The organism is Kitasatospora sp. NPDC098663 (assembly GCF_044760075.1).
GTDB lineage: Bacteria > Actinomycetota > Actinomycetes > Streptomycetales > Streptomycetaceae > Kitasatospora.
Map to the genome: position 1 here is coordinate 1 of NZ_JBIWAP010000058.1, position 42,383 is coordinate 42,383.

45 protein-coding genes and 4 pseudogenes are annotated in these 42,383 nt (G+C 71.3%); 24 read left to right on the forward strand and 25 right to left on the reverse strand.

What is annotated here, in order from left to right:
• Positions 1 to 306 precede the first annotated feature (306 nt).
• The 3 genes from ACIQVZ_RS37580 to ACIQVZ_RS37590 form a co-directional block, all read right to left on the reverse strand.
• Positions 307 to 615 (reverse strand): hypothetical protein, encoded by a 309-nt coding sequence (locus ACIQVZ_RS37580; protein ID WP_402456452.1) that lies wholly within the window; start codon positions 613 to 615, stop codon positions 307 to 309.
• 685 nt (positions 616 to 1,300) lie between these two features.
• Positions 1,301 to 1,825 (reverse strand): hypothetical protein, encoded by a 525-nt coding sequence (locus ACIQVZ_RS37585; RefSeq protein ID WP_402456453.1) that lies wholly within the window; start codon positions 1,823 to 1,825, stop codon positions 1,301 to 1,303.
• Positions 1,785 to 2,132: a hypothetical protein gene (locus tag ACIQVZ_RS37590; protein WP_402456454.1), complete on the reverse strand. Its 348-nt coding sequence runs from the start codon at positions 2,130 to 2,132 to the stop codon at positions 1,785 to 1,787. Before ACIQVZ_RS37590 ends, ACIQVZ_RS37585 begins: the two co-directional genes overlap by 41 nt.
• A gap of 460 nt (positions 2,133 to 2,592) precedes the next feature.
• Between ACIQVZ_RS37590 and ACIQVZ_RS37595 the strand changes: the two genes are divergently transcribed.
• Both ACIQVZ_RS37595 and ACIQVZ_RS37600 read left to right on the forward strand, forming a co-directional pair.
• Complete coding sequence (locus ACIQVZ_RS37595) at positions 2,593 to 3,225, forward strand: DUF6328 family protein (RefSeq protein WP_402456455.1); 633 nt, start codon at positions 2,593 to 2,595, stop codon at positions 3,223 to 3,225.
• Complete coding sequence (locus ACIQVZ_RS37600) at positions 3,222 to 4,277, forward strand: PP2C family protein-serine/threonine phosphatase (protein ID WP_402456457.1); 1,056 nt, start codon at positions 3,222 to 3,224, stop codon at positions 4,275 to 4,277. Before ACIQVZ_RS37595 ends, ACIQVZ_RS37600 begins: the two co-directional genes overlap by 4 nt.
• A gap of 162 nt (positions 4,278 to 4,439) precedes the next feature.
• Here ACIQVZ_RS37600 and ACIQVZ_RS37605 read toward each other — a convergent pair whose 3' ends face one another.
• Both ACIQVZ_RS37605 and ACIQVZ_RS37610 read right to left on the reverse strand, forming a co-directional pair.
• Positions 4,440 to 4,688: a DUF6296 family protein gene (locus ACIQVZ_RS37605; RefSeq protein ID WP_402456459.1), complete on the reverse strand. Its 249-nt coding sequence runs from the start codon at positions 4,686 to 4,688 to the stop codon at positions 4,440 to 4,442.
• A 222-nt stretch (positions 4,689 to 4,910) separates the two neighbouring features.
• The gene (locus ACIQVZ_RS37610) at positions 4,911 to 5,084 is read right to left on the reverse strand and encodes a CsbD family protein (RefSeq protein WP_402456461.1); all 174 of its coding nucleotides are present in this window, start codon (positions 5,082 to 5,084) and stop codon (positions 4,911 to 4,913) included.
• A 236-nt stretch (positions 5,085 to 5,320) separates the two neighbouring features.
• Here ACIQVZ_RS37610 and ACIQVZ_RS37615 point away from each other — a divergent pair, with 236 nt between their 5' ends.
• The 3 genes from ACIQVZ_RS37615 to ACIQVZ_RS37625 all read left to right on the forward strand — a co-directional run bounded on the left by ACIQVZ_RS37615 (position 5,321) and on the right by ACIQVZ_RS37625 (position 6,690).
• Positions 5,321 to 5,527, forward strand: coding sequence for a hypothetical protein (locus ACIQVZ_RS37615; RefSeq protein ID WP_402456463.1), 207 nt, complete (start codon positions 5,321 to 5,323; stop codon positions 5,525 to 5,527).
• A gap of 192 nt (positions 5,528 to 5,719) precedes the next feature.
• Entirely contained in the window at positions 5,720 to 6,421 is a 702-nt protein-coding gene (locus ACIQVZ_RS37620; RefSeq protein WP_402456465.1) for a TetR/AcrR family transcriptional regulator, read from the forward strand.
• Between the two features lie 113 nt (positions 6,422 to 6,534).
• Entirely contained in the window at positions 6,535 to 6,690 is a 156-nt protein-coding gene (locus ACIQVZ_RS37625) for a DUF6131 family protein (RefSeq protein WP_402456466.1), read from the forward strand.
• A 261-nt stretch (positions 6,691 to 6,951) separates the two neighbouring features.
• Here the strand turns inward: ACIQVZ_RS37625 and ACIQVZ_RS37630 are convergent.
• Positions 6,952 to 7,229 (reverse strand): annotated as a pseudogene (locus ACIQVZ_RS37630) (hypothetical protein).
• A gap of 441 nt (positions 7,230 to 7,670) precedes the next feature.
• On the opposite strand from ACIQVZ_RS37630, the pseudogene ACIQVZ_RS37635 reads away from it, so the two are divergent.
• The 4 genes and pseudogenes from ACIQVZ_RS37635 to ACIQVZ_RS37650 all read left to right on the forward strand — a co-directional run.
• Positions 7,671 to 7,943, forward strand: a pseudogene (locus tag ACIQVZ_RS37635) (STAS domain-containing protein); the annotation flags it as partial.
• A 121-nt stretch (positions 7,944 to 8,064) separates the two neighbouring features.
• A complete protein-coding gene (locus ACIQVZ_RS37640) occupies positions 8,065 to 8,436 on the forward strand; it encodes a low affinity iron permease family protein (RefSeq protein ID WP_402456468.1) in 372 nt (123 codons plus the stop codon).
• A gap of 189 nt (positions 8,437 to 8,625) precedes the next feature.
• On the forward strand, positions 8,626 to 9,141 hold the full coding sequence (locus tag ACIQVZ_RS37645; protein WP_402456470.1) for a GNAT family N-acetyltransferase: 516 nt from the start codon (positions 8,626 to 8,628) through the stop codon (positions 9,139 to 9,141).
• 367 nt (positions 9,142 to 9,508) lie between these two features.
• Positions 9,509 to 9,841: a transposase family protein gene (locus ACIQVZ_RS37650; protein ID WP_402456527.1), complete on the forward strand. Its 333-nt coding sequence runs from the start codon at positions 9,509 to 9,511 to the stop codon at positions 9,839 to 9,841.
• 41 nt (positions 9,842 to 9,882) lie between these two features.
• On the opposite strand, the gene ACIQVZ_RS37655 is transcribed toward ACIQVZ_RS37650, so the two are convergent.
• From ACIQVZ_RS37655 to ACIQVZ_RS37700, 10 genes are all read right to left on the reverse strand, one after another.
• Positions 9,883 to 11,700 carry a complex I subunit 5 family protein gene (locus tag ACIQVZ_RS37655; RefSeq protein WP_402456472.1) on the reverse strand — a complete coding sequence of 606 codons (1,818 nt, stop codon included), beginning with the start codon at positions 11,698 to 11,700 and terminating at the stop codon, positions 9,883 to 9,885.
• Between the two features lie 6 nt (positions 11,701 to 11,706).
• Positions 11,707 to 12,054, reverse strand: coding sequence for a sodium:proton antiporter (locus ACIQVZ_RS37660; RefSeq protein ID WP_402456474.1), 348 nt, complete (start codon positions 12,052 to 12,054; stop codon positions 11,707 to 11,709).
• Positions 12,054 to 12,806, reverse strand: a complete 753-nt coding sequence (locus tag ACIQVZ_RS37665) for an MnhB domain-containing protein (protein WP_402456475.1) — start codon at positions 12,804 to 12,806, stop codon at positions 12,054 to 12,056. Before ACIQVZ_RS37665 ends, ACIQVZ_RS37660 begins: the two co-directional genes overlap by 1 nt.
• The gene (locus ACIQVZ_RS37670) at positions 12,803 to 13,102 is read right to left on the reverse strand and encodes a Na(+)/H(+) antiporter subunit B (protein WP_402456477.1); all 300 of its coding nucleotides are present in this window, start codon (positions 13,100 to 13,102) and stop codon (positions 12,803 to 12,805) included. The genes ACIQVZ_RS37665 and ACIQVZ_RS37670 overlap by 4 nt, the downstream gene beginning before the upstream one ends.
• Positions 13,099 to 13,401 (reverse strand): cation:proton antiporter, encoded by a 303-nt coding sequence (locus tag ACIQVZ_RS37675; RefSeq protein WP_402456479.1) that lies wholly within the window; start codon positions 13,399 to 13,401, stop codon positions 13,099 to 13,101. The genes ACIQVZ_RS37670 and ACIQVZ_RS37675 overlap by 4 nt, the downstream gene beginning before the upstream one ends.
• Before the next feature lie 64 nt (positions 13,402 to 13,465).
• Positions 13,466 to 13,759 (reverse strand): monovalent cation/H+ antiporter complex subunit F, encoded by a 294-nt coding sequence (locus ACIQVZ_RS37680; RefSeq protein ID WP_402456481.1) that lies wholly within the window; start codon positions 13,757 to 13,759, stop codon positions 13,466 to 13,468.
• Positions 13,756 to 14,208: a hypothetical protein gene (locus ACIQVZ_RS37685; RefSeq protein ID WP_402456483.1), complete on the reverse strand. Its 453-nt coding sequence runs from the start codon at positions 14,206 to 14,208 to the stop codon at positions 13,756 to 13,758. The genes ACIQVZ_RS37680 and ACIQVZ_RS37685 overlap by 4 nt, the downstream gene beginning before the upstream one ends.
• 75 nt (positions 14,209 to 14,283) lie before the next feature.
• The gene (locus ACIQVZ_RS37690) at positions 14,284 to 14,508 is read right to left on the reverse strand and encodes a hypothetical protein (RefSeq protein WP_402456485.1); all 225 of its coding nucleotides are present in this window, start codon (positions 14,506 to 14,508) and stop codon (positions 14,284 to 14,286) included.
• A gap of 13 nt (positions 14,509 to 14,521) precedes the next feature.
• On the reverse strand, positions 14,522 to 14,845 hold the full coding sequence (locus tag ACIQVZ_RS37695; protein WP_402456529.1) for a plasmid stabilization protein: 324 nt from the start codon (positions 14,843 to 14,845) through the stop codon (positions 14,522 to 14,524).
• A gap of 13 nt (positions 14,846 to 14,858) precedes the next feature.
• Positions 14,859 to 15,926: an SDR family oxidoreductase gene (locus ACIQVZ_RS37700; protein WP_402456486.1), complete on the reverse strand. Its 1,068-nt coding sequence runs from the start codon at positions 15,924 to 15,926 to the stop codon at positions 14,859 to 14,861.
• A 112-nt stretch (positions 15,927 to 16,038) separates the two neighbouring features.
• Between ACIQVZ_RS37700 and ACIQVZ_RS37705 the strand changes: the two genes are divergently transcribed.
• Positions 16,039 to 16,752 carry an HAD family hydrolase gene (locus ACIQVZ_RS37705; protein ID WP_402456488.1) on the forward strand — a complete coding sequence of 238 codons (714 nt, stop codon included), beginning with the start codon at positions 16,039 to 16,041 and terminating at the stop codon, positions 16,750 to 16,752.
• On the opposite strand, the gene ACIQVZ_RS37710 is transcribed toward ACIQVZ_RS37705, so the two are convergent.
• On the reverse strand, positions 16,742 to 17,698 hold the full coding sequence (locus ACIQVZ_RS37710) for a TIGR03557 family F420-dependent LLM class oxidoreductase (RefSeq protein ID WP_402456490.1): 957 nt from the start codon (positions 17,696 to 17,698) through the stop codon (positions 16,742 to 16,744). The two genes, ACIQVZ_RS37705 and ACIQVZ_RS37710, sit on opposite strands and share 11 nt — an antisense overlap.
• A 280-nt stretch (positions 17,699 to 17,978) precedes the next feature.
• Here ACIQVZ_RS37710 and ACIQVZ_RS37715 point away from each other — a divergent pair, with 280 nt between their 5' ends.
• The gene (locus ACIQVZ_RS37715) at positions 17,979 to 18,539 is read left to right on the forward strand and encodes a hemerythrin domain-containing protein (RefSeq protein WP_402456492.1); all 561 of its coding nucleotides are present in this window, start codon (positions 17,979 to 17,981) and stop codon (positions 18,537 to 18,539) included.
• Between the two features lie 223 nt (positions 18,540 to 18,762).
• Positions 18,763 to 19,275, forward strand: coding sequence for a hypothetical protein (locus tag ACIQVZ_RS37720; RefSeq protein ID WP_402456494.1), 513 nt, complete (start codon positions 18,763 to 18,765; stop codon positions 19,273 to 19,275).
• A 182-nt stretch (positions 19,276 to 19,457) separates the two neighbouring features.
• On the opposite strand, the pseudogene ACIQVZ_RS37725 reads toward ACIQVZ_RS37720, so the two are convergent.
• From ACIQVZ_RS37725 to ACIQVZ_RS37735, 3 genes and pseudogenes are all read right to left on the reverse strand, one after another.
• Positions 19,458 to 19,919 (reverse strand): annotated as a pseudogene (locus ACIQVZ_RS37725) (SRPBCC family protein); the annotation flags it as partial.
• A 107-nt stretch (positions 19,920 to 20,026) separates the two neighbouring features.
• Positions 20,027 to 20,331, reverse strand: a pseudogene (locus ACIQVZ_RS37730) (WhiB family transcriptional regulator).
• 40 nt (positions 20,332 to 20,371) lie between these two features.
• Positions 20,372 to 20,665 (reverse strand): DUF1360 domain-containing protein, encoded by a 294-nt coding sequence (locus ACIQVZ_RS37735; protein ID WP_402456530.1) that lies wholly within the window; start codon positions 20,663 to 20,665, stop codon positions 20,372 to 20,374.
• 78 nt (positions 20,666 to 20,743) lie between these two features.
• On the opposite strand from ACIQVZ_RS37735, the gene ACIQVZ_RS37740 reads away from it, so the two are divergent.
• Complete coding sequence (locus tag ACIQVZ_RS37740) at positions 20,744 to 21,160, forward strand: hypothetical protein (RefSeq protein WP_402456496.1); 417 nt, start codon at positions 20,744 to 20,746, stop codon at positions 21,158 to 21,160.
• A 56-nt stretch (positions 21,161 to 21,216) separates the two neighbouring features.
• On the opposite strand, the gene ACIQVZ_RS37745 is transcribed toward ACIQVZ_RS37740, so the two are convergent.
• Positions 21,217 to 21,531 (reverse strand): hypothetical protein, encoded by a 315-nt coding sequence (locus tag ACIQVZ_RS37745; protein WP_402456498.1) that lies wholly within the window; start codon positions 21,529 to 21,531, stop codon positions 21,217 to 21,219.
• A gap of 127 nt (positions 21,532 to 21,658) precedes the next feature.
• On the opposite strand from ACIQVZ_RS37745, the gene ACIQVZ_RS37750 reads away from it, so the two are divergent.
• The 11 genes from ACIQVZ_RS37750 to ACIQVZ_RS37800 all read left to right on the forward strand — a co-directional run bounded on the left by ACIQVZ_RS37750 (position 21,659) and on the right by ACIQVZ_RS37800 (position 33,678).
• Complete coding sequence (locus tag ACIQVZ_RS37750; RefSeq protein WP_402456500.1) at positions 21,659 to 22,960, forward strand: hypothetical protein; 1,302 nt, start codon at positions 21,659 to 21,661, stop codon at positions 22,958 to 22,960.
• Positions 22,961 to 22,972: 12 nt separating this feature from the next.
• Positions 22,973 to 23,347, forward strand: a complete 375-nt coding sequence (locus ACIQVZ_RS37755; RefSeq protein WP_402456502.1) for a hypothetical protein — start codon at positions 22,973 to 22,975, stop codon at positions 23,345 to 23,347.
• Between the two features lie 580 nt (positions 23,348 to 23,927).
• Positions 23,928 to 24,722 (forward strand): HD domain-containing protein, encoded by a 795-nt coding sequence (locus tag ACIQVZ_RS37760; protein ID WP_402456504.1) that lies wholly within the window; start codon positions 23,928 to 23,930, stop codon positions 24,720 to 24,722.
• A complete protein-coding gene (gene cas3, locus ACIQVZ_RS37765; RefSeq protein ID WP_402456505.1) occupies positions 24,719 to 26,620 on the forward strand; it encodes a CRISPR-associated helicase Cas3' in 1,902 nt (633 codons plus the stop codon). The genes ACIQVZ_RS37760 and cas3 overlap by 4 nt, the downstream gene beginning before the upstream one ends.
• 3 nt (positions 26,621 to 26,623) lie before the next feature.
• Entirely contained in the window at positions 26,624 to 28,189 is a 1,566-nt protein-coding gene (casA, locus tag ACIQVZ_RS37770; protein WP_402456507.1) for a type I-E CRISPR-associated protein Cse1/CasA, read from the forward strand.
• Complete coding sequence (gene casB, locus ACIQVZ_RS37775; protein ID WP_402456509.1) at positions 28,186 to 28,740, forward strand: type I-E CRISPR-associated protein Cse2/CasB; 555 nt, start codon at positions 28,186 to 28,188, stop codon at positions 28,738 to 28,740. Before casA ends, casB begins: the two co-directional genes overlap by 4 nt.
• Positions 28,733 to 29,953 (forward strand): type I-E CRISPR-associated protein Cas7/Cse4/CasC, encoded by a 1,221-nt coding sequence (gene cas7e / locus ACIQVZ_RS37780; RefSeq protein ID WP_402456510.1) that lies wholly within the window; start codon positions 28,733 to 28,735, stop codon positions 29,951 to 29,953. Before casB ends, cas7e begins: the two co-directional genes overlap by 8 nt.
• On the forward strand, positions 29,950 to 30,720 hold the full coding sequence (cas5e, locus tag ACIQVZ_RS37785; protein WP_402456512.1) for a type I-E CRISPR-associated protein Cas5/CasD: 771 nt from the start codon (positions 29,950 to 29,952) through the stop codon (positions 30,718 to 30,720). Before cas7e ends, cas5e begins: the two co-directional genes overlap by 4 nt.
• Positions 30,717 to 31,382: a type I-E CRISPR-associated protein Cas6/Cse3/CasE gene (locus ACIQVZ_RS37790; RefSeq protein WP_402456514.1), complete on the forward strand. Its 666-nt coding sequence runs from the start codon at positions 30,717 to 30,719 to the stop codon at positions 31,380 to 31,382. Before cas5e ends, ACIQVZ_RS37790 begins: the two co-directional genes overlap by 4 nt.
• Before the next feature lie 990 nt (positions 31,383 to 32,372).
• Entirely contained in the window at positions 32,373 to 32,543 is a 171-nt protein-coding gene (locus ACIQVZ_RS37795; protein WP_402456516.1) for a hypothetical protein, read from the forward strand.
• Between the two features lie 322 nt (positions 32,544 to 32,865).
• Positions 32,866 to 33,678, forward strand: coding sequence for a class I SAM-dependent methyltransferase (locus ACIQVZ_RS37800; RefSeq protein WP_402456518.1), 813 nt, complete (start codon positions 32,866 to 32,868; stop codon positions 33,676 to 33,678).
• Between the two features lie 227 nt (positions 33,679 to 33,905).
• Here ACIQVZ_RS37800 and ACIQVZ_RS37805 read toward each other — a convergent pair whose 3' ends face one another.
• The 4 genes from ACIQVZ_RS37805 to ACIQVZ_RS37820 all read right to left on the reverse strand — a co-directional run bounded on the left by ACIQVZ_RS37805 (position 33,906) and on the right by ACIQVZ_RS37820 (position 41,964).
• The gene (locus ACIQVZ_RS37805) at positions 33,906 to 35,666 is read right to left on the reverse strand and encodes a glycoside hydrolase family 15 protein (protein WP_402456520.1); all 1,761 of its coding nucleotides are present in this window, start codon (positions 35,664 to 35,666) and stop codon (positions 33,906 to 33,908) included.
• Between the two features lie 102 nt (positions 35,667 to 35,768).
• Entirely contained in the window at positions 35,769 to 36,878 is a 1,110-nt protein-coding gene (locus tag ACIQVZ_RS37810; protein WP_402456521.1) for an enolase C-terminal domain-like protein, read from the reverse strand.
• A 235-nt stretch (positions 36,879 to 37,113) separates the two neighbouring features.
• On the reverse strand, positions 37,114 to 40,173 hold the full coding sequence (locus tag ACIQVZ_RS37815) for an FAD-binding and (Fe-S)-binding domain-containing protein (protein WP_402456523.1): 3,060 nt from the start codon (positions 40,171 to 40,173) through the stop codon (positions 37,114 to 37,116).
• A 3-nt stretch (positions 40,174 to 40,176) separates the two neighbouring features.
• The gene (locus tag ACIQVZ_RS37820) at positions 40,177 to 41,964 is read right to left on the reverse strand and encodes a thiamine pyrophosphate-requiring protein (RefSeq protein WP_402456525.1); all 1,788 of its coding nucleotides are present in this window, start codon (positions 41,962 to 41,964) and stop codon (positions 40,177 to 40,179) included.
• Positions 41,965 to 42,383: the final 419 nt, after the last annotated feature.

Sequence of the window (42,383 nt, forward strand, 5' to 3'; positions counted from 1 at the left end):
ATGCTGGGCCGGCCGATCGCCGACAACAGCGCAGCCCTGGCCTGTTCGAGCCTGCGACGGCGGATGTAGCCAGCGACGGTCTCCTCGCCGCCCTCTTGCACGAGGAACTGCTGTCGCACAGGCCGGAGGATCGCTCCCACCTCTTGGTCGAGGAGGACCACCCGAAGGTCCGAGCACTCTACGAACGATGGGGCTACACCTGGATGGGCACAATGCAGCCCTACCCAGACTCACCCCGCTATGTCTCCATGCTTCGCCCGATCATGTGACACAGAGAAGGGGCGGATTCTCCCTGTTCGGGCATGGTCACGTCCTTCCGTTCAGGTGGGAGGGGGCGGGCCCTGGTGCCACCCAGTACTTCTCCTCTTCCTCCGGTGGCGGAAGCGGGACGGTGATGGACAGCTCGATGGCTGCGACCCGGCGGGTGAGGTAGCCCCGCCGGTCGGCAGCTGCCCCACCCCAGGCCCCGGTGGTGTCCTTGGGTATCCAGACGCCTCCGTGCTTCTCCACGGTGCCGATCTGCTCTCCGAGCCCCCGGACGACCCGGTAGCGGCCTCTGCGACCCTCGTATTCGAGCGCGAAGAGCCGGTCGTCCCATCGGCCGTCGGACAACACGTCGTCGGGGTGAATGGTCAGGTTCAGTCTCCTTCTACGGGGCAGGTGGGAGTGGGGCCTGCTGTCAGCGGTGCATCTGTCCGCCACCCATCGCCCGTGACCAGATAGCTCCGTCGGGCCCCGCCCAGATTTGGACTCGTTGTTGCTGGGCGGAGTGGGCTGCCATGCTCCCGAGCGCCCCACCGAACGCGTACCCGGCCGCACCCCCGCCGGTGGTGCTCAGGCCCATGACGACCTGCCCCGGCGTACGTACGACGATTGTCCAGCCGTGTGCTGCCTGTGTCTGGACCACCGAGTCCAGGGCGGCTTCGATCTCGGCCGGGGTGACTGCCCGGCCCGGGGCGATGACGAGGGTTGGTTCGGCATTCGCTCCCCACTGGGCTCGTCGGGGCTTGCGCTTGAACATCGGTGGGCCTTTCGAGGGGGAGGGGTGGGGCCTGGTGCCAGCGGCGGGCGGGGCTGGTGGGGCCTGGTGTCCGTTCGCCGATATCGACTCCGTCGGCGAGCAGCTGCCGCACGGCAGCGTCGGCCTGGTGCCGGTAGGGGTGGCGGGAGACGTAGTGGCCGTTCTCGCGGATCTCGAACCTGTCCTCCGCGAAGTAGGTGGTGTTGAGGACGACGTCGAGGCGGCAGTCGTGGCCTGAGCCGGTGACGCTCCAGCAGCCGGCACTCACCGCAGACCGCGTCAGGTCGATGTCCGCTCCGGTGCGGGCCCGCTCGGCGCGCTGGCGCTCGGCCTGCTCGGCGGCTTGGCGGCTCGGCGCTGGCGGGCAGCTTCCACCTCGGCCCGGTGCTGCTGCTCGGCATCCTCACGCCGCCGAAGGAACTCGGCGCGGCTCTGGGCAGCCTGGCGCTCCAGCTCGACGAGGCGCTGGCGGGCAGTCCCCCGGCGGCGCGCGGCTTCATGCCCGCCCGGGAGCGGCGGCAAGGTCTCGGGCTCGTGTCGGGCCGCCCAGGGCTCGGCGAGGTCGGCGCGGTGGTGCCGCCAGATGGCGAGCATGGCGTGGCCGTCGGCGGTGGCCACCCCTTCGCCGTACTCGTCCTGGTGGAGGAACCCGGCCTTGATGACCGGCTCGACCATGCAGCGGCGCACCCGGCGGCCCTTCGCCCCGAGGCGGGCCCCGGCCGGGACGAGCCGGTAGCCGGTGCCGTCCCACCACACCCCGCCCTCACCGGCAGGCGGGGTGGCCGCCGCGACGAGCGAGTACACCGGCGTCGTCCATACGGACTTCTCGCGGGTCTCCTGGGTGCGCGCCAGCGATGAACCTGCGGAACTCCCCCTCGTGCTGGCCGGCATGGAGGCGGGCGGCGTGGTGGGCGTCGTCGCGGTGGAGGTGTTCCTCGCCGACCTGGGCGCGGCGTCCGGCGTAGTGGTCGCCGCAGTCCAGGCACCACACCTTCCCGCCTTCGCCCCGGTAACCGCCGGGACCGACGCCGACCGAGCAGGGGTTGCGCAGGCCCCACTCCAGGGCCGTGCCGCCCCCGGATATCCACAGGGCTCGGGCGGGGGTGGTCACTGGGGTCTCCTCGGGGCGGGGCCTGTGGCCACTCTGGGTGCATGAGTGGGGTACTCGGTGTAGAGATCCATGTCATAATATCTTTTTTATTGACATTTTAAAAAAACATACAGCCATAGGCTCTAGTAGCGGGGTTCAACCCGATTCGGGTTCCATCATCCAGCATTGCGACACGGGCCGGGGGTGCAGCCTGGTGCCAAAGCCCGGGTCAGCTCGCTCCGGCAGCTTCGAGCCACTGGCCGGCGTCCAGGCCTCCAGTCTCCTGCGGGTGGTGGTGGGGGCGGAGCCTGGTGTCAGTGGCGCAGGCCAGGGGCGAAGACGCGGCCGGGGCCGGTCGGCAGGAGACACCTCAGGAACGCGCGGACCGGCTGTAGAGCGAAATGCTCCAAGAGGTACGCGTGTGTCAGACCGGCGCGCAGCTCCTCCTCAGCGTCGCCTTCACCCCCCGGTTCGGGGGGGGGTGCCCGACTTCGACGAGGACCTCTACGACGCCACCGTCGTCCTGGGCGCCATCGCCACCGGCACGCTCGTGGCGCCCGTCGCCTTCCACCGCTTCCTCGCCGGCCACGGCATGAAACCGGAACTGATCCACATCGCCGGCCGGCTCATCGACGCCGGCCTCGTCACCCTCGCCCTGACCATCGCCGCCGCGCTCCTGCTCCTGCTGAGCACCGCCACCGGCAACACGACGGTGGCGTGGATCCTCAGTGCCGTCCTGCTCTGGTTCACCACCGCCTGGCTGGTCCTGCCCCAGATCGTGCTGCGCCGAACCGCCCGTCAGCGCCGCGCGACGCAGTGCCGACCGCGCCGCAGCGCCCGTCCTGTCCTCCCGCGGGCGCCCGATCCGTGGCATGCGGCGCCGCACCGTCTCGACTGGCAGGCGCCCCGGTTTCGGGATCGGCTGAGCCCATGGCTGATGATCCCCCTCCGCTCAACCTGGGAGAGGAACTGCTCGAACGTTTCCTCTCGGTCGGGCGTACCCTCGACCCCCTGGACGCCCAGGCGGTGGCCGAGCAGTACGGCCACGCACTCGGTATGGGAAGCTGCGTCATCCATTTGGTCGATATCCAACAGAATCTTCTGGTTCCCATGACCGCCGGACCGGCCCTTCCGGTCGAGGGGACCCTGGCGGGGTGGGCCTACCGGACGGGTTCGCTGCGCGTCACGGAGGACCGGGCGGGGCTGGTGGCCTGGTTCCCCCTGGTGGACGGCGCGGACCGACTCGGAGTCCTCTGTCTGCGCACCCCCACCCTCGACCGGGAGGCGGTGCGTCGTTGCCAGCTCCTGGCGGGGCTGCTCGCGCTGGTCATCACCGCCAGGCGCGACACCAGCGACAACTACGCCAGCCGCACCCGGGCCGACACGATGAGCCTGCCGGCCGAGATGCTGCGCGCGTTCCTGCCACCCCGGACCGTCTGCTCGGACCAGGCGATCTCCTCGGCCGTCCTGGAGCCCGCCTACGACCTTGGCGGTGACGCGTTCGAGCACGCGCTCGTCGGCGGCGTACTGCACGCCGCGGTGCTGGACGCGATGGGCCACGACCTGGCGTCCGGCCTGACCGCGGCGCTTGCCCTGGCTGCCTGCCGCAACGCCCGGCGTAACGGTGCGGACCTGCCGGGGTTGGTGACCACCATCGACGAGGCGCTGCACCGCTGGTTCCCCGACCGCTTCGCCACCGGCGTCTTCCTGCGACTCGACCTCGCCAGCGGCTCCCTGCGGTGGTCGAATTGCGGTCACCCGCCGCCGCTGCTGATCCGCGATCGGGAGGTGGTGACCGACGCCCTGCTACGGCCCGCCGACCCGCCGCTCGGCCTGACCGGGCTGACCCAGGCGCCACGTGCGGTCCACACGCTCCAACTGCGGCCCGGTGACCGGCTCCTGATGTACACCGACGGCGTGATTGAAGCGAAGGGCGCCAACCATGAGTTCTTCGGGCTGGACCGGTTCGCCGACTTCGTCATCCGCGCCACCGCGGCCGGCGAGCGGGCACCCGAGACCCTCCGCAGGCTGATCCACGCCCTGCTGGATCACCAGGACGCCACGCTCTCCGACGATGCCACCATCATGATGATCGAATGGCAGCCCACCGCTACCCGGCCGAGCGCCCGTTCCCGCTACGTCGGAGACGTCGACCCGCTTGACTGACGACAGATCAGCGAGCCCCCGGCCGCGACGAGTGGGACCTCTGCGCATCGACGCCCCAGCAGCGACAGGACCGATGCCGAGTGGCGGCCGTGCGGGAGCTGACCGCGCACCACACGCCCGGCCGCCAACGCCGGCAGTCAACCGGCACCGCGCTCACCGGATTCAGGGCAGCGGTTCGGCATGCAGGCACTGCTGCTGGTTGCCTGCGCCCGCGGGGCAGTCCGCACCGCCCAGGGGCTGGGCGATGTGATCGTCGCCGATCTGGACACGAAAGCCGCCGGAGTCGTCCGCGTACACCGGCAGACCCTCGGCGCTCAGCTCCCCGGTCAGCGTCACCACGCGCACCGTGGGCGGTCCGTGGTGACCGGGGGCGCCCGGAAGCGTGATGCCGTAGCGCCGGATAGCGGCCATGAGAAGCACTCTCCTCACCGTCTTCGCGAGTCCACACCCCGCGGGGCGTGAAGTCATCCCGCCGCGGAGTGCCTGTCCGTCGAGGGCAGCGCCGTCCGGTCCGGGACGACGTCTGTCGCGCCCCAGCCCGGATGCCTATGGCCGTCGGTCGCCTCGGCCTTCCAGCCTGTCAGGCTCGGCGGCCCGGTGAGGCCGAGCGGCGCGGGGCCGCCGAGCCGGTGGTCAGTGCTTGAACGCGTCCTTGACCTTTGCACCGGCCTGCTTGGCGTCGCCCTTCATCTGGTCGCCGCGGCCCTCTGCTTCGAGGCTGCGGTCACCGGTGGCGCGTCCGACGGTCTTCTTCACGCCGCCCTTTACCGCTTCGGCCTTGTGAGCGGCCTTCTTGCCGATTCCCATGACTGGTTCCCTTCCGTGACTCATCGGGTAGCGCCCGGGCGTGCCCCGGGCTACTCGCGGTGGTGCCCGAACAGATGGGGCCTGCGGTGCCCGCTGCCGACGAGCGGCGCCGTTGTGTCGCCCTGCGGGGTGCCCTCGCCCGGCGGTACAGCAGTGCCCTGTGCCCGGGGGCCCGCTCGGGTGCCGACCGGCTGTCCGCTGGCACGACTCCGCCGGCGGATCGCGTCGTCCCGCTGTTGAGCGAGCTCATCGCGCCGTTCGACAACGTCGTCGCGCTGCGAGGCACGGTCGTCACGTTGTTCGGCGACCGCATCGCGTCGGCCGACCAGGTCATCGCGGTCCTTGGCGGCCGATGCCGCCTGCGCTCGGGCCGTGTCGCGCTGATCCACCAGGTGGTCGCGGTCCTTCCGGACGGCTGCCGTTTCGCGGCGGGGGTGCCGTAGGCTGCGGCGGGCAACGGCGCCCCGGCGCGCGCCGGTCAGCAGGATGAGACCAAGAGCAACGATCATGACGCGCCCCATTGGAATCTACGTCGTATGCCTACAGTCAACTCCCGGACTACACTGATGTCTACAGAGTAGGTCTACGAACTTTGCGCACCCCGCCGCCCACCCTCAGCGAGAGAAGGTGCCGGCATGGTTCCGCCTCCAGTCGACCCGGTCCTCCAGGACACCTCGCCCTCAGCCGGAAAGCTCACCCGGGAGCGGATGCTGGCCTGCGCGCTGGAGATCGTCGATCGCGAAGGCATCGAGAAGCTGTCGATGCGCCGCCTGGCGCGCGCTCTCGGCCACGACCCCATGAGTCTCTACCGCTACGCATCGAACAAGTCCGCGCTCCTCGACGGCGTCGCCGAGACCGTCCTCCAAGAACTCGCCGTCGACCCCGCCGACCCTGACTGGGCCGCCCAACTGCGCGCCGTCGCCCGCCAGTACCGACGACTCGCCCTGGCCCACCCCAATGTCGTCCCGCTCTTGGTCACCCGCCCCCTGGCCACCCCCCTCGCCCTGCGCCCGCGGGGCACCCTTCGCCCGCTCGAAGCCACCCTCGCCCTGCTCACCCGGGCCGGCTTCAGCGGCGCCGACGCCCTCCACATCTACCGCGCCCTGTTCGGGCTGCTCCACGGCCACCTCCTCAACGAACTGCAGGAACTCGTCGACAATCCCGAGGAGACCGACGATCTCCTGCGCCTGGGCCTCCACCGCCTTCCGAGGCGCGAATTCCCGCTCCTGCGTGGCCTCGCAACCACCCTCGCCCGCTATGACGGCGCCGCCGAACTCGAAAGCGGCCTCGACATCCTCCTTACCGGGCTGACCGCCACACTCACTCCAGCCCGTTAGCGCCACACGCGCCAGTGGGGAGAGCCACCATCGGAGAGGGGCGACGAAGCACCTCCCCCTGTCGAGCGGGGGACCATCGCGCACAGACCGGGGGGCGACGAACGGAGTCCATCATGATCGTCCTCGGAGTCATCCTCCTCGTCATCGGATTCGTCACCGGAATCTCCATCCTGTGGACCATCGGCATCGTCCTGGCCCTCATCGGCCTCGTCCTGTGGGTCATGGGCGCAGTCGGCCACGAGGTCGCCGGCCGCCGCCACTACTGGTAGATCCAACCATCGCCACCGCGCACCTCACCGCGCGCGATCTGTCGATCCGCGGCCACTGCGGGAAGTGCCGATCGGTGTCCGGTGGGCCGGGATCCGGTCAGTGGACGCAGGGCATTGGGCAGGACGAGCAACAGCGCAGCGATGGTCTTGATGCTGTTGGCGAATTCAGCCGGGCTCGGCGCAAGTGCTTGCTCGTGCCGAGTCCCGGTTCTTCACGCAGAAGTGGTGGGGGTGGCCGGAGGCTCGTCGCCCACCCGCCCCCTAGCCAGGGATCAAGCCGTCATCGGAGAGCATCTGGCTGACCTCCTCGGGAGATGCATCAGGCGCCGGCAGGATCAGCTCCGACGGCTCCAGGGCGTCGCCGGGCAAGGGTTGGCCGAGCCTTCGGACGGCGTCCAGCAGCGCGCCGAGCGCGCGTCGGAAGCGCTCTTCGTCTCCGCTCTTCCTCTCGGCGAGGAGTGCGTCGTCCAGCGCGTTCAGCTCGGCGAAGTGGCCGTCCGCCTGTTTCACCTGGCTTCTCCCATGATCCTCGTGATCATTCAGCACATCCTTTGCTCTTGTCGGGCCGCCAGGCGCTGGCTTCCGTGCCTGACTGTGGCACTCCACGATGCGGGAGCTGGTGCAGCAAGAGACGGTGGCGCACCAATGGGTCCGTTCAAGTCCACCTCGTGAGCGATCTTGCTCTGGGATGGTGTTGGCTCAGAGTGGGGTGGTGGTGCCGGGTACCGGGCACCACCGAGGCAGGCGCGGGCGGACCGTCGGGCCTCCGCGGTGGCGGCGCATGGTACGGCAGGTTCGTGGACCGTCCGGCGGGACAGAAGCACAGGTGGTGGGCGCAGGTGGCCGAGCGTCCGGTCGAGGGAGCTCGGAGGCCATCGAAGGAGGCGGCATGCGGCACGAGTACGGGGCGCGCGAGCGGATCTGGCTGTCCGAGAGACTGCGCTGTCACAGCACAGGGCGGCACTGGCACCAATGCGGTGGTGTGCGCCGTGGAGGGCGAGCTTGACCTCGACAACCACGCCGCGCTGCGCCGAGCCCTCGACGCGGCGTTGCGGGCAGCTGTCCCGCTGTCGTTGTTCGTCGTCGATCTCGCCGGTCTGGCGTTCAGCGACTCCTCGGGCGTGAACACGCTGCTGCGGGTGCGCCGTGCCGCGCAGGAGGCGAGGCTGGGGCTGTGCCTGGCCTCGCCGCGGGAGCAGATGGTGCGGCTCGTGGAGATCACCGGTGCCGGCGAGTTCTTCACCATCGCCGGTTCGGCCGCCCAGGCTTTGAACGGGGCACGGCTGCGGCCATGTGCCGACCGGGCCGGGGCGGGACCCGCCGGTCAGTGGAGGTGGGCCGCTGCCGCGTGCCTGGACGGAGAGGACGACGGACGTGACGTTTCAGCATCCGGCGTGCGAGCGTCAGGACGGCCGGCGGGGCCGTTTCGAGCAGTTCGCGGAGCTGGCGTCGAACTTCACCAGTTCGCCGGTGTTCGCGACGCTGTGCCTGGGCCTGGTGGTGGCGTTCGTGGCCGTGCACGTGGCCGGACTGTCGTTCAAGTGGCAGCTCGTGGCGGGCGACGCGATGGGTGCGGTCACGCTGCTGTTGTTGGCGATGCTGAAGAACTCCGAGCGCCGGGCCGAGCATGCCGTACAGCGCAAGCTCGACGCGATCGCCCGTGCCCTGCTGGAGCAGCAGGAGGGCCAGCGCGGGCAGGCCCACGAGGACCTGAAGGCGGCCATCAGGATGGAGGAACGGCTGTAACGGCCTTGGGGCAGTTGAGCTGAGTCATACCCTCTGATCGTCTTGCTGGCGCGGGGGCAGCCGGGTCTGTCGTTGTGAGGATCGCGGCGGGTCCTACGGCGCGAGTCATGTCTGGCCGGCGATGGCGGCCTGCGGGGAACCAGTCGGGTGGGTGCAGGCGTCCAGAGGGGCATGGATGAAGGTTTCCGGTTGCGTGAGGCGACCGCCGAGGACGCCGACGTCCTTGCCGACGTGCACACCCGGACCCGGACCGCGTACTACACCGCGGGCGGTATGCCCGAGGAGGAGCTCGCCGACCCGACTGGTTGGGGAGAGCGGCGCGCCGCCTGGGCACGGGTGCTGGCGGCGCCGGCACGCGCCACGCTGGTCGCGGAGGACTCGGACGGGACGGTGGTCGGACTGCTCACTGCCGGGCCACCGCACCACGAAGACCTGGACGCCTCGACGTACTACGAGCTGTACCAGATCGGGGTACTGGCGCACGCTTGGGGGCGTGGGGTGGGTGGGGCCCTGCACCAGGAGTTCGTTGCGCTGGCCGCGGCCGCCGGCTGTGCCGAGGGGGTGCTGGAGTGCTGGGCGTCCAACACCCGTGCGCGGCGCTTCTACGCCCGAAACGGGTGGCGGCCGGACGGAACGCGGCGTCCAGGACCGCTGGACCATGACTACGTCCGGCTGCGACTGAAGCTCGAATCGCACGGTTTCTGAGCAGCGCTGATGCAATGTCAGAATCAAACGGCGTGATCGGGAGACGTGACTGTTGCCCGGCGCGGGAGTCGGACCGGGCCGAGCATGTGGAGGTCTTCGGAAGCATCTGGCCGGGGCGGGACGCAAGGTGAAGCTGGTATTCACCAACCGACTTCTGGTCACCTGATATGCCTGCGTCACCAGCTGCCGCACGCCGCATGGGCGGAGTTGTGCCAGGTGGTCCGCTCCAGCCTCTCGGCGGCAGTGCTGGAGAGATTCGGCCCCTGCTCGCGGCCCGCGGCTTCGCGGCCCCTGACCGGCCCGGCATCGGGTCCACACCCTGGAGGACCCGTTCGCCTACGCGGCGGCCGAGAACATCGAGCTGCGCATCGACGGCACCGAGACCCAGGTACGCCGGCCCCAGCCGAACAGGCCCGGCCGGAAGGCGTTCGTCTCGGGCAAGAAGAAGCAGAACACGATCAAGACCACCAGCTTCAGCGACCACCAGGGCCACGCGCTGTCCGCCGGCCTGGCCAGGCCCGACCGGATGCACGAGCAGACGGCTGTGCGCACCGAGGGCAACGCCGAACAGTTCCGGCTCCGCCCGCAGGTCAAAGCCAAGATCGACGACGGCTACCGCGGGCTGCCAGGCGAGTTCCCCGACCAAATCAGCGCGCCGCCGAAAAACCTGCCCCGACCTCAATTGCCCCCAAGGTCGTAACCCGTCCGGCTGGGAGGCCCGGCGCCAGGGAGCCTGGCGGGTCAGCTCTGGGCGGCGATCGCGGCACAGAGCACCGCGATGCCGAGTGCGAGCCAGGCCAGGTAGTCACCCAGGCGTCCGGAGTGCAGGCGGCGCAGTGCCCGCACGGCCCGGGTGGCGGGGTGGCGCTGTGGCAGCCGGGGGGTGCGCCGGTGGACTGCGGTGAGGGCGAGCGCGACCGCGAGGGCGGTGGACAGCAGGCCGAGGAGGACGCCCGTGGAGGTCCAGTCGGTGGCCGGCACACGGGCGGCCAGCGGTGCGCGGTGGTCGGTGGTGACGGCGAGCGCGTAGCGGGCGGGGTCGGTGAAGGCACCGGCCCCCCGCGCGAGAGCGTCGGCAGCCGCGGGCAGGCAGCCCGCCGCGGCGGCGAGGGTCAGCAGCGCCGCCGGGACGGTGGTCATGGCGGGGGGCAGGGTGCGTTGCGGGGAGCGGATTTCGGGCTCCTCGCCCTCTCCCGTGGTCTCCCCCTCCCCGGGTCTGCTGTCGGGCACCGGGCCGATCCCCCAGAAGATCCGTAGGCCCGCGCGGAGCGCTGCCGCGCCCGTGACGGCCGAGGCCACCACGAACATGACGGGTAGCCACGGCTGCCAGCGGCCGGCGGCATCCTCCGCCAGGGCCTTGCCCAGGCCGGTGCCGAACGGCGGTAGCCCGGCCAGCGCGAGGGCGCCGACGACGAACAGCACGCCGACGGGGCGCAGGGCGCGGCCCTTGCCGTGCAGGCTGCGCTCGTCGACGCACCCGTACCGGTCCAGCAGCACTCCGGTCAGCCCGAAGAGCGCGGCCTTCACCAGAGCGTGCGCGGCGACATACAGCGCCGTCCCGGCCACGCCGTCGGGGGTGAGCAGCGCGACGCCGACGAGGAACAGGCCGACGTGGCTGACGGTGGAGAACGCCAGGAGGCGTTTGAGGTGGCGCTGCTGCCAGCACATCACGGCGCCGACCAGGGCGGTCAGCACACCCAGGACGGCGAAGGTGGTACGGAACGCGCCGTGCGGGATGCCGCCGGGGCCGGAGAAGACGGTCCAGTACACGCGGGCGATGCCGTAGACGCCGAGTTCGACCATGACGCCGGACATCAGCATGCACGCCGGCGTGGGGGCCACCGCGTGGGCGTCGGGCAGCCAGAAGTGGAACGGGACGGCTGCGGCCTTGACCAGCAGGGCGGTGCAGATGAGGACGAACGCGACCACGGTCATCAGGTCGGTGGGGTGGCCGGCGAGTTGTTGCCCGAGGCGGGCGAGGTTCAGTTCGCCGGTGCGCGCGTAGAGCAGGCCGATGCCCAGCAGGGAGCAGTAGGCGGAGAAGGAGGTGACGATGGCGAAGGTGAGCGCCCCCTGCAACGGGCGGGGGTCTTCGATGTGGTAGCCGGTCAGGGCGTAGGCGGCGGCTCCCATGAGTTCGAAGAAGACGAAGGCGTTGAACAGGTCGCCGGTGAGGGCGAAGCCGGCCATGCCGGCCTCGAAGAGCAGGATGAGGGCGGGGAAGACTCCGGCGTGTTCGCCCTCGGGTTCGTCGAAGTACCGCCAGGAGTAGACGATCACCGCCAGGACGAGGACGGCGACCAGCAGCGCCAGGCCCGCGCCGATCGGGTCGGCGGCGAGCACGATGCCGACCCGGGCGGGCCAGGCGCCCAGGTCGGCTGTGGCGAGCGGACCGCTGCGCGTCCACAGCAGCGCCAGGCAGAGCAGTTCGGCGCAGGCGGTGGCGGTCGCCACGATGTCGCAGCCGATGCGTGGCAGCGCGCGGCCGACCACGGCGAGCAGGGCTGCGCCGAGCAGCGGGATGGCGACGGCGAGCGGCAGCAGGTCGGCCGTGGTCACGGTCGGTCAGCCCTTGAGGCCGGTGAGGGCCTGCGGGTCGACGGTGTGGTGGCGTTTGCGTAGCTGGATGGTGAGGGCGAGGAGCAGGGCGGTGACGGTGGCACCGACGACGACGTCGGTCAGGGCCAGGGCCTGGACGACGGGGTCGACGACGGGGCGGGTGCCGGGGGTGAGGTCGGAGTAGACCGGGGCGGTGGCGCCGTGGCGGTAGCCGACAGCGAGGAGCAGCAGGTAGGTGGAGGACTGGGCGACGGCCAGGCAGCCGATGGCGTGGATCAGGTTGCGGCTGGTGACCAGGCCGTAGAGGGCGATCAGCAGGACCCAGCCGGCGCAGAGGTAGGGCCAGATCCCCATCAGCTGTCTCCGCTCTCGTGTTCGTCGGGGTCGGTGAGTTCGACGGCTTGGTCGAGGAAGTGGGCGAGCAGGGCGATGAGGCCGGAGGCGACCTCGACTCCGACGGCAGCGTTGAGCACCGGGACGGTGCCGCCGGAGGTGATCTCGTTGAAGGTGCCCAGTGGCAGCACGTTCTTGAGGAACGCGCCGCCAGCGATCAGGCCGGCCAGTCCGACCAGGGTGAAGGACGCGGCGGCGAGGGAGTCGGCGACGTCCAGGACGGCCAGCGGGCGCAGGTGCTTCAGGGCGCGGTAGTCGGCGGCGACGTAGGCCAGGTGCAGGGCGGTGGCCAGCACGACGCCGCCCTGGAAGCCGCCGCCCGGCGAGAGTTGGCCGTGCGCGACGATGTACACGCCCACCACCAGGGTGACCGGGAGCAGCAGCGCGCCGAACAGGCGGGTGGTGGGCATGACGCGTTCGGCCGCGGCGCGGCGGTGGCGTTCGTCGCGGGCCCGGCGCAGCAGCAGCGTCGCACCGAGGACGGTGCCGAAGAGGATGGACTCCTCGCCGAGGGTGTCGAAGGCGCGGATGTCGAAGTTGACGGAGGAGATGACGTTGGCGGTGCGGTGGGCGAGGGCCGCCGCCACCGCCCGGTCGCCGTAGGGGTGGTCGGGTGTCCCGAAGGCCGGCAGCCGTGTGCAGGCGGCGGCGAAGAAGGCGGCGATCACCGCGGCGGCGACCAGGAACATGATCAAACGGGCGCGCGCCGTCACCCCCGCTCCTGGCCGGCGCCGGCGCCGTGGTCATCAGGGGTGGGCTCGGTCCTGCCGGTGGGACGGCGGGTGACCTTGCGGACGCTGAGGAGGATCAGCAGTGGGGTCAGTGCGGTGCCCACCGCCAGCTGGGACAGCGCGACGTCGGGGGCCTGGAGCACCGCGAAAAGTACCGCCAGGCCCAGGCCGAGCGCGGACAGGACCACGGCCTGGCGGGCCGGGTCTCGGGTGAGGACTGCGGTGGTGGCGGCGATGACGACGAACGCGAGAGCCGCGCCGATGAGCCATTCGTTCACGATTGCCCTCCCCCGGTGCCTTCGGCTTGGTGTGAGGCACGGCCAAGGGCGATCGTGGTGACCGTGCCGCCGGCAGCGAAGAGCAGGCCGATGAACAGCGTCTTGACCGCCGCCCTGCCCGCACCCTGGTCGAGGGCCACGGCGGCGGCGATCAGCGGCACCCCGGCGACGGAAGCGGGGGCCAGGGCGTGCAGCCGCGTCAGCGTCCCGCCCAGGCGCAGCATCGCCAGCGCGGAGAACAGCATGCACCCCACTCCCGTCCACAGCAGGACGAGCACGATCGGGTGACGTACCGTCATCAGGTTCTCCCCTCTTCCGCTTCGTCCCGGGCCCTGGTGACGGCCGGGCCCCGCGATCTGTCGGTCACTCGGTGCCAGGGGCCTGGGAGGCCGGGCGGGTTTCGTGCTGCCCGCCGGCCACGAAGCGGGTGAAGACCAGTGTTCCGGCGGGGGCGAGCACGGCCAGCATCAGCGCGAGGTCCTGGTAGGAGGACCGGTCGTAGGCCTGTGGCAGCAGCAGGAACAGCGCGCCGACGACGGTCGACAGCAGCGAGGCCCCTGCGAGACGTCGGACCGCGCTGGCGCGCGCCACCACCCACAGGCAGGACGGCACCGGGGCGGCGAGCAGGACCAGGGCGGCCACCGCCCAGGCGTTCATTGCGCCACGTCCGGCCGGGCCACTGCCTCTTCGACCGGCCCCGCCCCCGGGCGCAGGGCGTGCACCAGCACCTCGTCGTCGTGCGGGACGTCGATCACGCAGGTGTCCGGGGAGGCGGCGAGCAGTGCGCCGGCCCAGTGCGCGTCCGCCCCGGGCTTCAAGCGGATACGCCGGACCATTGCCCCGGTGGGGCGCCGCGCCATGGCGGCCACCAGGGCGGCCATGCCGCGCAGGATCGCACGGGGCAGCGACAGTACGGCTCGTGCCGCGCCGCGGGTGCCCTTCACGCTGGCGCCGGCCGCCAGACGCGTGCGTCGGGCCGCGAACGCCCCACCCACGGCCGCGACGCCGGCCACCGCCAGCTCGGCGGGCGACACCGAGCTGATCGACACCACCGTCAGCCCGAGCAGCACCGCGCACCACAGCACGATCTCGACCCCAGCGCGCACCGCGCACCTCCCTGTTGTCCCGGCCGTCGCCGTTCTTCGACCACCTGCTGATCTGCTGCCGAGCCGACTGGCCGTTCAGTCGGGCGGCTCCTGCGGGCCGCGCCCGGGCTGCGGTGGAGCGGGCTCACCCGGGCCGGGCGGGAGGTGCGGGTCGGGCGGCGGGACGGGCCGGCCGGGCGGGGCGGGAGGGTCCGGTGGCTTCGGCGGCTCGGTGGGCTCCGGCGGGCCCGGGGGCTGGAGAGGCTCGGGCGGCGGCATCGGGGTGGTGTCGGGATCGGTCGGCACGGGGACGGTGCCCATGATCACAGGTCTCCTATCGGCCGAGGGCCTGTTCGAGCTGCTGCTTGTTCATCTTGGAGCGGCCGTGGATGCCTCGCTGCTTGGCCTCGTTGTAGAGCTGCTCCTTCGTGGGGCCCTGGGAGCCGCTGCGGGAGCGCAGCCCGCCACGCCGGGAGGAGGAGATGTCCTTGACCGAGCTGCGGCTGGCGGTCTTCGACTCTCCGTGCCGGGCCCGTTCCTTGTTCACCGTGCGGGCGGCGATCTCCTTGGCGCGCTTCTCGCTCTCCCCGCGCTCCTTCGCGCTGTCCTTGATGTGCTCGTACTGGCGTTCCCGCTTGGGCGTCGATCCGCGAGGCATGGTCACCAGACTCCTACTCGTGTGGATGCGGGGCTCGTCTGCCCCGCATCCGTGAAACGAACCCGGCGCGGGCCCCGGGCAAACCCGCTCTCACCCGTCCGGCCGACCGCCATGCGCTGTGGGCCAGGGCACCGAGGCGGTGGGCGGTCAGCTGTTGCAGGCTTCGCGCGCGGGCCCGGTCGTCGAACCGGCCGTGGGCTCCGAAGTCCTGCCGCGAATCCACGGGGTGGAACAGGTTGTCCGGGTCGCTCCCGCGTCGTCGCTCTCCGGTCTGCTGGGAGGCGAGGCCGGTGCGGGCCAGGTAGCGGTCCAGCAGGGCCGGTGCGATCGCGTTCGCCACCAGGGTCGCCACCGTACTGGCGCCGACCCAGTACTCGCGGCGCCCGGGGTGGTCGGCCGCGTACAGCACGGCACGGGCGGCCACCTCCGGCTGGTAGATCGGCGGCACCGGCTGCGCGCGCTGCGGCAGACGGGAGCGGACCCAGTCGAACTGCGGGGTGTTCACGGCCGGCATCTGCACCATCGTGGTGCGCACCCGGGTGCCGGAGGCGAGCAGTTCGCAGCGCAGCGCCTCGTGCCAGCCCTGGATGGCGTGCTTGGCACCGCTGTAGGCGCTCTGCAGCGGGATTCCGCGGTAGGCGATCGCGGAGCCGACCTGCACGATCACCCCCGCGTCGCGCGGGAGCATGCGGCGCAGTGCCGCTGCGGTGGCGTACACGTAGCCGAGGTAGCTGACCTCGGTGACGCGCCGGAACTCCTCGGAGGTGATCTCGGTGAAGGGGGCGAAGACGGAGGCGAACGCGTCGTTGACCCACACGTCGATCGGTCCGAGCTCCTCCTCGACGCGCTGGGCGGCGACCTCCACGGCGTCGGGGTCGGCGGTGTCCGTTTCGATGGCGATCACCTTCCCGGCGCCGGCCCGCTGCGCCTCGCGCACCGCCCCGTGCAGGCCTGCCCGTCCGCGGGCGATCAGCGCGAGCCGGTCGCCGCGAGCGGCGAACGCCAGCGCGCAGGCGCGCCCGATGCCGCTGCTGGCGCCGGTGATCACCACGGTCCGGCCGTTGGCTTCGTGAAGTGTCATACCGGGCGGGTTCCCCCGCTCCACGACCGGAAACGGGCGTGGCGGCCGTGCGGTGGGCAGGGAGGACCGTAGCGTCGAAGGCCTGTGGACGAAGCTTGAGTCGAGGAGACGGATGATGCCTGGCGCGGCGCTTTTCGATGTGGACGGGACCCTGCTCGACACCAGTTACTGGCACACCGTCGCCTGGACTGAAGCACTCGCCCAGTTCGGCTACACCCCGGCGATGGCGCGCATCCACGCGTCGATCGGCATGGCCGGCGACCAACTCCTTGACCACCTGCTCGGCGACGGGCGCGACCGCGGCGAGAACGAGGCGATCAGCTCCGCGCACCAGGCGCTGTTCGCCCGGTACTGGCCCAACCTGCGGGCCTTCGACGGTGCCACCGACCTGCTGCGGGAGTTGAAGCGGCGCGGATGGACGATCGTTCTCGCTTCCTCCGCCTCCGCCCGGGACCTGAGGGTGATGCGACGCGCTCTGGAGGCCGATGACGTGATCGATGCTGCCACCTGCGCGGATGATGTGGACGCCGGCAAGCCCGCGCCCGACCTCGTCAGTGCCGCCCTGGCCAAGGCCGGCGTCGGGCCCGACCAGGCGCTGTTCGTCGGCGACACCCCGTGGGATGTGCAAGCCGCAGGACGGGCAGGGGTGACGTGCATCGCGGTGCTGTCAGGCGGCGTCGGCGAGCGGGCCCTGCGCGCGGCCGGGGCCCTGGAGGTCCACGCCGGCGTCACCGAGCTCCTTGCCCACCTGGACGGCAGCGCGCTCGCGGACCCGGCCCGCTACACCGTGGGCCCCGGTGAGAGGCGGGTGCAGGTCACCGAGTGAGGGCAGGAAGGACCAGCTCCCGGTAGGCGTCGAAGAACACCTCCTGATCAGGGCCGATCTGCCCGACGTACACCTCGTCGAAGCCCGCCCGCGCGTAAGCGCGCACCGTCTCCACGTGCTCCTCCACCTCGTCGCCGCAGGTCACCGCGTCCGCGACCATGTCACGGGTGACCAGCTCGCTGGCCTGTTCGAAGTGGGCCGGGGTCGGCAGGATCTGTGCCAGCTCGCCGGGCAGCAGCTCGGTGGGCCACAGGCGGTGCACAACCTCGACAGCCGTGTCCCGGTTGCTGCTCCAACACACCTTCACTCCACCCACCACCCTCTTGCCCGCTCCACCGCCGTCACGGAACGCGCCCACCAGGTCCGCGTCCGGCGTCATGGTGACGAACCCGTCCCCGATCCGCCCGGCCAGCTCCGCTGCCTTCGGCCCGAACCCCGACACGAGAATCGGCAAGGGCCCCTGGGGCGCGGTGTACAGGCGGGCGTTGTCGACCGTGTAGTGCCGGCCGCGATGACTGGTCTGCTGCCCGGTGAACAGCTCCCGCATGACGCCGACCGCTTCCTCCAGCATCTCGGCGCGCTCCTCGAACGACGGCCACCGGTCACCGTTGACGTGCTCGTTCAACGCCTCGCCGGAGCCCACCCCTAGGGCGAAGCGCCCGTCGAGCAGGACGCTGGAGGTGGCGGCGGCCTGCGCGGTGACCGCCGGATGCAGCCGCACCGTCGGGCAGGTCACCAGCGTGGTGACCGGCAGGTCCACGGCCTGCGACAGCGCACCGATCATGGACCACACGAACGCGCTGTTGCCCTGCGCGTCGTTCCACGGATGGAAGTGGTCGGAGATCGCCAGCCGGGTGAAGCCCGCCTGCTGGGCCCGCCGGGCCTGGTCGATCAGCTCCGCCGGTGTGAACTCCTCACACGACAGGAAGTAGCCGTACTCGGTCATCGGATCCCACTCCTCTGCGAACGTCCGCCTCCGTTGTGAGGCAGCGGCTACCCCGGGGAGCGCCGGAGCACCACGCTAGGTCGAAGATCCTTCGCATGGCCCGCGACGGCGCCGCACAGTGCGGACTGCGCCGCGAACGGACGAACACGGAAGGACCGAACCAGGCGGGACCGATCGGGTGAGGCGCAACCGCCCGGGCTGTGCGCGGTGAACCCAGCGGGGATAGGTCTGTGCTGGGCGGGATGCGCCCGCTCCGGGCAGGACGAGAGGCGGATCCACGATGGGGCATGGCGGCAACGTGATCGACGAGCTGATGACCGACCACCGCGAGGTCGAGGAGATGTTCGCCCGGATCCAGGCGATGACCGGGCAGGGCCAGCAACTGCGGGACGTCGTGGACGAGGTCACCATCGAGCTGGTGCGGCACTCGGTCGCCGAGGAGCAGTACCTGTACCCGGCGGTCCGCGAGCACATCGAGGGCGGCGACCGCCTCGCGGACAAGGAGATCGCCGACCACGGACGCGTCGAGGAGCTCCTCAAGGAGCTGGAGAAGACCAGAACCGACGACCCCCAGATGAGCCACACGCTGCAGCGACTGATGGACGAGGTCGCCGCCCACGTCCAGGACGAGGAGAACAACCTCTTCCCGATGCTGCGCCGGGCCTGCACCCCGCAACAGCTGGACGACCTCGGTGACAAGATCCGCCGGGCCAAGTCCATGGCCCCCACTCGGCCCCACCCCGCCGCGCCCAGCAGCCCCACGGCCAGCAAGCTCATCGCCCCGGGCGCCGGCCTGGTGGACCGCGCCCGTGACTTCGTCACCGGCCGCGGCAAGTCCTGACCCTGGGCAACCAGCGCACGTCACCCTCAAGCCGGGGCCGGGCCGAAGCAATCTGGCCCGGCCCCGGTGCCCGCACGGGCACGGCGTGACGCCGGTCATGCCGCCCCAGGCCGGAACCCGCCTACACTGGTCGGCCACGAACGGGGCAGAGCCGCCCCGCGCACCAGCTCGCACATCCGGCCTTCCGCACGGGAGCGAGCACGCTCCCGAGGGACCGATCGCCGTGCCCCACGACCTGACGCCCGTCGTCACCGCCTGCACCCGCTGGCTCCTGGCCGCCTACCCGCCACCCGCGGGCGCTCTCAACTACGCCCTGGCCGAGGCCCAGGCCCGACAGGCCGCGGCCCTCGCCGCCCATCTGCGCTACCCCACCGACCTGGACGTGCAGCTGCTTCACCTTCTGGGCCCGGGTGGAGCCGACCAGCTGGACTGGCTCACCCAGGGCGACCCGCACTCCCAGGACGCGCCGTGGCGCAGCTGGGTGGATGAGAGCGTCGTCAGTTGGGCGGCGTGCCTGCTGGCCGACCCGGCCCTGAGCGCCCGTGCCCAGCAGGCGCTCGAGCAGACCGAGCACGGCGGTGAGAGGGGCGGTCTGCTGCGTCTGACCTTTCCCGGCCCGCGCGACAGCGAGGCCGCCGCCCTGCTGCGCCACCCGGACCTGCTCGAAGGCATCGCCCATCGTCACCGGGCCGGCCTCCTGGAACTGCTGGACGCCGCAAGCCCCACCCTGGCCTGATACGCCCGGACGCCCGAGGCCGGTCAGCCGTGCCGCATGTCGTCCGGATCGACGGGCAGGGAGGCCTGCCCACCCCGGGAGGTGCCCGGCCGGGCGTCGTCGGGCGGCGGCGGAGCGCCTTCGGCGGTCATCCGGGACTGCGGGGTCTCCCGCGTGGGGGCCTGCCCGGAAGCCGGGCCTGCCGCTTCGCCCGGGGTGACGCGCCCGCGCCAGGCTCCGCTCTCCTGGCCGCGCTCCTCGATGAAGCCCTTGAACCGCTTGAGGTCGCCCTTCACCTGCCGGTCGAGGACACCGATCATGTCACCCGCCTTCTCGGCCACGCCGTGCGGGTCGAACTCCATGGCCAGGCTGACCCGGGTGTGGGCGTCGTCCAGCGACTGGAAGGTGACGACGCCCTTCTGCTGCGCGTCGCCGCTCACGGTGCGCCAGGAGATCCGCTCGTCCGGGAGCTGGTCGACGATCTCGGTGTCGAACTCGCGGCGGGCGCCGGCGACCTTGGTCGTCCAGTGGCAGTGCCGGTCATCGGTCTGGTGGACCTCCTCCACGCCGCTCATGAAGCGTGGGAACTCCTCGAACTGCGTCCACTGGTTGTAGGCGCGGTGCAGTGGGACGTCGACGTCGATGGATTCCTTCACGGTACTCACGATGGTCTCCTCCTCGGGGATCGGTGAGGATGTCTCGTCACCGAACGGACGCCTTCCCGGTGCGCCTTGACGTAACCGTCCACAGGCGTCGCGATTCGGGGCGCGCGTCAGGTTGCGTGCCGGGTAGCGGGCCGGGAGCGCGCCGCATCGAGGAGTTCCAGGCGTTCGTCCTCGGTCAGTCCGCCCCACACCCGTAGGGCTCCCGCGCGTCCAGAGCGTGCTGGCGGCAGGCGTCGAGCACCGGGCGGTGGGCGCATAGCTGTTTCGCGGCTTCCTCACGGCTGTCGTGGGCGTGGCCGCGCTCTCCGTAGGGGTGGAAGAAGAGGTCGGTGTCGAACTGCCTGCATGCCGCGTGCAGCTGCCAGTTCCAGTGGTGCTCGAAGGCGCCGGGCAGGCACGACATGTTGGCCATCTGGTCTCTCTCCTCGGCAGGACTGGGGGTGGTCGTCGGGTCAGGAGTCGTTTTGGAGCCGATCGCGGCACAGCTGCAGCAAGTCGGCGCCGGCCACAGCGCTGAGGGTGGCGGTGGGCACCCGCGCGGCGGCGGAGGCGAAGGTGTGGACAGCGGTCAGGACGATGGCGGGCCACAGGCCGGCGCAGTAGGGGCAGGTGACCAGTTCGGCGTAGCGCACGCCGGTGCCGCGTAACGCCTCCTCCAGCTCGGCAGGTCCCGACGTTCCGCGGTAGCGGGTGAAGGGGGCCCGCAGGGGGCCGGTGACCGGGTTGATGAGTACCTGTTTTCGAATCCTGAGGCGCCGTTAGCCCAGGTCGAGAATCGAATGGAGCTGTGTTCGCGGCAGGACGCGATCATTAGAGTGAGCCGCATGGACATGCGGAGGATCGTCGCGGTGCTGGCCGAGGAAGCCGAGCAGCAGATCGAAGACCAGGTATGGGAGGTGGCATCGAGCGATCGCGCCCTGGCTCTGGAGGTCGAGGCCGGTCTGCGCAAAGTTGTTGGACTGCCCGATGTCCAGGAGGCGTTGACGGAGATCGACCGGCTCGAACGCCTGCGGGAAGCGCTCGCCGCCCTCGCGATCTGCCTCGCTCGTACGCACGGACGCTTGGCCTGGTTTCTCTCCGGGGCTATCAACGCGCTCGAACCGATCCTGCGCTGGCGTGCCCTGCCTGCTGGCCGTGGTGGCACCTTCGGGACCGTCCGGCCGAGCCTTGATGAATACGCGGAGGCGGAGGATGCCGTCCGCCGGCTGCAGGACGCCTTCGCCCGCATCACCGCCGAGTGAGTGCCTGACGATTCCGTCACCGTTTGCCCGGGTCAGAACGCGGCTCGGACCTGAACTCACATCTCAGTGGTGAGCTGGATCGGTGTGCTGAGGAGGAAGAGCTGGCCGGCCGCGGCGGCGACCGGGAAATCGAAGACGCCGAGGAAGGAGCCGGTGATCAGCAGCAGAGCGCGGTCATCGCGGACCCGGCGGCGCCACTCGCGGGTGGCGGTGATCTCGCCGTCGAACCAGGTCAGGCCGCCGGGTCGGCGGATGACAAGTCGGGAGTCGACCAGAGCTGCTGACCAGCCAGGTTGGGGGCCGACGCCCAGTGCATGGGCGGTGCCGCGGTCGGCCCAGCCGTCTTCGAGGACCAGCAGGCGGCCCACCACCCGTGCCCCCGCTCCAGAGAAGGCCGCCGTGCTCGCGTCTGCCCACACCAGTACATGGCGTGTCGCCTCCACCGACGTCCGCACCGTCCCCTGTCCCACCTGCGGCGCCCGCCCCAGAGAGCACTGCGTGACCTTGCGGGGCAAACCGTCCGCGGTCCTTCACCGCGACCGCACCCACCGATACCTGCACATCCGGTTCGGCCTGCCCCCGCACATCCCGACGACCTGGCAGTTCATGCTCTCCCCCGTGGCCGCCCGCAAGCGCGGCGCCCTGCTGCGGGCCAAGCCCCGAAACCCGGCCGAGCGCCCCTGGGAGCTGCGCACCGACGACCTCGTCGACCAGCTGGCCGTCGACCCGTTCGCCATCGAGGCCGCCGTGGTCGCCGACGCCCTCGGACAGACCACCGACACCGTGACGGAGCTCCTCTACAACCCGGACTGGATCAGCGAGTCGGTCGACGCCCTACGGCGCACGGTCCACGAACTCCAGATCCGGGACGAGACGGCGTGCCTGCTCGCGGGCGGCAGCGACGACGTACTGCAACAGCGCCGTCAGGCGGTGGCCCGTCGCCTCAAAGAAGTCCTCACGCTGGCCGACAGCCGTCGCAAGGCGGCCCTCGCAGAGACGGTCTCCACACCGACCGCCCCCGACCCGGACCGGATCGCCGCCTCCTGGGTCGGCCGCTACCTGCCCGACGAACGCAAAGCCCTCTTCGACCGGCACGCCGAAGCCGCTGGAACGAGCCTGGTCCTCACCGGCAGGAACGCCTTCCTCACCCGTGTCCGCGACCTCCTGCACACCGGCCAGCTTCGAGCCCCCGTCACCGAAGAGGTGACCCGACTGCTGGGCGCCCCACCGGACACCCTCCGGGAGGCCGTCCTGCGCGACGCCCTGCAGAACAGCAACCGCCTCGATGCCCTCAGCCACCCGCTGCTCCTCGAATCCTGGCAGCGCAAGCTGGAGTTCCTGCGAACGGTGACCGCGAAACCTGCCCGCAACCAGCGCACCGACCGTCTCACCCCCCTCGACGCCGACGCACCGGCGCGGCTGCCCGTGGGCGCAGCCGACGAACTCGCCGGCCACCGCCAGGTGTTCGCCCGCCTTGTCGAGTGCTCCCAGGAGTGCGAGAGGCTGCGCCTTGCGCTGAAGGACGCTGTTGCGCTCGCTGAGTCGGCGGACCCCGCGCGCACGGCCGTCCACCGTGTGGTCGAGGCCGCTGAGGCCGAACTCTGTCAACGCCATCCCGGGCTCTTCGTGATCGCCAGGGCCTTCCTCTACCCGCATCAGGACGACAGTGGGCGCCTCGGTGCCCCGTGGCCGGAACAGCAAGCCGATACACGGCGTACCGCCCTGCTGGCGATGGCCCGCTACACCCAGACGCCCACGTCGACGCGGATCCGACTGGACCCGCTCCCTCTTCACGGATAGGCAGGCCTGCCCATGGACACCTTCACTCGCCAGTTCGTCAGCAATGCCTTCGGCGACAGGTGGATTGACAGCCTCGCAGACCTCAGAAGCGGGCTGCGCGACCCTGACTCCTCGTACACCGCGACCGTCCGAGAAGGACTGCGCGCACTGATCGACACCAAGGAGCTCACGCCGCGCCAGTGGGAGCAGCTGACTCACGTGCCTATGCCGTCGGCCACCGCCTTGTACACCTACCTCGACAAGGCCTACGAGTTCCTCTTCTCCCAGGGCCCGCTGCCCCGGGATCCCCGTCGTCGCACACCAGCCGCCCGCGATGGGCACGACCGTCGGGCCTGCCAGGCGCCCTCTCCACGTCGGCAGCAAGGTGGTGGGGCGGTCCGGACCTGAACGTCGCGGGTACGGCCCGAGCCCGGGCTGCTGCGGCCGCCCGGCAGCCGGTTGATGAGGAGAGGCGTTGAGTTATGGGTCCGTACGGGCAGGCCGCCGGCATCCCGAGCCCGGGAGCGCCCGGCGTTGACCAGGCAGTACGTCCGCCACGTCAGTCGGCCGGCTCGATCCGCTGCCGCACGGCTGCGGATCGCGGGCCGGTCCGGGGCCACAGGGAGAAGCCGGGTCAGTGGCCGCCGCTGGATTCGGGCGCCGTGATCGACACCTCCGCCCGCCAGGAGAAGGCCCGCCGGGAAGGAAGCGAACCGGGAAGCGGCGCAGCCGGCACGACATGACCGGGCAATCCAGGGCGCTTGCAGCGGCTCGGCACAACGAGTTCACGCGCTCCTGACCAGTGGCGAAGTCGCCAGGCTGGCAGCTGTCGTGGCCAACTGGCGCCGACAGGTGCAGGCGCGTCGCCCTGTGTCCGGGGGGGCTGTTGAGGGTCGAGCGGCAGACCTATGCTCGAAGTATGGGTATTGGTGATGTCTTATCCCATTCCTCTTCAAAGCTGGACGTAGACGGCGTACTCTGGTCGAAGATGGACGGACTGCCGGATGGCCTGACCTATCCCGTCTTTGCCCACCTGCTGGACACGGTTGCTGTCTGTCTGGCCCTATGGGACTTGCACCTCTCCGAAGGTCAACAACGCATCTTCACGGCGGGGTTGGGCCTGGACCCCGACTCCACGGCCGACCGGCAGCGCGCCCGGTCCCTGCTCGCCTGCTGGGCGGGCTGGCACGACCTGGGCAAGATCGGAAACTTCCAGACCCTGGCTCCTGCGGCGTTCGCCCTGCTGAGGCGCTACCCCGTCCTGCCGTCCGCGGCCCGAGGGCTGTCCCACGGCGAGTGCACCCAGCTCATCCTCGCCGCGCGACTCCCAGCGTACGGGTACGACAGCACGGGCGACGGCCTGCCCGTGGCGTCACCGGCACGCCGGCTCGCCCAGCTGCTCGGCGGCCACCACGGTCGGATCTTCCCGCAGCCCCACCGTGACTACCTTCGCCATCCGGCCCTGGTTCCAGGGCTGTTGGGAGGAGGCCGGTGGGAGGAGCAGCGGGCTGCTCACCTGATGGTGGTCGCCGAGGCTGTGGGGAGGCCGACGCCGCCGCAGGTGCTGTCGGTGGAGACCGCGGTGCTGGCGGGCGAGGCGGTTGTGCTCGCGGACTGGCTTGCTTCACAACTGACCTTCGTGGTCGACCAGTTGAAGCACCTGGGCGCGGTTGGTCCGCCGGTGGTGGAGGCGCACTGGGAGCGGGCGCTGGCAGCCGGCCCACGGTTGGTGGAGACCGCCGGCCTGGGCCTGCCGGAGTGGAAGGAGACACCGCTGTCATGACGTTCAAGGACTGGTTCGATTTCGAGCCGAATCGGCTGCAGGCATCGCTGCTGCGTCTGCTGCCCATCTGCGCCGTCCCGGGCCGGGCAGGGATGGTGGTGCTGATGTGGCCCACCGGGACGGGGAAGACGGAAGGGGCCCTGTGGGTCGCGCGGTGGCTCGGAGGGCTACGGATGGGACTCCATCTGGCGCTTCCCACCACCGCCACCACCGACTCGGCACACGCGCGGGTCCTGGACTGGACTCGCCGCGCGCTGGCCGCATCGTCGCCGGTGACGCTGGCCCACAGCCGTAGCGGGCACACCGGGCAGAACGTCGTGCTCAGCCACAACGGCGACGAGGCCGCGGTGGTGACGACCGCACCGGAGTTCCTCTACGGACGCGGCCGACCGGTGCTGGCCGGCGTGACCGTCTCGACGATCGACCAAGTGCTTCTGGCGGTCCTGAGGATCCGGCACAACCTCCTCAGGATGGGCGGCCTGACCCGCAAGGTGCTGATCGTGGACGAATGCCACGTCTACGACCCCTACATGCAGAGCCTGCTGCGCACCGTCCTGGCCTGGTGGGGCGCGCTCGGTGTGCCGGTCGTCCTGATGTCGGCGACCCTCCCCCGCGCGCTCGCCCGCGATCTCGCCTCGGCCTACCTGTCCGGGTCCGCGCCCGGTGTCGAGCTGCCCGACTTCGAGCCCGCCTACCCGGGGTGGTTCCACATCGACGGCGAGACCGGCCACCCCACCGTGGTGGGGCCGGTCGATGCCGGGCGGGAGAGGGCACTGGACGTGCGGCTGGTCGGTCTCCCGGGCTCGCATCGTGCGACACGCCGGAACGTGATCCCCGACTGCGACCGGGCCCGTGCCCGAATCGTGGCGGAGCTGTTCACCGGCAGCCGGACGCGATCGTGTGTGCTGGCGGTGTGCAACACCGTCGACTCCGCGCAGAACACCGCGCTGGCGCTCCGACGGCTGTTGCCGGCAGACGTCGAGATCTTCCTCGTCCACGCGCGCTACCGCGAGATGGACCGCGCGGGCGCCACCACGATCGTCGAGCGCGCCTTCGGCAGGCGACGCGTGAAGCGTCCTCGGCGCGCGGTGCTCGTGACGACCCAGGTGTGCGAGCAGTCGCTGGACCTGGACCTGGACCACGTGGTCACGGACCTGGCACCGCTGCCGACGATCATCCAGCGGGCGGGTCGTGGCCGCCGCCACGACCACCACCGCCGCGTCCGCGTGCCGATCACCGGACTGGTCCCGCTCACCGACGAAGGACTTCCCGACGACGGACGCTGGGAGTCGATCTACAGCACCGCCGTGATGAGGGCCAGCCGTGAACTGCTGGAGAAGCCCGGAGAGATCACGGAGCCCGGCGACGTGCAGCCCCTGCTGGAGGCGCTCGCCGAGCGGCTGAACGGCGACAGCCTGGACAAGGACGTGCTGTCCCACCAGGACGTCGAGCGCGCCATGGCGGAGGCGGCCCGCCCGGTGCTCATCCCGCATCCCCGGAAGCTGGTGGACCTGTTCGACCTGACCGACCTGTCCGGCACCGACCAGGAAGCTGCCACCCGCTACCGGCTCGACAGCGTCCAGGTCCTCCCGCTGTGGCACCGACCGCACGGGCACCTTTCCCTGGAACCCGACACCGACCTCCCCCTGCCGGCCCGGCTGCCGGACGACCTGGACCCGATCCGCGACCGCCTCGTCTCCACCCGGCACGCCACGTGGCAAAAGCACCTGGGCCCGGACGCGGCCCCACCCGCCGGCTGGGCAGGCGACAAACGCCTGGGACCGCTCGTCCTGCTCGTACACCCAGCCCCCGGCACCCCGGTGCATGCCGCGGGCTGGACCCTGTTCTACGACCGCTACCTGGGTCTGGTGGCCCGACCTCCGACCCCGGAGGAGTAGACGATGACCGCCCCGCTCCACGACCTCGACCTGGCCCACGGGCCCTGGATCGGCTGCCGCTACCGCGACGGCACCACCCGACTCATCGGCCTGCACGAGATGATCGCCGACGCGTCCTTGATCGCGGACCTCACCCTGCCCTACCCGATCGCCTACGGCGCCTTCTACCGCGTCGCCGCCGCCATCGCCTACCGCGTCACCGGCCTGGACCGCCTGCGCCCAGGCGAGACCACCGCCTCCTGGTACCGGCGGCGCAACGCCCAGTTCGGCTCCGGCTTCGACCCCAGGACCGTCGACCGGTACTTCCGCAAGGTCGCCCCGCACCTGTTCCTCTACCACCGGCGCTACCCGGCGTTCCAGGATCCTCGGCTGGCCGAGGAATGCCCGCACACCTCGGGGATCGGCAAGCTGGTGATCGGACGCGCCGTCGGCAGCGCCCGACCCTGGTTCGAGGCTACGGACTCCGGGGGCCCGAAAGCGCCGGTACCCTCCGCGGAGGCCGCGCTGCAGCTGCTGATGTGGACCTACTACGGAACCGGAGGCACCCTGAGCACCCGTGCCCACGGCCCCGTGAACACTCAGGCCGGGTGCATGTCCGCTGTGCTGCGCGGCACCGTCGGCTACCACCCCATCGGCCCCGACCTGCACACCACACTCCTGGCCCACCTCACCGCACCCGACACCATCCGCGACGAGCTCGACCTCGCTCCCTGGGAGAACGCCGCGCGCGCCGACCCGACACGGCCTCCGCCCTCGCCCGCGGGCCCGGTCTCCCTGCTCACCGGCCGCACCCGGCACGCGATCCTGCTCCTCCCGAGCCCCGACGGCGGCTCCGCCACCGACTGCTACCTGACCTGGGGCGCCCGCAACCCTCCCCACAAACCGAGCACGGCCGAGGAGCACGTCGAACCCTTCCCCGACCCGTACCTCTCCTACCGGCGCACCAAGACGAGCGGCGCGCGCTCCTCCGCGGTGAAGGGCGACGGCGGCCGGCAGCTGTTTCGCGACCTCGACGTCCTGCTCAACGACCCCGCCACCGAGCCGGAACGCGCCCGCCGAGCACCGAGCCGACCCCTGGTCCTGGCCTCCTGCGACCACATCCCCGACGAGATCATCGACACCCTGCGGCTGCGTGTGGTCGGAGCCGAACAGGAACGCGACAAGACCAACGACCGTCAGTGGTGGACCACCACGACACCACCGCTGCTCGCCCACACCGCCGCACGCGATCCCGAAGGCGCCCGGCTCATCAGCGCGGCCGTGCACGAAGCCGACCTCGCCGGCTGGCACCTCGACAACGCCCTGGCCGAGGCCTTCAACGACCGGCCCGCCGACGCACCAGCCCGCGCCGCCCGTATCGGCCTGCACTTCTGGACCCGCGCCGAGAGCAGCTTCTGGCACCTCTACGACACCCATCGACTCGACGACGCCACACGCCACATGCGAGTGGCCGCACTCGACGCCTTCGACCAGCTCACCGCTGACCTCACCCGTAACCCGTCCGCCGGCGAACGCGTCGCCCGGGCCCGCGCCCGCCTCCCCCTGCCCCCGAGAAGGACCCCGCCATGACCACCACCGAAGCCGAGCCACGCCGAACCCGCGCAGCCAACTTCGTCGACCACATCACACACGTGATCACCACCGATCCGGCCGCGCGCAGGGCCCTGGCCAGCGGCCTCGGCCACTGGCCCAGCCAGCAGCCCCCCGGCCCCATGCACCAGTACGTCGCCCCCTGGCTGCCCCCCGGCCTGCACCCGAGCCGCCAGCGCGCCTACTACACCGTCGCCGCCCTGATGAGCACCGCGAACCGCTCCGGCACCGGCTCGCGCACCAGCATCGGCACCGCACTGGGCCACGCATCGGCACACATGTCACGCGCCACCACGAAACACCAGCTGAACCGGCTCGTACGCCCGAACCCCGACGGCCCGTACGGCGACCTTCGCGGTGCCGTCCGCCTCACCGAGAGCGCGGGCGTCCCCCTCGACTGGGCCCGTCTCCTCAGCGAACTCGAAACCTGGTACTTCAACGGCCCCCGGACCTGCACCACCTGGCAACAGGACTACTTCCGCACCATCTCCCGACACGACCACCAAGAGAGAAACGACGATCATGAATGACACCCAACTCCCCGCAGCCTTCCTGGACATCCACGTCATCCAGACCCTCCCGCTGTCCGGACTGAACCTGGACGGCGACGGCACCCCGAAGTCCGTCGTGCTCGGCGGAGTCACCCGCGCCCGCATCAGCCCCCCGTCCAAGAAGCGCCCCGTACGCAAGCACATCGAGCAGGAGTTCCCGGACCAGGAGGCCGAGCGCACCCGTCGCCTCGTCCACGAAGTCCGCGACCTGCTGGTCCGGGCAGAAGGATGGACCGAGGACCTCGCGACCTTCGCGGCACGAGACCTCTTCACCGCGGCCTCCGGCGGCCACATGTCCCTGGGCAGCTCAGCCGACGACCTCCAGGCCAAGGACCCGCTCTCCACCGCGGCCTTCATCTACACCCCCACCACCACGGCCCACCGCATGGCGGACACCGCCGCCCGCCGCAAGCACGACTACGAGATCGCCCTCAAGGAAGCCGAAGCCGGCACCACTAAGCCCCAGCGCGCGACCGCCAAGTCAAAGGCGAAGGACGAGGCCGGCACCGTCACCGACCCGGCCGACCTCGAAGGACTGCTCGCCGGCGCCAACGCCTCGATCGCCCTGCTCGGCCGGACCCTCATGGAGATCGACGGTGCCGAACGCGACGCCTGTGTCCAAGTCGCCTCCGCCTTCACCACCCACGAAGCGGACATCGAGATCGACTTCTTCGTCGCGGTCGACGACTACGCCGCCAAAACCAAGGACGCGCCCGCCGTCGGCCTCATCGGCGACCGGCGCCTCGTCGCCGGCACGTTCTACATGTTCTCCACCATCGACCTGCAGACGTTCGCCGAGGCCATCGACAACGACCACGCCCTCGCACGCGAGATCTGCCGCAGCTACATCGACGGGTTCATCCACACCCTGCCGAAGACCGGACAAACCTCCTCGGCCGCCTGGACCATGCCCGACCTGGTCCACCTAGCCGTACGCACCGACCGGCCCGTCAACCTCTCCACCGCCTTCGACGACCCCGTCACCGGCCGCCACGGCCACGTCGACGCCTCCATCGCCCGCCTGTCCGAGTACGCCAAAACCATCCAGCGTCTGACCGCCGGCCGAGGCCTCCTGCACTCCGTCCACGCCTACACCGGCACCACCAAACTCCCCGGCCTCGGAACCCGCGTCGACGCCTACGAACAGGCCACCGAATCCGCCCTCGACGCCGCCTTCGGGAAGACACCATGAGCACCCGCCAAGCGCTCGTCCTGCGACTCACCGCACCCATGCAGTCCTGGGGAGTGCGCGGGGGCTTCGCCGACTACCGCGACACCGCCACCCACCCCACCCGCTCCGGAGTCCTCGGACTCCTCGGAGCAGCTCTCGGCCAATCCCGCAGCGAAGCCCCCGGCCCCCTCACCGCCCTCGACCTCACCGTCCGCATCGACCGGCCAGGAACCCCGATGCAGGACTACCAGACCATCGGCGGCCAGAGCCGCACCGAAGTCGTCCCTTGCGCGAACGGCCACCTGCGCACCGGAGCGGTCATCACCCGCCGCGCCTACCTCGCCGACGCCGCCTTCACCGTCATCCTCACCGGACCTGCCGCCCTCCTACGCAAGGTCTCCGACGCCCTCGACCACCCCGTCCACCCGCCCTACCTCGGACGCCGAGCCTGCCCCCCGACCGAGCCCTACAACCTCGGCATCCACCAGGGAAGCGTCACCCACCTCCTCAAAACCACCCCACTCGACCGACAGAAACCCCGCACCGACGACTCCGTGACCATCTACGTCATTGCCACCATCACCCCCGATGACCCACGCGTCACCCATACCCTCAACGACGACCCCCACGGCGCCCGCCACTTCGCCGAACGCGCCCTCGCCCGCTCCACCCTCACCCTGCCGGCCGAACTCTGCTCCGGCCGCGGCGCAGCCCCCCGCTACACAACGCTCCACGAATTCCGCTACGGCCCGCCGCACTCCACCGACACCCCGAAGCCACGATCATGACCACCGCCCACCTCACCGAAATCCGGCTCAACACCGCCTCACGCGACGTCCAAGCCGACCTACGCCACGGCGGACTCGGCTTCCACCGCCGCACCGAACGCCTCTTCCTGCCCGACGGCTACACCGCCCCCAGGAGCAGCGCCACCGGCCCCCGCCCCGACCTCGGACTCCTCTGGCGCCTCGACACCAACCGCACCGGCCTGAAACTCCTCATCCAGTCCACCGATCCGCCCGACCTCACCACCCTCCCTGACCACTACGGCACCGCCCGCACCACCGAACTCGGCCCCTACCTCGACCACCTCGCCACCGGCCAACACGTCCACTACCGCCTCACCGCCAGCCCGGTCCACTGGGCCCGCGACAAGAACACCGGAAAACCCCTACGCAACCGCATCCCCTGCACCGGCCCCGACGTCACCCACTGGTGGACCCGCCGCGCCCCCGACCTCGGCCTCGACCCCTACACCACCACCACCTTCCAACTCACCCCCGTCACCGGCGTCGCCGACCACAACCCCCACATGCGCCTACCCCTCACCCGCTACGACGGACTCGCCACCATCACCGACCCCACCCACCTCCGCACCGCCATCCTCCAAGGCATCGGACGCTCCAAAGCCTTCGGCGCCGGCCTCCTCACCCTCGCCCCACCCAACTAACCAAGCGAATCCAGCTCCTTGACAACTGAACAGAAAAACGCCGATCCACCCGAAACACCGCAGCTCACGAAGTGTCCGCCCCGCGCGGCCGGGGGTGTGTCTCGAGTCGGAGTCGGCAGAGCGGATCGGCACGGGTCCGCCCCGCGCGGCCGGGGGTGTGTCCCGGCGCAGCGGCTTGAAGCAGTACGCGCACCGGTCCGCCCCGCGCGGCCGGGGGTGTGTCCACCCGAAGGGTCAAGACCTTGACCACCACCGTGTCCGCCCCGCGCGGCCGGGGGTGTGTCTGCCCTCCGGCCCGATCACCTTCGCGTGCCGGAGTCCGCCCCGCGCGGCCGGGGGTGTGCCCGCCGACATCACCAAGCTCGCCATGGTGCGCCTCATCCTCCTGCGCGGCCGGGAGTGTGCCCACCCAGTCACACGACTTCGGCCACCGCGCCGCGGTCTGCCCCGCGCGGCCGGGGGTGTGCCCACGCGCTGACACGAGGACGACCTGTGCGGACGGCCCGCCCGCGCGGCCGGGGGTGTGCCGACGTCGAGGCCCGTAGTTTCCGTGTCCAGGGCGTTCGCCCCGCTCGGCCGAGGGCGTGCCGTAGACCAGCAGCGCGGCGAAGTCCGCCCTGCGGCCGGGGGTGTACCGGCGCTGCACGAGCTCCTCAAGGTCCAGGACGGGCCCGCCCCGCTCGGCCGGGGGTGTGCCGACATTTCCGGCTTCGTCCAGGTCGAGGTGGACGTCCGCCCCGCGCGCCCGGGGGTGTGCCCAGGAACGGGATCAGCAGGTCCTCGCTTTTGGAGTCTGCCCCCGCTCGGCCGGGGGTGTGCCGTGGACGAAGCCGTAGACCAGCAGCGCGGCGAAGTCCGCCCCGCGCAGCCGGGGGTGTGCCCTGGCTCATCTTCGCCAGCCTGTGCGCGCTCGGGTCTGCCCCGCTCGGCCGGGGGTGTGCCCCCCCCCTGTGCACCCTGTACGCCAACTCCTCTCGACACCTACGGCCAGTGACCACACCGTCGGCCGCTGAGCGGTACCTGGAGCACGTGACCGCCGGGCCCGGCGCAGTGATGACCGAGGAGGTCGGCTGCATCACCGGCGAGCTGACCGTCGTCACCACCGCCTTCCCCGCCGGCCAGGCGCGGGTCGCGGTCCAGTACCGCGGCGGCGAGGCGTGAGCACCACGACGAGTGCGACGGTGAGCTGTACGAGGGCGGTACCTGCCCCTGTGACTTGATCGCCGAGCTGGGGCCCGTACGACCGTGAGGACCCGTTACTGGGACAACCTCTGACCTCAGCTGAAGCTCGTTGGAAACGAATCCCCACCGCCTGCTCGGGGTACGAGGCAGACCTGCTCACTGGATTGGCCACCAGGAGGCCCGTTGCCAGCCGCGAGTAGGAGGCTGGACAGCTGTCAACGCCGAGATTGATCATGGTGGCCGGATCGGCCCGCGCTGGTGGGTGGTCTTCAATGGAGCTGTGAAGCCTTCTCCTGGTAGGTTGTTTGCCTCGACAGTGCCGTACTACGCGAGGTTCCGGCCCGCGTACGATCCCCGCCTGTTCGCCCTGCTCGGCTGGCGTTTCTCTCTGGACGGCTCCCAGCGCGTGCTGGACCTGGGGGCGGGCAGCGGGGCGCTCACGCTGCCGCTGGCTCCCCTCCTGCGCGAGGTGATCGCCGTCGATCCGGAGCCTGCCATGCTCTCCGAGGGCCGCCGGCTCGCCGCCCGGGCAGGGGTGACCGGTATCGACTGGCGACTCGGAAGCTCCGACACGCTGCTCGCGATGGACGTGGGACCGGTGCTGCTGACGGTGATGGGAGCCTCCTTCCACTGGACGGACCGGGAACGGCTGCTACGCGACCTGGACAGCCTGATCGAGCCCGGGGGTGCGGTGGTACTGGCGACCTGCGGCGCCCAGCACGACGACCTCGAACCGCCACCCTGGCTGCGCGTGGTCGAGGCGGTCCGTCGTCGCCATCTGGACCTGGAGCGCCTGCGGGGATCCGGGCCGGCCGGGTACCCCGACGTGCGTCACCAGGATGTCCTGCTCCGCTCACCGTTCTCCCGGATCGAGGAGGTCCACTGGGACCGGACGGTCAGCCGCAGCGTGGACGAGATCGTCGGTCTTCAGCTCTCCTACAGCTTCACCAGCCCGGCCGCACTCGGCCCCGACCGGGCGGCCTTCGAGGATGACCTCCGCCAGGCCCTGAACACCTTCGCTCCCGACGGCGGACCGTTTGACGAGCGCGTCCGTACAGAGGCGGTTATCGCCGCCCGTGCTACAGCCTCAGACCACGATCCATCCCATCGATAACGGCTGGCCCGGTACTGCTCGCCAGTAGCCGCAGTCATCCCGCTGGCCGTTCGAGGGGCTGGGCCGGACAAACCGTCCGGGTGGGGCCGCCGACGACTGTCCGCACCGGACCCCACGGGGACGGGCGAGTCCGGCCTTCGATGCACGCTCGACCAAGTGGGGAATCGGGAGCGAGCCTGGCCGTTTTTGCTTTCGCAGATGCTCATCAGTACGGGTGGGGCACCGGTTCAGGACTGGGGAACCCGCGCCAGACGGACGGCGGCTTCGAGCATCAGAGCGTGGACGAAGGCCTGGGGCAGGTTGCCGCGTAGCTGGCGCTGGGCGACGTCGAACTCCTCCGCGTACAGGCCGGCGGGTCCGCAGGCGGCGCGGTTGCGTTCGAACCAGCGCACCGCCTGGACGTCGTTGTGCTGCTGGTGCTCGGCCAGGGCCATGACGAACCCGCACAGCAGGAACGCCCCTTCCGCGTCCTTGAGGGGCCGCTGGTCGTGGCGGAACCGGTAGACGTAGTGGTCCTGGGCGAGGTCGGCGCGCACGGCGTTCAGGGTGGCGGTGGTGCGGGGGTCGTCGGCAGGCACGGCGCCGCGGATCGCGGGCAGCAGCAGGGCCGCGTCGACGCCTGTCCGGCTCGGGGAGCGCTGCCACCGGCCGGTGGGATGCAGGCAGTCGGCGGAGGTCTCGGCGACGATCGCGTCCGCCAGTGCCTCCCAGCCTGCGGCGCGCCCGCCGTCGGCGCGCGGTGCTGCGGCGGCGATAGCGCGCAGCCCGGCGGCGCAGGTCAGGCGGCTGTGCGCCCAGCGGTCGTCGTGCAGTTCCCAGATGCCGGCGTTCGGCTCGCGGTGTCGGGTGGCGATCACGTCGGCGGCGGTGAGGGCGGCGTGCCAGCCGTCCGCGTCGAGCCGGTCGTGGCGGGCGGCGGCGGCCAGTAGCAGCAGGCACTCGCCGAACACGTCCAGTTGGAACTGGCGGTTGACGTGGTTGCCGACCACGTCGAAGCCGCCGGGGTAGCCGGGCAGGTCCAGGGTGCGCTGGTCGGGCACCCTCGCGCCGGTGGCGGTGTAGGCGGGCGCGAGCGCCGGGCCGTGTTCGAGCAGGCGGGCGGTGACGAAACGCGTGGAGTCGTCCAGCAGTCGGTGCGCTCCGGCGGCGGCGGCGGCCTGGCCGATGTAGGCCTGGTCGCGGATCCACACGTATCGGTAGTCGTAGTTGCGGCCCTGTTCCGCGCGTTCGGGCAGGCTGGTGGTGGCTGCGGCCACCGTGCCGCCGCCGGGGCCGGTCAGGCCGGCGAGGACCGCGTAGGCGTGCCGGGCGTCGCGCTGGCCGAGTGTGCTCGCGAGGTCGGGCACGCGTGCCTCCCAGGCCGCCTCGGTGGAGCGCCACAGCACATCGGCTGGCTCCGGGGGCGGCAGCGGCCGGTCGGAGATCTCCAGGACCAGGTCATGGCTGGCTCCGGGCTCCACCCGCAGCGTGGCGTGCAGGGCCGCGTCGCCGCGCCGGGCGTCCGGTGCCCCGCTCCAGCGCAGGTACAGCTCCCCGGCCCGGGCCGTCCAGCGTCCCTGCCCGTCCCGACGCACTTGGCGCAGCCGGTGGGCGCCGAAGCCGGCTGCGGGGTGCAGGTTCGCATCGAGGCCGGCGTCGCCGTCGACGGCCAGGATCCGGCGCAGCAGCACGACGCGGTGGGGGTCGCCGGGAAAGGCGAGGGCTTCGCGGCACTCGACGATGCCGCTGGTGGTGGTCCAGCGGCTGCGCCAGATGAGGCTGCCGCTCTCGTAGTAGCCGCCCCAGACGGACGGCGCCGTAGGGGTGACGGTGTACCAGCCGTGGCCGCCGATGAGGGCGGAGAAGACGGCGTCGCTGTCCCAGGTGGGCGCGCACAGCCACACGACGTCGCCGCGCGGGCCCACCAGGGCGCCGCGCTCGCCGTCCGCGAGCAGCGCGTAGTCGCGCAGGGTATGAGGGTCGGGCGGGCCGTCGGCGTAGCGGGTCAAGGTCTCGGCTCCTTCGGGTCGGGGTTGCCCGCGGGCGCGGTGAGGCCGCGCTGCCGGTTCGCCCGGGGCGCTGCGGTCGGGGTTGTGGGGCCGCCGTCGTCATCACATTCGGACGCGGAATCGGCGCGCCACCTCGGGGCGAACCGTCAGGCCCAGGCCAGGCCGTCCGCCCCGGCCCGGGCGCACCGATCCGCCGCCGGGACTGAGCGCCCCCTGGAACAGGAGGTCCTCGATCCGGACGTGGTCGTGGAACCACTCCAGGTGGCGCAGGTTGGGGATCGCGGCGGCGGCGTGGGTGTGGACGTGCGGGGCGCAGTGCCCGGACAGCTGGAGGCCGTGTGCCTGGGCGAGGGCGGCGGTGCGCAGCCAGACCGTGATGCCGCCGCAGCGGGTGGCGTCTGCCTGCAGACAGTCGACGGCCGGGGCCATGCGGGCGAAGTAGGGCAGGTCGTAGCCGTACTCGCCGGCGGCGACGTCGGCGGTGACGGCGTCGCGGACGAGGGCGAGGCCGGTCAGGTCGTCGGAGGAGACTGGTTCCTCGAACCAGCTCACTCCCAGGCCGGCCAGGGTCCGTCCGACGCGGACGGCCTGCTTGCGGGTGTAGGCGCCGTTCGCGTCGACGTACAGCTCGGCGTCGTCGCCCACCAGTGAGCGGGCCTGTTCGGTGCGTTCCAGGTCGCGTCGTTCCCCGGCGCCCCACCTCTCGCCGATCTTGATCTTGAATTGGGTGAGGCCCTGCTCGGCCCAGCCGTCGAGCTGCTCGGCGAGCCGGCGGTGCTCGTAGGTGGTGAAGCCGCCGCTGCCGTAGACGGGCACCTCGCTGCGGGCCCGGCCGAGCAGGTCGGCCAGGGGCAGGGCGAGCAGGCGGGCCTTGAGGTCCCACAGGGCGATGTCAACGGCGGAGATCGCGCCGGCGACCAGGCCGGGCCGCCCGGCGTTGCGCATCGCGCGGCTCATCGCCTCGTTCGCGGCCGGGACGTCGAAGGCCGCGTGGCCGACCACCAGGTCCCGGAGTTGTCCGGTGATCACGTGAGCGGTGGCGGGGGCGCCGTAGGTCCAGCCCAGGCCGGTGGTACTGCCGCAGCGGGCGTGCACCAGGATCATGGTGGTGGAGTCCCAGGCGAGGGTGCCGTCGGCCTCCGGGGCGTCGGTGGGGAAGTCGAGGACCTGCACGTGCAGGTCCTCGATGATCGGGGCGGTGGGGGTGGTCATGACGCCGCTCCGGCCGTGCGCGGGGCCAGGAAGGCCCCGGGGCCGGCAGGGAATCGGAGACCGATTGGCTCGCTGCCTGCGTCGCGCTCATCGGCGCGGCGCCCGTCCTGTTCCCGCCCGGCCGGACCGCAGGCGTCTTCGAGACGGGTGATCGGTGTGCGTCGGCGGCGGTCGTCGATGCTCGCATCGACGCGGGTCTCGTGATGGGGCCGCTCGTGTAGGGAGTCCATGGTGCTCACCTCCTCCTGGCGCGGTGCCGGGCGGCGAGGACAGCGCCCGCCGCCAGGCCGGTCACCGTGCCCGCCACGCCTGCGGCCAGCATGCGGGCTGGCGCGGGGCGCGACTTGGGGCGCGGGGCGGCCTTCTCGGGGTGGTCGCCGGGCGGTGGTCCGTCCAGGGCCAGGGCGAGGGCTTCGGCCAGGTGCAGGGCTTCGCGGCCGGTGTCGGCCTGGTCGATCTGGGTGCGGCAGCTGAAGCCGTCGGCCAGGACGAAGGCGCTGGGGGCGGTGTCGCGCACGGCGGGCAGCACGCCCTGTTCGGCGATGGTCATCGACAGGTCGTAGTGCCCCTGTTCGAAGCCGAAGTTCCCGGCCAGGCCGCAGCAGCCCTCGTCGAGCACGTCGGCGTCCAGGCCCGCGCGGCGCATGAGTTCGCGGTCCGGGTCGGTGCCGAGGACGGCGTGCTGGTGGCAGTGCGTCTGTACCGTCGCCGACCGGCTGATCCTGGGCGGTTGCCAGCCGTCGGGGGCGTGGTTGACGAGGTGTTCGGCGAAGGTCCGGGTCTGCTCCGCGAGGCGGATGATGTCCTGGTCACCGGCGAGCAGTTCGGGGGCGTCGGTGCGGAACACCGCGGCGCAGGAGGGTTCGAGCCCGATGATCGGCGTGCCGGCCTCCAGCCACGGCCGCAGGGTTCGTGTGGTGCGTTTCAGGATGCGGCGGGCGGTGGCGAGCTGACCGGTGGAGATCCACGTCAGGCCGCAGCACACCGGCCCGTCCGGCACGGCGACCTGGAAGCCGGCGTCCTCCAGCACGCGGACCGCGGCGGCGGCGATGTGCGGGTGGAAGTGGTTGGTGAAGGTGTCCGGCCAGAGCAGCACGGTCCGCGGGTCGCGCGGATCGGGCCGGGACCTGCCGCAGCGGTGCCAGGTCTCCTGGAACGACTCGGCGGCGAACAGGGGTGCGTCGCGTCGCGGGTCGATGCCTGCCAGCCGCTTTCCCAGCCGTGCGAGGCCGGGGGCGTGCAGCGCGGCGTTGGCCAGGGCCGGCGCGGTCCGGGCCAGCCGTGCCCACAGCGGGAGCCAGCCCATCGCGTAGTGGGCGGCCGGGCGCAGCCGGCCCTGGTAGTGGTGGGCGAGGAACTCGGCCTTGTAGGTGGCCATGTCGACCCCGACCGGGCAGTCGGACTTGCAGCCCTTGCAGGCCAGGCACAGGTCGAGTGCGTCGCGGACTTCGGTGGAACGCCAGCTGCCGGTGACCGGCGAATCTTCGTGGCCGCCGAGCATTTCGAACAGCAGCCGGGCCCGGCCGCGGGTGGAGTGCTCCTCCTCGCCGGTGGCCCGGTAGGAGGGGCACATGACTCCGCCCTGGTGGGTGCGGCAGTTGCCGATGCCCACGCAGCGCAGCACCGCCTGCCCGAAGTCGTTGCCGTCGTCGGCGAAGGCGAAGTGCGTCTGCTGCGGCTCGGGGCGCCACCGCGCGCCCAGGCGCAGGTTGTCGTCCACGCGGTGTGGGTGCACGACCTTGCCGGGGTTCATCCGGTTGCCGGGGTCGAACAGTGTCTTCAGCTCCCCCATCGCATCGACGAGGGGTTGTCCGAACATCCGGGGCAGCAGTTCACCGCGGGCCTGCCCGTCGCCGTGCTCGCCCGACAGCGACCCGCCGTAGGAGGCCACCAGGTCGGCGGCGTCGAACAGGAACGCCCGGAACGCCTCGATGCCCTTGCCCTCGCGCAGCTCGAACGGGATCCGGGTGTGCACACAGCCCTGACCGAAGTGCCCGTAAAGGGAGGCCTGTTGGTAGCCGTACCGGTCGAAGAGCCGCTCCAGGTCGCGCAGGTAGTCGCCCAGCTTCTCCGGTGCGACCGCGGAGTCCTCCCAGCCCTCCCACGTCTCGGAGCCGTCCGGCGGGCGGGCCGTCACGCCGAGGCCCGCTTCCCGGGCTCTGAGCATCTCCCGCTCCCGCACCGGATCGTCGGAGAAGGCCACCGACGCGTCGTCCTCCTCGCGGCCCAGCGCCCGCAGCAGCTCATCGGCCTGTTGGTCGGCCTGGTCCTTCGTGTCCCCGGTGAACTGGAGGAGCAGCCAGCTGTCACCCGCGGGCAGGCGTTCGAGGGAGTCCAGGTAGGCGTGTTCCTCGCGCATCAGCTGCGCCATCCGCCCGTCGATGGCCTCCAACTGGGCGGGCCTGCTGTGCTTGAGCAGGTCGGGAACGGCATCGGCGGCCTGGTAGATGTCGTCGAAGCCCAGCACCAGCAGTGTCTCCGCGGGCGGCACCTCGACCAGCTCCAGCTCTGCCCGCAGGACGGTCACCAGCGTGCCCTCGCTGCCGACCAGGGCGCGGGCCACGTCGAAGCCGTTCTCCGGCAACAGGGAGTCGAGGTTGTAGCCCGAGACCCGGCGCGGGATCTTCGGGTAGCCCGTGCGGATCGCGGCCAGGTGGCGTCCGGTCAGGTCCCGCAGCCCCTGGTACAGACGGAACAGCGGGCCGCCGGCGTCCTCGATCCGCGCGTACTCCTCGTCACTGGTGGGCCCGGCCCAGAACCGAATGCCCTCGTAGGTGACCACCTCGAGGCGGCGGACGTTGTCGACGGTCTTGCCGTAGGCCTGCGCGGACGCGCCGCAGCTGTTGTTACCGATCATTCCGCCGAGCGCGCAGTGCGTGTGGGTAGACGGCTTCGGCCCGAACATGAGCCCATGCGAAGCGAGTTGACGATTCAACTCGTCCAGGACGATGCCGGGCTCCACCACGCAGATCCGGGCCTCGGGGTCGACCGAGACCAGCCGGTTGCAGTACTTGGTCCAGTCGATGACCACCGCCTCGTTGGTGCACTGCCCCCCGAGGCTGGTGCCGCCCCCACGGGAGAGCACCGGCGCCTCGAAGCGGGCGCAGACGGCCACCGTCGCGGCTCCGGCCTCCACCGTGCGCGGTACCACCACGCCAAGCGGGACCTGCCGGTAGTTGGAACCATCGGTCGCGTACGCCCCGCGGCTGCCCGCGTCGAAGCGGACTTCGCCGTCCACCTCGGCCCTCAGCGCCCGCTCCAGCGCGGTCAGATCCACACTCTCGCCGCCGGTCACCGGTCAGCTCCCTCCGTTGCCGGGCAGGAACTCCTGGATCTTGGCCTTCACACCCTGCTGGAGCACCGATCCCCGGTCGCTGTCGCCCTTGAGGACCGACATGGCGGCGGCCTTGATCTGGTCCCAGGTGGCGTGCGGCGGAATCGGCGGCACCGCCGGATCGGTGCGGAAGTCGATGACGAACGGCCGGTCCGCGGCGAGTGCCTGGCGCCAGGCCGTCTCCACGTCCTCGGGCCGCTCGACCCGCCTGCCGTGCAGGCCGAGCAGCTGGGCGATATCGGCGTACCGGACGTCGGGCAGGCTCTGCGAAGGTTCGAACTGCGGTGCGCCCTGCATCGCCCGCATCTCCCAGGTGACCTGGTTCAGGTCGTGGTTGTTCAGCACCGCGACCACCAGGCGCGGGTCGGACCACTCCTGGTAGTACTTCGCGGCGGTGATCAGCTCGGCGAGGCCGTTCATCTGCATCGCGCCGTCGCCGACGATCGCGATCGCCGGCCGGTCGGGGTGGGCGAACTTCGCGCCGATCACGTACGGCACGCCCGGGCCCATGGTCGCCAGCGTCCCCGACAGCGAACCGCGCATACCGCCGCGGAACCGCAGGTGGCGGGCGTACCAGTTGGCCGCCGACCCGGAGTCCGCCGCCACCATCGCGTTCTCGGGCAGCAGCGCGTCCAGGGTGTGCACCACGTACTCCGGGTTGACCGGGTCCGCCGACACCTCGGCGCGGCGCTGCATCACCTCCCACCAACGGGTGGCGTTGTCCTCAATCGTCTTGCGCCACCCGCCATGAGCCTTGCGGTCCAGCATCGGCATCAGCCGACGCAGCGTCTCCCCGGCGTCGCCCACCAGGTTGACCTCGAACGGGTAGCGCAGGCCCACCATGGACGGGTCGATGTCGACCTGCACGGCCCTGGCCTGGTCGAAATCGGGCAGGAACTGGGTGTACGGGAAGCTGGAGCCGACCACGAGCAGGGTGTCGCAGTCCCGCATCATCTCGTACGACGCCCGTGTGCCGAGCAGGCCGATCGACCCGGTCACGTACGGCAGCGTGTCGGGCAGCGCGTCCTTGCCCAGCAGCGCCTTCGCCACACCGGCACCGAGCAGGTCGGCGACCTGCTCGACCTCGGGACGGGCACCTCGAGCGCCCTGCCCGACCAGCATCGCCACCTTCTCGCCCGCGTTGAGGATCTCCGCTGCCTTCGCCAGGTCCTCCTCAGCGGGGACCGGCGCGTAGTGCGGAACGCCGAGGCTGGAGGGGACCTGCTTGAACGCGTGCGCCGGCGGCTCGTAGTCGAGCTCCTGCACATCGGCCGGGATGATCACCGCGGTCACCGTGCGGCGGGTCGCCGCGATGCGCATCGCCCGGTCCAGCACGTTCGGCAGCTGGGCGGGGACGGTGACCATCTCGCAGTACTCCGAGGCCACGTCCTTGTACAGGGACAGCAGGTCCACCTCCTGTTGATAGGAGCCGCCCATCGCGCTGCGGTCGGTCTGCCCGACGATCGCCACCACCGGCACGTGGTCGAGCTTCGCGTCGTACAAGCCGTTCAGCAGGTGGATCGCACCCGGCCCGGAGGTCGCCGCGCACACCCCGGTCCGACCGGAGTACTTCGCGTAGCCGACGGCCTGGAAGGCCGCCATCTCCTCGTGCCGGGCCTGGATGAACCGCGGCCGATCCTCGGCGCGGCCCCAGGCGGCCAGGAGACCGTTGATCCCGTCACCCGGGAAGGCGAAGACGTACTCCACCTCCCACTCGCGCAGCCGCTCCAACACGTAGTCGGAAACCTTCATGACCCAACTCCTCCACAGCGCGGCCCTGGCCTCTCAGCCGCCGGAGAGGCCCCGCGAACACGGCTAACCGCTGGAGCCACGATGAAACAGCCGCAGGTGAGACCGCCCGGGGACTTCGGAAGTATCACCTCAGACGCCGCTGCCAGCAGTCCCATGCCAAACACCTGCGCGCGGGTACCCCGGCTGGGCGCGCGGCGACCAGTCGGGACGACGCCGAAGAATGGCACGGCTCGACCGGCACACACCCGCCGACCGAGAAGAAGAATCCGCCGTCGCCCTGGCAGCCTGATCAACCCCCGAAGGACCTCCGGAGTCGACTACTACGGGCTTGCAGATAATCAACACATCTCTTTGGTGTTGCTCTGAGGAGTCGCTGCGGGCTCGTATCTGGGCATGTGTACGGGCAGGAGTGGGGACGT

Bases quoted from the DNA above. Each gene is read 5' to 3' on its own strand.
- ACIQVZ_RS37760 (WP_402456504.1), top strand. From the start codon at position 23,928: ATGGACGGACTGCCGGATGGCCTGACCTATCCCGTCTTTGCCCACCTG.
- casB (WP_402456509.1), top strand. From the start codon at position 28,186: ATGACCACCACCGAAGCCGAGCCACGCCGAACCCGCGCAGCCAACTTC.
- ACIQVZ_RS37820 (WP_402456525.1), bottom strand. From the start codon at position 41,964: ATGAAGGTTTCCGACTACGTGTTGGAGCGGCTGCGCGAGTGGGAGGTG.
- ACIQVZ_RS37740 (WP_402456496.1), top strand. From the start codon at position 20,744: ATGGACATGCGGAGGATCGTCGCGGTGCTGGCCGAGGAAGCCGAGCAG.
- ACIQVZ_RS37695 (WP_402456529.1), bottom strand. From the start codon at position 14,845: ATGCCTCGCGGATCGACGCCCAAGCGGGAACGCCAGTACGAGCACATC.
- cas5e (WP_402456512.1), top strand. From the start codon at position 29,950: ATGAGCACCCGCCAAGCGCTCGTCCTGCGACTCACCGCACCCATGCAG.
- ACIQVZ_RS37710 (WP_402456490.1), bottom strand. From the start codon at position 17,698: ATGACCGAGTACGGCTACTTCCTGTCGTGTGAGGAGTTCACACCGGCG.
- ACIQVZ_RS37715 (WP_402456492.1), top strand. From the start codon at position 17,979: ATGGGGCATGGCGGCAACGTGATCGACGAGCTGATGACCGACCACCGC.
- ACIQVZ_RS37810 (WP_402456521.1), bottom strand. From the start codon at position 36,878: ATGACCACCCCCACCGCCCCGATCATCGAGGACCTGCACGTGCAGGTC.
- ACIQVZ_RS37600 (WP_402456457.1), top strand. From the start codon at position 3,222: ATGACCGCCGGACCGGCCCTTCCGGTCGAGGGGACCCTGGCGGGGTGG.
- ACIQVZ_RS37605 (WP_402456459.1), bottom strand. From the start codon at position 4,688: ATGGCCGCTATCCGGCGCTACGGCATCACGCTTCCGGGCGCCCCCGGT.
- ACIQVZ_RS37700 (WP_402456486.1), bottom strand. From the start codon at position 15,926: ATGACACTTCACGAAGCCAACGGCCGGACCGTGGTGATCACCGGCGCC.
- ACIQVZ_RS37690 (WP_402456485.1), bottom strand. From the start codon at position 14,508: ATGGGCACCGTCCCCGTGCCGACCGATCCCGACACCACCCCGATGCCG.
- ACIQVZ_RS37680 (WP_402456481.1), bottom strand. From the start codon at position 13,759: ATGAACGCCTGGGCGGTGGCCGCCCTGGTCCTGCTCGCCGCCCCGGTG.
- ACIQVZ_RS37790 (WP_402456514.1), top strand. From the start codon at position 30,717: ATGACCACCGCCCACCTCACCGAAATCCGGCTCAACACCGCCTCACGC.
- cas3 (WP_402456505.1), top strand. From the start codon at position 24,719: ATGACGTTCAAGGACTGGTTCGATTTCGAGCCGAATCGGCTGCAGGCA.
- ACIQVZ_RS37620 (WP_402456465.1), top strand. From the start codon at position 5,720: ATGGTTCCGCCTCCAGTCGACCCGGTCCTCCAGGACACCTCGCCCTCA.
- cas7e (WP_402456510.1), top strand. From the start codon at position 28,733: ATGAATGACACCCAACTCCCCGCAGCCTTCCTGGACATCCACGTCATC.
- ACIQVZ_RS37675 (WP_402456479.1), bottom strand. From the start codon at position 13,401: ATGACGGTACGTCACCCGATCGTGCTCGTCCTGCTGTGGACGGGAGTG.
- ACIQVZ_RS37705 (WP_402456488.1), top strand. From the start codon at position 16,039: ATGATGCCTGGCGCGGCGCTTTTCGATGTGGACGGGACCCTGCTCGAC.
- ACIQVZ_RS37755 (WP_402456502.1), top strand. From the start codon at position 22,973: ATGGACACCTTCACTCGCCAGTTCGTCAGCAATGCCTTCGGCGACAGG.
- ACIQVZ_RS37610 (WP_402456461.1), bottom strand. From the start codon at position 5,084: ATGGGAATCGGCAAGAAGGCCGCTCACAAGGCCGAAGCGGTAAAGGGC.
- ACIQVZ_RS37660 (WP_402456474.1), bottom strand. From the start codon at position 12,054: ATGGGGATCTGGCCCTACCTCTGCGCCGGCTGGGTCCTGCTGATCGCC.
- ACIQVZ_RS37625 (WP_402456466.1), top strand. From the start codon at position 6,535: ATGATCGTCCTCGGAGTCATCCTCCTCGTCATCGGATTCGTCACCGGA.
- casA (WP_402456507.1), top strand. From the start codon at position 26,624: ATGACCGCCCCGCTCCACGACCTCGACCTGGCCCACGGGCCCTGGATC.